Source organism: Georgenia wutianyii (genome assembly GCF_006349365.1).
Lineage (GTDB): Bacteria > Actinomycetota > Actinomycetes > Actinomycetales > Actinomycetaceae > Oceanitalea > Oceanitalea wutianyii.
This window is the reverse complement of sequence record NZ_CP040899.1, coordinates 916,390-972,655: the sequence shown is the minus strand read 5'-3', so window position 1 is coordinate 972,655 and position 56,266 is coordinate 916,390. Positions and strand designations below refer to the sequence as shown.

General features: G+C 73.2%; 51 protein-coding genes, 1 tRNA gene and 1 pseudogene (2 of these 53 running past the window's edge). 32 read left to right on the top strand and 21 right to left on the bottom strand.

Annotated features, from left to right (window positions below):
- The 6 genes from FE251_RS04320 to FE251_RS04295 form a co-directional block, all read left to right on the top strand.
- On the top strand, positions 1-232 hold the 3' end of the coding sequence (locus FE251_RS04320) for a dimethyl sulfoxide reductase anchor subunit family protein (protein WP_139071917.1). Its footprint begins 806 nt before the window's first position; the window shows 232 of its 1,038 coding nt (coding positions 807-1,038); the start codon falls outside the window, past its left edge; its stop codon occupies positions 230-232.
- Between the two features lie 217 nt (positions 233-449).
- Positions 450-3,035 (top strand): DMSO/selenate family reductase complex A subunit, encoded by a 2,586-nt coding sequence (locus tag FE251_RS04315; RefSeq protein ID WP_139948062.1) that lies wholly within the window; start codon positions 450-452, stop codon positions 3,033-3,035.
- Positions 3,036-3,050: 15 nt separating this feature from the next.
- On the top strand, positions 3,051-3,689 hold the full coding sequence (locus FE251_RS04310; RefSeq protein ID WP_139071916.1) for a DMSO/selenate family reductase complex B subunit: 639 nt from the start codon (positions 3,051-3,053) through the stop codon (positions 3,687-3,689).
- The gene (locus FE251_RS04305) at positions 3,689-4,726 is read left to right on the top strand and encodes a dimethyl sulfoxide reductase anchor subunit family protein (protein ID WP_139948060.1); all 1,038 of its coding nucleotides are present in this window, start codon (positions 3,689-3,691) and stop codon (positions 4,724-4,726) included. Before FE251_RS04310 ends, FE251_RS04305 begins: the two co-directional genes overlap by 1 nt.
- Positions 4,726-5,349 (top strand): molecular chaperone TorD family protein, encoded by a 624-nt coding sequence (locus tag FE251_RS04300; protein WP_139072814.1) that lies wholly within the window; start codon positions 4,726-4,728, stop codon positions 5,347-5,349. Before FE251_RS04305 ends, FE251_RS04300 begins: the two co-directional genes overlap by 1 nt.
- A gap of 9 nt (positions 5,350-5,358) precedes the next feature.
- Positions 5,359-6,003, top strand: coding sequence for a TorD/DmsD family molecular chaperone (locus FE251_RS04295; RefSeq protein WP_139072815.1), 645 nt, complete (start codon positions 5,359-5,361; stop codon positions 6,001-6,003).
- A gap of 331 nt (positions 6,004-6,334) precedes the next feature.
- Here FE251_RS04295 and gatB read toward each other — a convergent pair whose 3' ends face one another.
- From gatB to gatC, 3 genes are read right to left on the bottom strand one after another with little or no spacing between them, the layout of a single operon-like run.
- Positions 6,335-7,843, bottom strand: a complete 1,509-nt coding sequence (gene gatB / locus FE251_RS04290; RefSeq protein WP_139072816.1) for an Asp-tRNA(Asn)/Glu-tRNA(Gln) amidotransferase subunit GatB — start codon at positions 7,841-7,843, stop codon at positions 6,335-6,337.
- Complete coding sequence (gene gatA, locus FE251_RS04285; protein WP_139072817.1) at positions 7,840-9,363, bottom strand: Asp-tRNA(Asn)/Glu-tRNA(Gln) amidotransferase subunit GatA; 1,524 nt, start codon at positions 9,361-9,363, stop codon at positions 7,840-7,842. The genes gatB and gatA overlap by 4 nt, the downstream gene beginning before the upstream one ends.
- Positions 9,360-9,659 (bottom strand): Asp-tRNA(Asn)/Glu-tRNA(Gln) amidotransferase subunit GatC, encoded by a 300-nt coding sequence (gene gatC / locus FE251_RS04280; RefSeq protein WP_139072818.1) that lies wholly within the window; start codon positions 9,657-9,659, stop codon positions 9,360-9,362. The genes gatA and gatC overlap by 4 nt, the downstream gene beginning before the upstream one ends.
- A 71-nt stretch (positions 9,660-9,730) precedes the next feature.
- On the opposite strand from gatC, the gene FE251_RS04275 reads away from it, so the two are divergent.
- The gene (locus FE251_RS04275) at positions 9,731-10,990 is read left to right on the top strand and encodes a phospholipase D-like domain-containing protein (protein WP_139072819.1); all 1,260 of its coding nucleotides are present in this window, start codon (positions 9,731-9,733) and stop codon (positions 10,988-10,990) included.
- A 45-nt stretch (positions 10,991-11,035) separates the two neighbouring features.
- Positions 11,036-12,568 (top strand): aspartate:alanine exchanger family transporter, encoded by a 1,533-nt coding sequence (locus FE251_RS04270; protein WP_139072861.1) that lies wholly within the window; start codon positions 11,036-11,038, stop codon positions 12,566-12,568.
- 82 nt (positions 12,569-12,650) lie between these two features.
- Here the strand turns inward: FE251_RS04270 and FE251_RS04265 are convergent, their stop codons facing one another.
- Positions 12,651-13,715: a MupG family TIM beta-alpha barrel fold protein gene (locus tag FE251_RS04265; RefSeq protein WP_168202648.1), complete on the bottom strand. Its 1,065-nt coding sequence runs from the start codon at positions 13,713-13,715 to the stop codon at positions 12,651-12,653.
- Positions 13,716-13,836: 121 nt separating this feature from the next.
- Between FE251_RS04265 and ligA the strand changes: the two genes are divergently transcribed.
- Together ligA and FE251_RS04255 are read left to right on the top strand one after the other, a co-directional pair.
- Entirely contained in the window at positions 13,837-16,206 is a 2,370-nt protein-coding gene (gene ligA, locus FE251_RS04260; RefSeq protein WP_139072821.1) for an NAD-dependent DNA ligase LigA, read from the top strand.
- A 94-nt stretch (positions 16,207-16,300) separates the two neighbouring features.
- Positions 16,301-17,002, top strand: a complete 702-nt coding sequence (locus FE251_RS04255) for an SOS response-associated peptidase (protein WP_139072822.1) — start codon at positions 16,301-16,303, stop codon at positions 17,000-17,002.
- A 34-nt stretch (positions 17,003-17,036) separates the two neighbouring features.
- Here FE251_RS04255 and FE251_RS15795 read toward each other — a convergent pair whose 3' ends face one another.
- Positions 17,037-17,276: a hypothetical protein gene (locus FE251_RS15795; protein ID WP_230976544.1), complete on the bottom strand. Its 240-nt coding sequence runs from the start codon at positions 17,274-17,276 to the stop codon at positions 17,037-17,039.
- On the opposite strand from FE251_RS15795, the pseudogene FE251_RS15975 reads away from it, so the two are divergent.
- The 5 genes and pseudogenes from FE251_RS15975 to FE251_RS04230 all read left to right on the top strand — a co-directional run.
- Positions 17,161-18,279, top strand: a pseudogene (locus tag FE251_RS15975) (sensor histidine kinase); the annotation flags it as partial. The gene FE251_RS15795 and the pseudogene FE251_RS15975 overlap by 116 nt on opposite strands.
- 169 nt (positions 18,280-18,448) lie before the next feature.
- Positions 18,449-19,126 (top strand): response regulator, encoded by a 678-nt coding sequence (locus FE251_RS04245; protein WP_139072863.1) that lies wholly within the window; start codon positions 18,449-18,451, stop codon positions 19,124-19,126.
- A gap of 171 nt (positions 19,127-19,297) precedes the next feature.
- Positions 19,298-20,047 carry an ABC transporter ATP-binding protein gene (locus tag FE251_RS04240; RefSeq protein ID WP_230976543.1) on the top strand — a complete coding sequence of 250 codons (750 nt, stop codon included), beginning with the start codon at positions 19,298-19,300 and terminating at the stop codon, positions 20,045-20,047.
- The gene (locus FE251_RS04235) at positions 20,047-22,647 is read left to right on the top strand and encodes an ABC transporter permease (protein ID WP_139072824.1); all 2,601 of its coding nucleotides are present in this window, start codon (positions 20,047-20,049) and stop codon (positions 22,645-22,647) included. Before FE251_RS04240 ends, FE251_RS04235 begins: the two co-directional genes overlap by 1 nt.
- Positions 22,648-22,813: 166 nt before the next feature.
- On the top strand, positions 22,814-24,421 hold the full coding sequence (locus FE251_RS04230) for a phosphodiester glycosidase family protein (protein ID WP_139072825.1): 1,608 nt from the start codon (positions 22,814-22,816) through the stop codon (positions 24,419-24,421).
- Here the strand turns inward: FE251_RS04230 and FE251_RS04225 are convergent.
- Complete coding sequence (locus tag FE251_RS04225) at positions 24,418-24,831, bottom strand: hypothetical protein (RefSeq protein ID WP_139072826.1); 414 nt, start codon at positions 24,829-24,831, stop codon at positions 24,418-24,420. The genes FE251_RS04230 and FE251_RS04225 overlap by 4 nt on opposite strands.
- Before the next feature lie 182 nt (positions 24,832-25,013).
- On the opposite strand from FE251_RS04225, the gene FE251_RS04220 reads away from it, so the two are divergent.
- The gene (locus tag FE251_RS04220) at positions 25,014-25,262 is read left to right on the top strand and encodes a WhiB family transcriptional regulator (RefSeq protein WP_139072827.1); all 249 of its coding nucleotides are present in this window, start codon (positions 25,014-25,016) and stop codon (positions 25,260-25,262) included.
- A 119-nt stretch (positions 25,263-25,381) separates the two neighbouring features.
- Entirely contained in the window at positions 25,382-25,990 is a 609-nt protein-coding gene (locus tag FE251_RS04215) for a DedA family protein (RefSeq protein ID WP_139949250.1), read from the top strand.
- Positions 25,991-26,014: 24 nt separating this feature from the next.
- Here the strand turns inward: FE251_RS04215 and FE251_RS04210 are convergent, their stop codons facing one another.
- On the bottom strand, positions 26,015-27,472 hold the full coding sequence (locus tag FE251_RS04210) for a sensor histidine kinase (RefSeq protein WP_139072828.1): 1,458 nt from the start codon (positions 27,470-27,472) through the stop codon (positions 26,015-26,017).
- 92 nt (positions 27,473-27,564) lie between these two features.
- On the opposite strand from FE251_RS04210, the gene FE251_RS04205 reads away from it, so the two are divergent.
- From FE251_RS04205 to FE251_RS04165, 9 genes are all read left to right on the top strand, one after another.
- Positions 27,565-28,059 (top strand): DUF2505 domain-containing protein, encoded by a 495-nt coding sequence (locus FE251_RS04205; protein WP_139072829.1) that lies wholly within the window; start codon positions 27,565-27,567, stop codon positions 28,057-28,059.
- Positions 28,060-28,094: 35 nt separating this feature from the next.
- Positions 28,095-29,066, top strand: a complete 972-nt coding sequence (locus tag FE251_RS04200; protein ID WP_139072830.1) for an AAA family ATPase — start codon at positions 28,095-28,097, stop codon at positions 29,064-29,066.
- Positions 29,063-30,307 (top strand): DUF58 domain-containing protein, encoded by a 1,245-nt coding sequence (locus FE251_RS04195; protein ID WP_139948058.1) that lies wholly within the window; start codon positions 29,063-29,065, stop codon positions 30,305-30,307. Before FE251_RS04200 ends, FE251_RS04195 begins: the two co-directional genes overlap by 4 nt.
- Entirely contained in the window at positions 30,304-32,787 is a 2,484-nt protein-coding gene (locus tag FE251_RS04190) for a transglutaminase family protein (protein ID WP_139948056.1), read from the top strand. Before FE251_RS04195 ends, FE251_RS04190 begins: the two co-directional genes overlap by 4 nt.
- A 45-nt stretch (positions 32,788-32,832) precedes the next feature.
- Positions 32,833-33,288 (top strand): OsmC family protein, encoded by a 456-nt coding sequence (locus tag FE251_RS04185; RefSeq protein ID WP_139072833.1) that lies wholly within the window; start codon positions 32,833-32,835, stop codon positions 33,286-33,288.
- Positions 33,288-33,977 (top strand): hypothetical protein, encoded by a 690-nt coding sequence (locus FE251_RS04180; RefSeq protein ID WP_139948054.1) that lies wholly within the window; start codon positions 33,288-33,290, stop codon positions 33,975-33,977. Before FE251_RS04185 ends, FE251_RS04180 begins: the two co-directional genes overlap by 1 nt.
- Before the next feature lie 121 nt (positions 33,978-34,098).
- Positions 34,099-34,530, top strand: coding sequence for an Hsp20/alpha crystallin family protein (locus tag FE251_RS04175; protein ID WP_139072835.1), 432 nt, complete (start codon positions 34,099-34,101; stop codon positions 34,528-34,530).
- Positions 34,531-34,596: 66 nt separating this feature from the next.
- Complete coding sequence (locus tag FE251_RS04170; RefSeq protein ID WP_139948053.1) at positions 34,597-35,406, top strand: thymidylate synthase; 810 nt, start codon at positions 34,597-34,599, stop codon at positions 35,404-35,406.
- Positions 35,403-35,900 (top strand): dihydrofolate reductase, encoded by a 498-nt coding sequence (locus tag FE251_RS04165; RefSeq protein WP_139072837.1) that lies wholly within the window; start codon positions 35,403-35,405, stop codon positions 35,898-35,900. Before FE251_RS04170 ends, FE251_RS04165 begins: the two co-directional genes overlap by 4 nt.
- Positions 35,901-35,907: 7 nt before the next feature.
- Here the strand turns inward: FE251_RS04165 and FE251_RS04160 are convergent, their stop codons facing one another.
- The 4 genes from FE251_RS04160 to FE251_RS04145 form a co-directional block, all read right to left on the bottom strand.
- A complete protein-coding gene (locus tag FE251_RS04160) occupies positions 35,908-36,105 on the bottom strand; it encodes a helix-turn-helix transcriptional regulator (protein ID WP_139072865.1) in 198 nt (65 codons plus the stop codon).
- Positions 36,106-36,136: 31 nt separating this feature from the next.
- Complete coding sequence (locus tag FE251_RS04155) at positions 36,137-37,015, bottom strand: ABC transporter permease (RefSeq protein ID WP_223147565.1); 879 nt, start codon at positions 37,013-37,015, stop codon at positions 36,137-36,139.
- Complete coding sequence (locus FE251_RS04150) at positions 37,012-37,941, bottom strand: ABC transporter ATP-binding protein (protein ID WP_139948051.1); 930 nt, start codon at positions 37,939-37,941, stop codon at positions 37,012-37,014. The genes FE251_RS04155 and FE251_RS04150 overlap by 4 nt, the downstream gene beginning before the upstream one ends.
- 198 nt (positions 37,942-38,139) lie before the next feature.
- Entirely contained in the window at positions 38,140-38,958 is an 819-nt protein-coding gene (locus FE251_RS04145; RefSeq protein ID WP_139948049.1) for an alpha/beta fold hydrolase, read from the bottom strand.
- A gap of 35 nt (positions 38,959-38,993) precedes the next feature.
- Between FE251_RS04145 and FE251_RS04140 the strand changes: the two genes are divergently transcribed.
- Genes FE251_RS04140 through FE251_RS04120 form a run of 5 tightly spaced genes read left to right on the top strand, consistent with a single transcriptional unit; the run spans position 38,994 to position 43,039 of the window.
- A complete protein-coding gene (locus FE251_RS04140; RefSeq protein WP_139948047.1) occupies positions 38,994-39,704 on the top strand; it encodes a DUF4129 domain-containing protein in 711 nt (236 codons plus the stop codon).
- Positions 39,701-40,153, top strand: a complete 453-nt coding sequence (locus FE251_RS04135) for a hypothetical protein (protein WP_139948045.1) — start codon at positions 39,701-39,703, stop codon at positions 40,151-40,153. The genes FE251_RS04140 and FE251_RS04135 overlap by 4 nt, the downstream gene beginning before the upstream one ends.
- Positions 40,150-41,142, top strand: a complete 993-nt coding sequence (locus tag FE251_RS04130) for an AAA family ATPase (protein WP_139948043.1) — start codon at positions 40,150-40,152, stop codon at positions 41,140-41,142. The genes FE251_RS04135 and FE251_RS04130 overlap by 4 nt, the downstream gene beginning before the upstream one ends.
- Positions 41,139-42,473 carry a DUF58 domain-containing protein gene (locus tag FE251_RS04125; protein WP_139948041.1) on the top strand — a complete coding sequence of 445 codons (1,335 nt, stop codon included), beginning with the start codon at positions 41,139-41,141 and terminating at the stop codon, positions 42,471-42,473. The genes FE251_RS04130 and FE251_RS04125 overlap by 4 nt, the downstream gene beginning before the upstream one ends.
- A complete protein-coding gene (locus FE251_RS04120; protein WP_139948039.1) occupies positions 42,470-43,039 on the top strand; it encodes a hypothetical protein in 570 nt (189 codons plus the stop codon). Before FE251_RS04125 ends, FE251_RS04120 begins: the two co-directional genes overlap by 4 nt.
- 15 nt (positions 43,040-43,054) lie before the next feature.
- Here the strand turns inward: FE251_RS04120 and FE251_RS04115 are convergent, their stop codons facing one another.
- From FE251_RS04115 to FE251_RS04080, 8 genes are all read right to left on the bottom strand, one after another.
- Positions 43,055-44,611, bottom strand: a complete 1,557-nt coding sequence (locus FE251_RS04115) for an ATP-binding cassette domain-containing protein (RefSeq protein ID WP_139948037.1) — start codon at positions 44,609-44,611, stop codon at positions 43,055-43,057.
- A 429-nt stretch (positions 44,612-45,040) separates the two neighbouring features.
- Positions 45,041-45,919: an NAD(P)-dependent oxidoreductase gene (locus FE251_RS04110; protein ID WP_139948036.1), complete on the bottom strand. Its 879-nt coding sequence runs from the start codon at positions 45,917-45,919 to the stop codon at positions 45,041-45,043.
- Complete coding sequence (locus FE251_RS04105) at positions 45,916-46,542, bottom strand: DAK2 domain-containing protein (RefSeq protein ID WP_139948033.1); 627 nt, start codon at positions 46,540-46,542, stop codon at positions 45,916-45,918. The genes FE251_RS04110 and FE251_RS04105 overlap by 4 nt, the downstream gene beginning before the upstream one ends.
- Positions 46,543-46,547: 5 nt before the next feature.
- Positions 46,548-47,549 (bottom strand): dihydroxyacetone kinase subunit DhaK, encoded by a 1,002-nt coding sequence (locus FE251_RS04100; RefSeq protein ID WP_139948031.1) that lies wholly within the window; start codon positions 47,547-47,549, stop codon positions 46,548-46,550.
- Positions 47,550-47,606: 57 nt separating this feature from the next.
- Positions 47,607-48,677: an ABC transporter permease gene (locus FE251_RS04095; protein ID WP_230976541.1), complete on the bottom strand. Its 1,071-nt coding sequence runs from the start codon at positions 48,675-48,677 to the stop codon at positions 47,607-47,609.
- Positions 48,674-49,750 carry an ABC transporter permease gene (locus FE251_RS04090; RefSeq protein ID WP_139948029.1) on the bottom strand — a complete coding sequence of 359 codons (1,077 nt, stop codon included), beginning with the start codon at positions 49,748-49,750 and terminating at the stop codon, positions 48,674-48,676. Before FE251_RS04090 ends, FE251_RS04095 begins: the two co-directional genes overlap by 4 nt.
- Positions 49,747-51,261: a sugar ABC transporter ATP-binding protein gene (locus tag FE251_RS04085; RefSeq protein ID WP_139948027.1), complete on the bottom strand. Its 1,515-nt coding sequence runs from the start codon at positions 51,259-51,261 to the stop codon at positions 49,747-49,749. Before FE251_RS04085 ends, FE251_RS04090 begins: the two co-directional genes overlap by 4 nt.
- A gap of 107 nt (positions 51,262-51,368) precedes the next feature.
- Positions 51,369-52,418, bottom strand: coding sequence for a substrate-binding domain-containing protein (locus tag FE251_RS04080; RefSeq protein WP_139948025.1), 1,050 nt, complete (start codon positions 52,416-52,418; stop codon positions 51,369-51,371).
- Between the two features lie 219 nt (positions 52,419-52,637).
- Between FE251_RS04080 and FE251_RS04075 the strand changes: the two genes are divergently transcribed.
- The gene (locus FE251_RS04075) at positions 52,638-53,387 is read left to right on the top strand and encodes a DeoR/GlpR family DNA-binding transcription regulator (RefSeq protein ID WP_139948023.1); all 750 of its coding nucleotides are present in this window, start codon (positions 52,638-52,640) and stop codon (positions 53,385-53,387) included.
- A gap of 81 nt (positions 53,388-53,468) precedes the next feature.
- Here the strand turns inward: FE251_RS04075 and FE251_RS04070 are convergent.
- Together FE251_RS04070 and FE251_RS04065 are read right to left on the bottom strand one after the other, a co-directional pair.
- Positions 53,469-53,545: transfer RNA gene (locus FE251_RS04070), tRNA-Met, on the bottom strand.
- Positions 53,546-53,629: 84 nt separating this feature from the next.
- On the bottom strand, positions 53,630-56,266 hold the 3' portion of the coding sequence (locus tag FE251_RS04065; protein ID WP_407925282.1) for a UPF0182 family membrane protein. Its footprint extends 408 nt past the window's final position; 2,637 of the gene's 3,045 nt are visible here — the last part of the coding sequence; its start codon lies off the right edge, out of view; the stop codon is at positions 53,630-53,632.

Sequence of the window (56,266 nt, the reverse complement as noted above, 5' to 3'; positions counted from 1 at the left end):
CACCACCGCCGCAGCCGTCTTCTCCGGCACCTTCTTCGCCATCCGACTCATCCTGCTCGGCATCGCCGCGGTCATCCTCGCCCTGTTCACCTACCGCGCCGCCGGCCAGGCACGACGCGAGAACCCCATCCACCTCACCACCCTCATGACCGCGGCCTTCACCCTCGCCCTCATCGCCGAGCTCATGGGCCGCTCCCTGCACTACGACTCCATGATCCGAGTCGGCATCTGACCTGGCGGACACCGTCCGCCCTCCCGGCACGGCGAGTCGCCCGGTCCGGAGACAAGGGGTGAGCCCTGCGGGGCTCACCCCTTCGTCGTCCCCGCCCGGCGCGTCACCGGGAGAAGACGGAGGTCAGCGCTGTCTTCTGGACGAAGGTCCTGCGGCCCGGGCCGCCCCGGTTGGTCTCATGGTGTGGTCTTTCATGTACGTTCCAAGGAGGCCGGCGATGAGCCAAACGTCCACTGTCGAGCACGGTCTCGACGACGCCAGGAAGGGTCCCACGCGACGGACCTTCCTCAAGTGGTCAGCGGTGACCGGAGGAGCGGCGGCGCTCGTCTCGACCGTGTCCGACCTGGGCATGCCCGGCAGCGCACCGGCCGCCGCGGCGGTCGAGGGCATGGCGGACGCCGACCGCACGGTGTGGTCGGCCTGCACCGTCAACTGCGGCTCCCGCTGCCCCCTGCGTCTGCAGGTCAAGGACGGCACCATCGTCCGGGTCCTTCCGGACAACACCGGTGACGACGAGCTGGGCAGCCAGAGCGTGCTCGCGTGCGTCCGTGGTCGCTCCATCCGCCACCGCGTGTACAACCCCGACCGCCTGAAGAAGCCCATGAAGCGCAAGCCGGGCACCAAGCGCGGCGAGGAGCAGTGGGAGGAGATCTCGTGGGAGCAGGCGCTCGACGAGATCACCGACAAGATGAAGGAGATCAAGGCCGAGTACGGCAACGAGGCCTTCTACATCAACTACGGGACCGGCGTGCTGGGCTCGACGATGGCCTGCTCGTGGCCGCCGGACGCCTCCCCCTTCGCCCGCCTGATGAACACCTGGGGCGGGTACCTCGACCACTACTCCGACTACTCGACCACCGAGATCACCCAGGCCTACCCCTACTTCTACGGCACCTGGGTCGGCGGCAACTCCTTCGACGACGCCGCCAACTCCCGCCTGCAGGTCATGTTCGGGAACAACCCGCTCGAGACCCGCATGTCCGGCGGTGGCCAGCTGGCCGTCACCCAGATGACGAAGAAGAAGCACGGCGTGCGCACCATCGTCATCGACCCGCGCTACTCGGAGACCGCGGCCGTCCTCGCCGACGACTGGGTCCCGCTGCGCCCGGGCACCGACGCCGCGCTCGTCGCCGGCATGATCCACGTGATGCTCGAGGAGGACCTGCACGACCAGGCCTTCCTCGACCGCTACTGCGTCGGCTTCGACGAGAAGACGCTGCCCGAGGGCGCCCCGGAGAACTCCTCCTACCGCTCCTACATCGAGGGCAAGGGCCCGGACGGCGTCGAGAAGACCCCCGAGTGGGCCGCCGGCATCACCGGCGTCCCCGCCACTCGCATCCGCCAGCTCGCCCGTGACATCGCCACCGCCAAGCCGTGCGCGATCACCCAGGGCTGGGGCCCGCAGCGCCACGCCAACGGCGAGAACAACGCCCGCGCGATCTTCCTGCTCGCCTGCGTCATCGGCAGCATCGGCATCCCCGGCGGTGGTACCGGCGCCCGCGAGAGCGCCCAGGGCCTGCCGTTCGTCAAGCCGTTCAACTACGGCATCACCAACCCGTCGAACAAGATCATCTCGGTCTTCTCGTGGCTCGACGCGATCGACCACGGCCCCGAGATGGACACGTTCAACGCCGGTGTGTGCGAGAAGTCCGCCCCGGGCGTCCGCGACAACAAGGTGCCCGTGGACGAGAAGGGCAACCCCACCAACACCAAGCTCGACGTGCCGATCAAGATGGTCTGGCAGTACGGCGGCAACTCCATCGTCAACCAGACCGGTGACAACAACCGGTCGGTGGAGATCCTCCAGGACGACTCCAAGTGCGAGCTCATCGTCGTGTGCGACATCCAGTACACGGTGTCGGCGCGCTACGCGGACTACATCCTGCCCGGCACCTCCTCCGCGGAGGAGTCCGACGTCCACCCGGGCGAGAACGCCGGCCCCATGGCCTACGGCATCGTCTCCTCCCAGGCGATCGAGCCGCTCTACGAGTGCAAGAGCATCTTCGACATCTGCACCGAGATGGCCAAGCGACTGGGCACCGAGCCGGAGTTCACCGAGGGCAAGTCCCGCGAGGACTGGCTGCGCGAGACCATCGAGGCCACGCGCGAGAACGACCCCGACCTCCCGGACTACGACGAGTGGAAGGAGATGGGCATCTACCGGAAGAACATCGGTCCGGTCGTCACCCTCTCCGACTTCCGTGAGGACCCCGGGGCCAACCCGCTGCCGACGCCGTCGGGCAAGATCGAGATCTACTCCGAGCGCCTCGCCGCGATGTCGGAGAAGTGGACCTTCGGTGTCTTCCGTCCCGAGCTCGCCGGCGACAAGCTCTGCCCGCTGCCCGAGCACGTGGACACCTGGGAGGGTGCCCTCGAGGCGCGCGCCTCGGAGAAGTACCCGCTGCAGGTGATCGGCCACCACTTCAAGGCCCGCACCCACTCCACCTACGGCAACGTGGACTGGCTCAAGGAGGCCCACCACCAGACGGTGTGGATCAACCCCGCGGACGCCGAGGAGCGCGGCATCGCCAACGGCGACGACGTGTTCGTCTACAACGACCGCGGCACCGTGCGCCTGGAGGCCAAGGTGACCGAGCGCATCGCCCCCGGGGTCATGTCGATCCCGCAGGGCGCCTGGTACAGCCCGAAGCCGAGCTCCGACGTCCGCCCGCCCGCGGAGGCGAACCAGGACCTGCCGGTCGACACCGCCGGCTCGGTCAACACCCTCACCTCGCTGCACCCCTCTCCGTTGGCCAAGGGGAACGCGTCTCACACGACCATCGCCAACGTGGTCAAGGCCTGAAAGGCGTAAGCACTCATGACTGACTCTCTGACCGAGGCCGGTGCGAACTACGGCTTCTACTTCGACCAGTCCGCGTGCACGGGGTGCAAGGCGTGTGCCGTCTCGTGCAAGGACAAGCACGACCTGCCGATCGGGGTGAACTGGCGCCGGGTGGTGGAGTACTCCGGCGGGTCCTGGCAGCAGGACGGGGACACCTTCACCCCCAACGTGTTCACCTACTACACCTCCATCGCGTGCAACCACTGCGAGGACCCGGTGTGCGTCCAGGTGTGCCCCACCACCGCGATGACCCAGCGTGAGGACGGCACCGTCTTCGTCGACGAGGGCAAGTGCGTGGGCTGCCGCTACTGCGAGTGGGCCTGCCCCTACTCCGCCCCGCAGTTCAACGTGGAGACCGGGCACATGTCCAAGTGCGACCTGTGCTACGACTACCGCGAGACCGGCCAGGCCCCGGCCTGCGTGGACGCCTGCCCCTCCCGGGCCCTGGACTGGGGCCCCATCGAGGAGCTGCGCGAGAAGTACGGCGACGTCGACGCCATCGCGCCCCTGCCCGACCCCAACCTCACCAAGCCGCGCCTGGTGATCACGCCCCACCGCGACGCCCAGCCCTGGAACGACGCCAGCGGGCAGATCGCCAACCCGAAGGAGATCTGATGAACGTCCACGAGCTCCCGATGATCCTGTTCACGGTCATCGCCCAGATGTGCGTGGGCACCTTCATCATCCTGGGCGTCGTCCAGCTCATCGCCTCCCGACGCCACGACATGCGCACCGTCGAACGACTCACCGAGCCGGTCGTCTACGCCATCGGCCCGGCCATGGTCCTGGGCCTGGCCGCCTCGACGCTGCACATGAACGACATCACCAACACGCTCAACGTCTTCCGCAACGTCGGCACCTCCTGGCTCTCCCGCGAGATCGTCTTCGGTATCGCGTTCGCCGCCCTGGGCTTCGCCTTCGCCCTGCTGCAGTGGTTCAAGATCGGCACCATCCGGGTGCGTCAGCTCGTGGCCGCCGCCACCGCGCTGACCGGCATCGCCCTCATCTGGTCGATGTCCCAGATCTACTACTCCCTGCAGACCGTGCCGGCCTGGAACACCCCCATCGTCCCGCTGCACTTCTTCGCCACCACCCTCATGCTCGGCGCCCTGGCCGCCGGCTGCGCGCTCATGCTCACCGCAACGATCCGCAACCGCCGCCGCCCCCAGACCACCGACACCGAGGCCACCGGCGAGGGCACCAGCGAGGGCAACGGCGAGGGCACCGGTGAGGGCACCGGCGGCGCGCTGGCCACCCTGGTCCGCACCCGCGTCGCCCAGATCAACGCCCCCACCACCACCGACGAGTGGACCCTGACCACCCGCACCGTCCAGTACCTGGCCGTCGCCTCGGCAACCATCGGCGTCCTGGTCCTGGCCTCCTACCCCCTGCACATCGCAGACCTCGCCACCCAGGGCGCCACCACCGCCGCAGCCGTCTTCTCCGGCACCTTCTTCGCCATCCGACTCATCCTGCTCGGCATCGCCGCGGTCATCCTCGCCCTGTTCACCTACCGCGCCGCCGGCCAGGCACGACGCGAGAACCCCATCCACCTCACCACCCTCATGACCGCGGCCTTCACCCTCGCCCTCATCGCCGAGCTCATGGGCCGCTCCCTGCACTACGACTCCATGATCCGAGTCGGCATCTGATGGATCTCCTCGACCACGGAGTCCGCACCGGGACAGCCGGGTTCGTGCTGTCCCGGCTGCTCCTGGCGGCGCCCAGCCAGGCGCTCGCCGAGAGCTTCGGGACCCCGCAGATGCGCGGGACGTGGCCGCTCACGGACCCCTCCAGCGCTGCGGCGCTGGAGGGGTTCGGGGCCGACCCGTACGAGGTGCTCGCCCGCGAGCACGTGACGCTCTTCCGGGGCCGGCAGCCCCTCGTCGCCCTGCACGAGTCGGCGTGGCGCGCCGACGTCGACCGGGCGGCGCTGCTGAGCGAGCTCGCGGCGACCTACGAGGGTGCGAACTTCACCGGCCTGCCCACCCCCGTCGACGACCACCTGGGCTACCAGGTGGCCTACCTGGCCGACCTGGCCACCCTCGTCGGGCGGGCCAGCGCCGCCGGTGACCTCGAGACCGCGCGCGCCGCGGCGGAGCGCGCCGAGCGCTTCCGGACCGAGCACCTCGACCCCGTCGTGGAGCTGGTCCTCCAGGGCATCGAGGCGCATGCCCACACCCACCTGTACCGGGCCCTGCCCGGTCTGCTCCGCGGCTTTCTCACCGAGCACGAGAGACTGTGTTCCGCGGCCCTGGACCACCCCCCAGCCTGAGGAGGCTCCGTGCTCGACCCCACCCAGCTCGACACCCTCGCCGCAGGGTTCACCGTCCTCGCGCGCTTCCACCAGGAGCCGCCGGACGAGGACACCCTGGCGACGTTCCGCCAGATGCTCGACGAGTGGCCGCTGCCCGGGACGGAGGGCGCCACTCAGGGCCTGCAGGTCCTGCGGTCCTCCGAGGCCGTGGCGGAGGACGCCGCAGCCGTCCGCGCCGACCACGCCGGGCTCTACGGCACCCTTGCCGTCGCCCGCGTCGCGCCCTACGAGTCGGTTCACCGCGGCCAGGAGCGGCTCGTCTTCGACGCGCACACCCTCCAGGTCCGCGACGCCTACCGCACCCTGTCGCTGCAGGCTCCCAAGCTCAACCGGGAGCCGGACGACCACATCGGCCTCGAGCTGGAGTTCGTCGCCCAGTCCTGCCTGCGGGCGCTGGACGCCCTGGACCAGGGCTCCGAGGCGGACGCGGAGCGGTACGTCCGCCTGGGCGCGGACTTCTACCGCGACCACCTCGGCCAGTGGGCTCCCGAGATGCTCGGACGGGTCGTGGACGAGGCGCACACCGCCTTCATGGCGGGTCTCGCCCACCTCACGGCCGGCGCGCTCGAGAGCTACGCCCAGGCCACCGGCGTCCAGACCGAGGACGCCTGACAGCCCCCGTCCCCCGGTCCAGACGCCGAGAGCTGGATCGTGCACCGTGCACGATCCAGCTCTCGGCGTCTTTGGGCGGGGCGTGACCAGTCGCGGGGACGAGATCCGTCGCGGGGGCCCGTCCTGGGTCCCGCGTCCCTCCCGTCCCGCGTCCCTCTCGCACCACCTCCCTTCCCCACCCACGTCGCCGGCTCGGGCGCGTGCACGATCCAGCGCTCGGCAGGTGGTGGGGCGCCCATGTGCGGGTGGTGAGGGCGCCATGTACGGCGAGAGCCGGATCCTGCGTGCAGGATCCGGCTCTCGCGCGTGAGGGGTTGTGCGTGAGGGGGCGTCAGCCGCTGACGCGCTCCATGATGAGTTCGCGGACGCGGGCGGCGTCGGCCTGACCGCGCGTCGCCTTCATGACCGCGCCGACGATCGCGCCGGCCGCCTGCACCTTGCCGCCACGGATCTTCTCCGCGACGTCCGGGTTGGCGGCGAGGGCCTCGTCGACGGCCGCGATGAGCGCACCGTCGTCGGAGACGACCTCCAGGCCACGGGCGACGACGACCTCCTCCGGACCGCCCTCCCCCGCGAGCACGCCGGCGAGCACCTGGCGGGCGAGCTTGTCGTTGATCCGGCCCGAGTCGACGAGCGACTGCAGCTCGGCGATCTGCGCCGGGGTCACGGCCAGCTCCTCGAGCTCGACGCCGTCGGCCTTGGCGGTGCGGGCGAGCTCGCCCATCCACCACTTGCGCGCCGCGCCCGGGTCGGTGCCGGCCGCGACGGTCGCCTCGATGAGGTCCACCGCCCCGGCGTTGACGACGTCGCGCATCTCGGCGTCGGCGTAGCCCCACTCCCCCTGGAGACGACGACGCCGCAGCGCCGGCATCTCGGGCAGCGAGCTGCGGATCTCCTCGACCCACTCCCGGCTCGGGGCGAGCGGGACGAGGTCCGGCTCGGGGAAGTACCGGTAGTCCTCGGCGTCGGACTTCACCCGGCCGGGCGACGTCGTGCCGGTGTCCTCGTGCCAGTGGCGGGTCTCCTGGACCACGGCCTGGCCGGCGTCGAGGACGGCAGCCTGGCGCGAGACCTCGTAGCGCACGGCGCGCTCGATCGAGCGGAAGCTGTTGACGTTCTTCGTCTCGGTGCGCGTGCCGAGCGGCGCGTCGGGGCCCGGGCGCAGCGAGACGTTGATGTCGGCGCGGACGTTGCCGCGCTCCATCTTGGCCTCGGAGACGCCCAGTGCCCGGAACAGGTCACGCAGCGTGCTCACGTAGGCGCGGGCCACCTCCGGCGCCCGCGCGCCGGTGCCGGTGATCGGCTTGGTGACGATCTCGACGAGCGGCACCCCGGCACGGTTGTAGTCCACGAGGGAGTACTCCGCCCCGTGGATCCGGTTCCCGGCGCCGCCGACGTGGGTGTTCTTGCCGGCGTCCTCCTCCATGTGGGCGCGCTCGACCGCGATCGGGACGACCGTGCCGTCCTCGAGCTCGACGTCGATGGCGCCGTCGAAGGCGATCGGCTCGTCGTACTGGGAGGTCTGGAAGTTCTTCGTGAGGTCCGGGTAGAAGTAGTTCTTCCGGGCGAAGCGGCACGTCTCGGCGATCTCGCAGCCGAGGGCCAGGCCGATGCGGATCGCGTACTCGACGGCGGTGCGGTTGACCACCGGCAGCGCGCCGGGCAGCCCGAGGGACACCGGCGTCGTGAGGGAGTTGGGCTCCCCGCCGAAGGCGTTGGGGGCGCCGTCGAACATCTTCGTCGCGGTGCCCAGCTCGACGTGCACCTCGATGCCGATGACCGGGTCGTAGCGGGTGACGGCGTCGTCGAAGTCGACGAGCGCGGGGGTGGTCGCGGTCATCGCTGGGCCTCCTCGGAGACGGTGGTGGGCAGGGCCGGAGCCTCGGCCAGCAGCCGGTGCCCGCGCTGCTCGTCGAGCAGCCGCTCGAGGACCGCTCCGACCCGGTAGAGCCGGGCGTCCTCGCGGGCCGGGGCCAGCGCCTGGAAGCCGACCGGCAGGCCGTCGTCGCTCAGGCCGCTGGGCACCGAGATGCCGGGGATGCCGGCGAGGTTCGCCGGGATGGTCGCGACGTCGTTGAGGTACATCGCCATCGGGTCGTCGAGCTTCTCCCCGAAACGGAAGGCCGTCGTCGGGGTGGTCGGTGAGACGAGGACGTCGGCCTGCTCGAACGCGGCGGCGAAGTCGCGCTGGATGAGCGTGCGCACCTGCTGCGCGCTGCCGTAGTAGGCGTCGAAGTACCCGGCCGACAGTGCGTGCGTGCCGAGGATGATGCGCCGCTTGACCTCGTCGCCGAAGCCGGCGCCGCGGGTGGCGCCCATGACGCGCTCGGCGGTGAGGGGGCCCTCGGAGGGCTCCACGCGGAGGCCGTAGCGCATGCCGTCGAACTTCGCGAGGTTGGAGGAGGCCTCGGCCGGGAGGATGAGGTAGTACGCCGCGAGCGCGTAGGCGAAGCTCGGGCAGGACACCTCGACGACCTCGGCCCCGGCCTGACGGAGCAGCTCCAGGGCGGCGGTGAAGCTCGCCTGGACGCCGGGCTGGTAGCCCTCGCCGCCGAGCTCACGGACGACGCCCAGACGCACGCCGCGCAGGTCGCCGGCGCCGGCCGCGGCGACGAGGTCACCCACGGGGTCGGGCAGGGAGGTCGAGTCGCGCGGGTCGTGCCCGCCGATGAGCTCGTGGAGCAGCGCCGAGTCGAGCACCGTGCGCGAGACCGGGCCGGCCTGGTCGAGGCTCGAGGCGAGGGCGATGAGCCCGTAGCGCGAGACCCCGCCGTAGGTCGGCTTGGTGCCCACGGAGCCGGTGACGGCGGCGGGCTGGCGGATGGAGCCACCGGTGTCCGTGCCGATCGCCAGGGGCGCCTCGAAGGCGGAGACGGCCGCGGCCGAGCCACCGCCCGAGCCGCCGGGGATGCGCTCGAGGTCCCACGGGTTGCGGGTGGGGCCGAACGCCGAGTGCTCGGTGGAGGAGCCCATGGCGAACTCGTCGAGGTTCGTCTTGCCGAGGATCGGCAGGCCCGCGGCGCGCAGCCGCTCGACGATCGTCGCGTCGTACGGCGGCACCCAGCCCTCGAGCATGCGCGAGGCGGCCGTCGTCGGCTGTCCCTTGGTGACGACGACGTCCTTGACGGCGATGGGCACGCCGGCGAGCGGGTGGAGCTCCTCGCCGCGAGCCCGACGCTCGTCGACGTCGCGGGCGGTGGCCAGCGCCTCCTCGCCGTTGACGTGGAGGAAGGCGTGCACGGCGCCGTCGACCTGCGCGATGCGCTCGAGGTGCGCCTGGGTGACCTCGACCGAGCTGACCTCCTTCGCGCGCAGCCGCTCGGACAGCTCCGCCGCGGTCGCGGTGATCAGCTCGTTCATGCGTCCTCCCCGAGGATCTGCGGGACCAGGAACTGGCCGTCCCGGCTGGCCGGCGCGCCGGAGAGCGCCGCGTCGACCGACAGCGGCTCCTCGACGACGTCGGGCCGCATGACGTTGGTCAGCGGGATCGGGTGGCTGGTGGCCGGGACGTCGGGGCCGACGGCGGCGCTCACCTGGGCGACGGCATCGGCGATGACGCCGAGCTCCCCCGCGAGGCGCTCGACCTCCTCGGTCGTGAGGTCGATGCGGGCCAGGGCGGCCACACGCGCGACCTCGGCTGCGTTGATGGTGGACATGGAGATCGAGTCTAACGCCACGCCCCGCGCCGCCGGGGCTGGGCAGCCCCTCGCTGCTCTAGGTTTGGTACATGAAGCTGAGCACCGCCCGCAGGTGGCTGCGGCCGCGCGTCCGACGCGCCGTCACCTGGGGCGCCCTCGGCCTCGCATGCGCGCAGGTCGCGGCCGCCGCGACCGTGTGGGGGGTGGACTCGCTGCGCAAGCGACGGGAGCCCCCCGGCGGGGAGTTCCCCCTCACCGAGCCCGTGCCGATCGACGTCGCCGGCTCCGCGCTCACGGTCTACACCTACGGCGAGGACGTCTACGCCGCGATGCTCGAGGCGATCCGCGAGGCGAAGCACTACGTCTTCTTCGAGTCCTACATCTGGAAGGACGACCCCGTCGGCCGGGAGTTCAAGCGCGAGCTGATCCGTGCCGCCGAGCGCGGGGTGCAGGTCTTCGTCATCTTCGACTCCTTCGGCAACCTCGTCGTCCCGCGGTCGTTCAAGCGCTTCCCCGACTCGGTGCACGTCATGCGCTTCCCGCTGTGGCGCCCGGGGCTCATCACCTTCAACATCCGCAAGTCCGGCCGGGACCACCGCAAGATCCTCGTCGTCGACGGCGAGCGCGGCTTCGTCGGCGGCTACAACATCGGCCAGCTCTACGCGACGAGCTGGCGCGACACCCACCTGCAGGTCCGCGGTCCGCAGGTGTGGGAGCTGGACAACGCGTTCGTCGACTTCTGGAACGAGCACCGCCGCCCCCACCACCCCGAGCTCGAGGACCGCGGGGCGCTGTCGTGGGACGCCCGCATCCAGTCGACGCAGAACTCCCCCTCCTCGATGCTCTTCCCGGTGCGCGGCGCCTACATCAAGGCGATGGACCGGGCGCAGCACCACATCTACATCACCCAGGGCTACTTCATCCCCGACACCGAGTTCCTCGGCGCGATGCTCCGCTCGGCCAGGCGCGGGGTGGACGTGCGGGTGCTCATCCCCGAGGTGTCCAACCACGTGCTCGCCGACTGGGCAGCGCGCACCCTGTACCGGCGCATGCTGGAGGGAGGGGTGACGATCTGGCTCTACCAGGGCGCGATGGTCCACGCGAAGACGGCGACGGTCGACGGCCGGTGGACGACGATCGGAACGACGAACATCGACCGGCTGTCCCTCGTCGGCAACTTCGAGATCAACCTCGAGATCTACGACGAGGCCATCGCCCGGCACATGGAGAAGGTCTTCGCCACCGACCTCACCAACGCCCGTCTGCTCACCCTGGAGGAGTGGGAGAGTCGCCCGTTCCTCAACCGGGTGGGTGAACGACTGCTCCACCCGCTTCGCTTCTTGTTCTGAGGTACCACCGTGCTCGACGTCCTCGCTTCCGCTCCCCTCCTGACGATGATGCTCGTCGTCGCCCTCGGCACCCTCCTCGGGGCGGTGCCCTTCGGGCCCGTCCGCTTCGGCGCCGCCGGAGCGCTGTTCGTCGGGCTCGCGGTCGGCGCACTCGACCCCCGCCTCGGGGAAGGGCTGGGCCTGGTCCAGACGCTGGGCCTGGCCCTGTTCGTCTACACCGTCGGACTGGCGGCCGGCGGCACCTTCTTCCGCGACCTGCGCGGCCAGCTGCCGCTCATGGCCGGATCGATCGTCGTGCTCGTCGTCGTCGCGGGCGTGGCCGTCCTGGCCGCCCGGTGGGCCGGGATCCCCGCGGCGATGGCCGGCGGGGCCTACGCCGGGGCCCTGACCTCGACGCCGGCGCTGGCCGCGGCGACGACGGCGGCCGGCTCCCAGGAACCCGCGGTCGGGTACTCCCTCGCCTACCCCATGGGCGTCCTCGTCTCGATCGTCGTCGTCGCGGTCGTCACCGCGCGGCCGTGGCAGGCCCGGCGCGACCCCGACCCGACAGCGGGCATCGGGCTCATCGACGTGAGCGCGGAGGTCGAGCACCCCGGGCCGCTGTCGGCGATCCCCGGCGTCGCGCAGGGCGAGGTCCGTCTGTCCTACCTCGAGCGGGACGGGGCGACCCGCGTCGTCGACGCCGACGAGGACCTGCAGGCCGGCGACCGCGTCGTCGTCGTCGGGTCACGCGAGGCGGTCGAGCGCGCCGTCGAGCACCTCGGCCGGCGGGTGCACCGCCACCTGGCACACGACCGCTCGGTCGTCCACTTCCGCCGGTTCGTCGTGTCGAACCGGAAGGTGGCCGGGCGCACGGTCCACGACCTCGACATCCCCGGCCGCTTCGGTGGCGTCGTCACCCGGGTGCGCCGCGGGGACCGGGACCTGCTCGCCGGCGACGACCTCGTCCTCCAGCTCGGGGACCGGGTCCGGGTGGTCTTCCCGCGCGGGCGCCTCACCGAGCTGTCCGAGATCTTCGGGGACTCCGAGCGCGGCGTGAGCGAGATCGACCCGCTGTCGGCGATGACCGGCATCGCCGTCGGCCTGCTCCTCGGGCTCATCACGGTGCCGCTGCCCGGCGGGGCCGCCTTCGCGCTCGGCTCGGCGGCGGGCCCGCTCGTCGTCGGGATGGTCCTCGGCCGGCTCGACCGCACCGGTCCGATCGTGTGGACGCTGCCCAACGCCGCGAACCTCACCATCCGCCAGCTCGGCCTGCTGCTGTTCCTCGGGGCGACCGGCCTGTCCTCCGGGCAGGCGTTCGCCGCGCAGGCGTTCACGCCGCTCGGGCTGCGGGTCGTGCTCGTCGGCATCCTGCTCGTCGGACTCGCCGCCGTGGCGTTCGTCGTCATGGCCCGGCTGCTCGGGCAGAGCACGCCGCGCACGGCGGGGGCGCTGGCCGGCTTCGTGGGCCAGCCGGCGATCCTCGCCTACGTCGGCGGCCGGGTCAGCGACGAGCGGGTCGAGGCGGGCTACGCCTCGCTGTTCGCCCTGGGGATCATCGTCAAGATCCTCCTCGTCCAGTTCGTCACCACCCTCTGACCGCCGGCCCCGCCGTCGGGCACCAGGTGCCTCCGGCGGGACCGGAGAGGGCCGGGAGTGACCGGCCGGCGAGCCTGCCGGGTCAGCGCAGGCGGAGACGGACGGGCTGGCCGGGCCCGATCCGGTCGAGCAGGTCGCGGTCCTCGGCGACGACGTGGCCGACGACGTTGACCGTCGGGTCGGCCGGCAGGTCGCGCCGCTGGATCGCGATCTCGCCCTTGTACCGACCGGCGGCGTCGTTGTCGACGGTCACCGAGCCCAGGGCGCGCCCGACGGTCGGCCCCGCCGGGACGGCGACGTCGGCGAGCGCCCCGCGGGCGCCCTCGAGGCGGACCATCGCGGCGGCGTCGTCGGTGCGGTTGCGGTCCTGGACGGCGAGCCGCTCGGCCACGGCCTGCGGCACCGGTGCGGTGAGCTCGACCTCGAGCTCGACGACCCCCTCGACCGCCCACGCCCGCCACGTGCGGCGGGTGCGCTCGGACAACGACGGGTCTCCGACGAAGACGTCGTCGACGCCGAGGCGGAGCAGGTCGATGGCCGCGGCCACCGGGTGGGTGTCGCGGTGCCGCTCGAGCGTGGGCAGGCCGAACCCGAGGGGGATGCGGCGCAGGCCGTCGCCCGGCACCCACGCCTGGACGGGCAGGCCGAGCCCGTGGAACATCCGGGTCTGGGCGTCGAGGAACTCCTCCGACAGCCCGGTCCACACCTTGGGGTAGAAGTTGTGCGAGATGCCGATCCCCTCGGTGCGCATCCCCATCCCGACGAGCCGCTCGTAGTCGCCCGGGGTGGCCGTGGAGGCGTTGAACCAGATCGGGATCGAGCGGGACAGCGCGACGATCTCCTCGTCGCTCAGCCCGTAGTCCACCCGCAGGGCCGTGACGCCCCAGTCGCGCATCGTCCCGGCCGTCGTCACGTCCAGGCCGACGGCCGCGAGCGACGGGCCGGAGATGTCGACGACGAGGCCGAGCCCGTTGTCCTGGGCGAGCGCGCCGACCCGCTGCATCCGCGCGCGGAAGTCGCCCTCGGGCTCCTCGGGAACGTGGAGGGAGCCGAAGAGCGTGGTGAACCCGTCCTCGCGGGCGGTCGCGCAGACCTGCTCGGCGACGTCGAGGTGACGGAAGTAGGCGGACAGTCCGAAGCCGGTCACGGGGTCTCCTCGAGGGGGTCGGTGCACCCGCGCGGGTGGTGCCCGCACGGGCCCTCAGTCTCTCAGCCGGCGCGGGCCCCACCGCGAGGCAGGCGGCCCGCTCCTTCGTACACTGGCCCGCGTGGCACAGACCGAACCGGTCCCCGCGAGCCTCGACGAGGCGAGGGACGAGGCCCGCGCGCTCACCGAGAAGATCGACGGCGCCCGCGAGGCGTACTACGGCAAGGACACCTCGCTCGTCGACGACGCGACGTACGACGGGTGGATGCACCGCCTGGAGGAGATCGAGCGCGCGCACCCCCTGCTGCGCAGCCAGGACTCCCCCACCCAGGTGGTGGGTGCCGCCGGGACCAGCGACCTGCCGACCATCGAGCACGCCGAGCCGATGCTCAGCCTCGACAACGTCTTCTCCCTGGAGGAGCTCGCCGAGTGGTGCGCCAAGACCCAGGCGGCGGCCGGCCGCACGGTCGCCTGGCTCACCGAGCTGAAGATCGACGGACTGGCTGTGTCGCTGCGCTACGAGCACGGCGTCCTCACCTCCGCCGCGACGCGCGGGGACGGCCGGGTCGGTGAGGACGTCACGAGCAACGTCAAGCGCCTGGGCATCGTGCCCGACCGCCTCGCGGGCGAGGGGCACCCTCCGCTCGTCGAGGTCCGGGGCGAGCTGTTCATCCCCGTCGCGGAGTTCGAGCGGCTCAACGAGCTGCAGGCCGAGCTCCGTGAGCGCGCCGTCGCGGAGGCCCGCACCCGGTGGCAGGAGCGCTCGACCGGGGGCACCTTCGACGAGTCCCGCGCCGAGGCGAGCGCCGCCCGCCGCTTCCCCGCCTTCGCCAACCCGCGCAACGCCGCCAGCGGCGGCCTGCGGCAGCGGCTCGACAAGAAGACCGGGCTCGAGCACGAGGCCGGGACCGCCCGGCTACGCGCCCTGGCGCTGTTCGTCCACGGCTTCGGCGCCTGGGGCGACCCGCCGGTCCACGCGCAGAGCGAGGTGTACGAGCTCCTCGCCGGCTGGGGCCTGCCGACCAACCCCCGCACCAAGGTCCTCGGCAGCGTCGAGGAGGTGGGCGCCTACGTCGAGCAGTACGGCCGCGAGCGCCACGAGGTCGAGTACGAGATCGACGGCGTCGTGGTCAAGGTCGACGAGTTCGCCCTGCACGCCGAGCTCGGCCGCACGAGCCGAGCCCCGCGCTGGGCCATCGCCTACAAGTACCCGCCCGAGGAGGTCCACACCCGGCTGCTCGACATCAAGGTCGGCGTCGGGCGCACCGGGCGGGCCACCCCCTACGCCGTCATGGAGCCGGTGCACGTCGCGGGGAGCACGGTGCGCCAGGCGACGCTGCACAACCAGGAGGTCGTGCGGGCCAAGGGCGTGCTCATCGGGGACACGGTCGTCCTGCGCAAGGCCGGTGACGTCATCCCCGAGGTGCTCGGGCCGGTCGTCGACCTCCGCGACGGCAGCGAGCGCGAGTTCGTCATGCCGCAGGACTGCCCCGAGTGCGGCACGCCGTTGCGGCCGATGAAGGAGGGGGACATCGACCTGCGGTGCCCCAACGCCCGCTCCTGCCCGGCGCAGGTGCGCGGACGGGTCGAGCACATCGGCTCCCGCGGCGCCCTGGACGTCGACGCGCTCGGCGAGGTCACCGCCGCCGCCCTCACCCAGCCGACGAGCCCGGCGCAGCCGCCGCTCACCACCGAGGCCGGCCTCTTCGAGCTCGAGCTCGACGAGCTCGTGCCCATCGAGGTGGTCGTGCGCGACAACGAGACCGGGGAGCCGCGGGTGGACGAGCACGGCGAGCCCGTGCGCCGCCGCCCGTTCCAGCGGGTGGAGCTCACCTACCCGCCGGGCTACGAGGACGCGACACCGGCCGAGCGCCGCGCGGCAGGGGTGCGCAAGAACTTCCGCCGCGTCCACCCCTCCAAGCAGGCGCTCGTCCTCCTCGAGGAGCTGGAGCGCGCCAAGACCAAGGACCTGTGGCGCCAGCTCGTCGCCCTCAACATCCGGCACGTCGGACCCGTCGCCGCGCGGGCGCTCGCCGCGCACTTCGGCTCCCTCGACGCGATCCGCGCGGCGGAGCAGGCCGAGCTGGCCGCCGTCGAGGGCGTCGGCGGGATCATCGCCGACGCCGTGCGCGACTGGTTCGAGGTCGACTGGCACCGCGAGATCGTCGAGCGGTGGACGGCCGCCGGCGTCCGCTTCGCGATCCCCGGCCACCCCGGTCCCGGGGCCGCCGCGGAGACCGGGGGCGTGCTCGAAGGGCTCACCGTCGTCATCACCGGCTCGATCGAGGGCTACACCCGCGAGGGTGCCAAGGAGGCGGTCATCGCCGCGGGCGGCAAGGCCGCGACGAGCGTGAGCAGGAAGACCGACTACGTGGCCGCCGGCCCCGGTGCCGGGTCCAAGCTCGCCAAGGCCGAGGAGCTCGGGCTGCCGGTCCTGGACGCCGAGCAGTTCCGCACGCTCGTCGAGCAGGGGCCCGACGCCCTGGGCTGAGGCCACCGGGTCCACCCCTGGTCTGAGGGCGTGCCACCCCCGGTCAGCCCGGGGTCGGACGCCCGGTGTGGGACCCACCTGGCACCCTTGAGTCATGTGCGGTCGCTATGCATCGTTCCGGGAGGCGCAGGAGCTCGCCGACGCCTTCGACGTCGAGGAGATCGCGGAGGAGGCCGCCGCCGTCCACCCGTCGTTCAACGTCGCCCCCACCGACCGGGTGCGCGTCGTCCTGGAACGCTCGGACGGGCACGTGCGCCAGATGCACTCCGCCCGCTGGGGCCTGGTCCCGGCGTTCGCGGACGACCCCTCGATCGGGGTGCGGATGATCAACGCCCGGATCGAGACGGTCGCGGAGAAGAGCGCCTTCGCCAAGTCGCTGCGCGCCCGGCGCTGCATCCTGCCCGCCGACGGCTACTACGAGTGGCGCAAGGAGCCCGACGGCTCCAAGACGCCCCACTTCATCCACCGGGCCGACGCCGCACCACTCGCCTTCGCGGGGCTCTACGCGTTCTGGCGTGACCCGAGCAAGGACGACTCCGACCCCGCCCGCTGGCTGCTGTCGACGACGATCCTCACCCAGCCTGCCCGCTCCCAGCTCGCCGGCATCCACGACCGCGAGCCCGTCGTCCTGCGCGGCGACGCCGTGGCGCCGTGGCTCGACCCGTCGGTGACCGCGCCCGAGGAGGCCCTGGCGGCCATCGGCGCGGAGCGGCCGCAGCTGCAGTTCCACCGGGTGGGGCCGCGCGTGGGTAACGTCCGCGTCGACACCCCCGACCTCATCGAGCCCGTGGACTGACGGTGAGCACCTCCCCCACCGACTCCCCCTGGTCCTACCCGCCACCGCCCCCGCCGCCCGCGTCCTCCCAGCCCTGGGTGTCACAGGGCTCGACCATGCACGGCGCGCCACCACGCCTGCCCGAGCCGCAGCTGCGCGACACCAGCCGCACCGTGGACCTGCTCGTCGTCCTCCTGCTCGCGGTCTTCGTCGCGATCCCCTCGCTCATCGGCGGGGTCGGCACCGCCACCACCGGGTACGGCGCGTTCTTCGGGGCGCTGGCGTCCCTCGCCATGCCGGCCGCGCTGTTCTGGCGCCGCACGCGGCCGGTCCCCTCCGCCGTCGTCGTCTACGGGGCGGCGCTGGTCCACTTCGCGAGCGGCGCGCCGCTCATCGTCGCCGACGTCCTCATCTTCGTCGCGCTCTACTCGGTGACCGTCTACGGGCCGGTGTGGGCGGGGCGCACGGCCCTCGTCTCGGCCATCTTCGGCGGCCTGCTCCTCGCGACGTGGATCAGCGGGACGTCCGGTCCCGGCCTCACTGGTCGGTTCTGGCTCGACCTGTCTCCCGAGAGCCTCCTTCTCATCGCCGTCATCGGCGGCCTCATCGGGGCCGCGTGCCTCTTCGTGTGGGCGATGGGGCTGGTGCGCCGCAGCCGCCTCGCCCACACCGAGACGCTCGCCGAGCGCGCCCAGCGGCTGGAGATCGAGCGCGACCAGCAGGCCCAGATCGCCACCGCCGCGGAGCGCTCACGCATCGCCCGGGAGATGCACGACATCGTCGCCCACTCGCTGTCGGTCGTCATCGCCCAGGCCGACGGCGGGCGGTACGCGGCGGCGGCGGACCCCGACGCCGCCGTCCGCGCGCTCACGACCATCGCCGACACCGGGCGCGCGGCCCTCGCCGACATGCGCAAGATCCTCGGCGTCCTGCGCGCGCCGGGCGGGGAGGACGAGACCCACGGCGCGACGATGCCCCAGCCCATCGACGCCGACCTCGACGGCCTCGTTGAGCAGCTGCGCTCCTCGGGGCTCGACGTCTCGCTCATCCGCGTCGGCGACGCCCGCCAGCTGCCCCCCGGCCTCGGGCTCACCGTCTACCGGATCTGCCAGGAGGCGCTGACCAACGTCCTCAAGCACGGCGGTCCGGCCGCGAGCGCCACCGTCCTGCTCCAGTGGGCACCGCAGCGCATCATCGTCCAGGTCGAGGACACCGGCCGAGGCGCGGCCGCCTCGAACGACGGCGCCGGGCACGGTCTGCTCGGCATGCGCGAGCGGGTCATGCTCTTCGGCGGGACGCTCGAGACCGGCGCGAAGCCCGGGGGTGGCTACCGGGTGCGGGCGGAGATCCCGCTGCCCGGCGTCACGCCGCTCAGCCCACTCCCACCCCCGACGGCGCGAACGCCCCGCTGGCTCCGGCATCATGGCCCCAGCAGCAACGAAACGGAGTCCTGTGAGCACCGAGCCCATGCCCGCCGAAGACACCCCCATCCGTGTCGCCCTCGTCGACGACCAGCAGCTCGTGCGAGCCGGCTTCACCCTCGTCATCAACTCCCAGCCGGACATGGAGGTGGTCGCCGAGGCCTCCGACGGCGCGCAGGCGCTGCGGATGCTCAGCGCCTACGACGCCGACGTCGTCCTCATGGACGTGCGCATGGCCGGCATGGACGGGCTCACCGCCACCGAGCAGCTCACCGCGCAGGGCTCGGGCCCGAAGGTCGTCATCCTCACGACCTTCGACCTCGACGAGTACGTCATGCGCGCGATCAAGGTCGGAGCGAGCGGCTTCCTCCTCAAGGACGTCCCGCCGGAGGACATGCTCCAGGCCATCCGCACCGTGCACGCGGGCGACGGCGTCATCGCGCCGTCGTCCACCAAGCGGCTCATCGAGCACCTCGCCCAGGTCCTCCCGGACGAGCAGAAGGCCCCGCCTGCCATCCTCGACGCGCTCACCGAGCGCGAGCGTGAGGTCCTCGTCCTCATGGCCCGCGGGCGCAGCAACACCGAGATCGCCGCCGACCTCTTCGTCGCCGAGGCCACCGTGAAGACGCACGTCGGGCGGGTGCTCTCCAAGCTCGGCGCCCGCGACCGGGTCCAGGCGGTCGTCCTCGCCTACGAGACCGGGCTCATCACCCCGGGCTCCTAGCCCGTCCGCGCGCGCCCGCCCGCCCCAGGGGTGGACCCGCGGGTGGTGGCGTACGACCACGGGATGACCCGAGAACAGGCCCCCGGCAGGACGCAGGCACCGTGGTGCCGCCCGTAGCGTCGGTGACATCACCAGACGCGGCCCGTGGCCGCCCCACCCAGGAGGATCCCTGTGAGCAGCTCCCCCCGACGACCCGCGGTCCAGGCACGCGGCCTGAGCAAGGTCTACGGCAGCGGGGACGTCGCCGTCCACGCGCTCCGCGGCGTCGACGTCGCCTTCACCGCCGGTGAGTTCACCGCGATCATGGGGCCTTCCGGCTCCGGCAAGTCCACCCTCATGCACCTGCTCGCCGGGCTCGACGCGGCCACGGGCGGCCAGGTCGTCCTCGGGGACACCGAGCTCACCGCCCTGGGCGACACCGAGCTCACGCTGCTGCGCCGTGAGCGGGTGGGCTTCGTATTCCAGTCCTTCAACCTCCTGCCGATGTTCACCGCCCTGCAGAACATCACCCTGCCGTGCGAGCTCGCCGGCACCGCCCCGGACCAGGGGTGGCTCGACACCCTCATCGACACGCTCGGCCTGCGGGACCGGCTCACCCACCGGCCCAGCGAGCTGTCCGGCGGCCAGCAGCAGCGCGTCGCCATCGCCCGCGCCCTCATCACCCGCCCCGACGTCGTCTTCGCCGACGAGCCGACCGGCAACCTCGACTCCCGCTCCGGCGCCGAGGTGCTCTCCTTCCTGCGCACCAGTGTGCGCGAGCTCGGGCAGACGATCGTCATGGTCACCCACGACCCGGTCGCGGCGTCCTACGCCGACAGCGTCGTCCTCCTCGCCGACGGCCGCATCGCCGGCTCGATCGACAACCCGACCCCCGAGTCGGTCCTCGCCGGTCTCGACGCGCTGCGCACGGTGAACGCCTGATGCTCAGACTCACCCTCACCCAGATGCGCCGCAGCACCGGGCGCCTGCTCGCCGCGGGCCTGGCGATCATGATCGGCACGGCCTTCATCGCCGCGACACTCCTCGGCACCGCGGTCATCCGCGACACCACGTACTCGGCGGTCACCGCCGACATCGGAGACGCGGACGTCGTCGTCCAGTCCGGCGACGACCTGCTCACCCCCGAGCAGCTCGACGAGGTCCGGGCCCTGCCCGGCGTCTCCGTCGCCGACGGCCAGGTGACGATGTTCGGCTCGATCGTCGCCGGTGGGCGCCAGGACTGGTCGGCCGTCGACGCCGTCGGCTCCCCCGGCCTGTCCGGCGTCACCGTCCTCGACGGCACGCTCCCGACGGCGCAGGGCGAGGTCGCCCTCACCGCCTCCTCCGCCGACCGGCTCGAGGTCGAGGTCGGTGACGCACTGACGATGTCGACCGAGATCTACCTGCCGCCCCCGCCTGGCGCGAAGGACTCGATGCCCTTCGTCGACGCGGAGCTCACCGTCGCCGGCATCCTCCAGGACCCCTCTGCGCTCGTCGGCATGGGCAACACGGCGCTCGTCACCCCCGCCCAGCGCGACGCCTGGGTGGTGCAGGCGGACCGCGAGCTCGCCTTCAGCGAGATCCTCGTCCGCGCGGCGGACGGCGCGGAGCCGGCCGCCGTCGCAGCCGCGGTGTCCGCGGAGCTGCCGAATGCCGCCGTCCGGACGGGCGAGGAGTACGCCCAGCAGACGCTCCAGGACCTCACCGGTCAGGCCTACGCCCTCACCGCGGTCATCCTCGCCTTCGGCGCGCTGGCGATGTTCGTCGCCGCGATCGTCATCACCAACACCTTCCAGGTGCTCGTCGCCCAGCGCACCCACACCCTGGCCCTCCTGCGGGCCGTCGGCGCGACCAAGCGCCAGATCCGCCGCTCGGTGCTCACCGAGGCGCTCATCCTCGGGATCGTCGCCGGTGTCGCCGGGCTGGTCCTCGGCACCGCGCTCGCCCAGGGCGCCCTGTGGGTCCTGCACGCCCAGGAGCTGCCCTTCCCGGTGCCCAGCAACGTGACGATCACGGCGGCGGCCGTCATCGTCCCGATCGTCACCGGTGCCCTCGTCACCGTGCTGGCGGCGCTGTCCCCCGCGCGGGCAGCGACCGTGGTCTCCCCGCTCGCGGCGCTGCGTCCCCCTGAGCCGCCGGACCCGCGCGGCGCCTCCCGACTGCGCGTCGTCGCCTCGCTCGTCCTCGTCCTGGGCGGCGGCGCCATGGTGGCCGCGGCCCCGTTCCTCGCCGGCGCCGAGTCCATCGACGAGGAGACCGCCGTGCTCGGCGGGCTCGCCCTGGGGATCCTCGGCGGCTTCGTCTCCTTCGCCGGCGTCATGCTCGGGATGGTCTTCGTCGTCCCGACGGTCGTCCGTGGCCTGGGCGCGCTCGCCCGGCGGGCCGGTGGCGGCACCCCGGCGCGGATCGCCACCGCCAACGCCGTGCGCAACCCGCGCCGTACCGCGGCGACCGCCACCGCGCTCGTCATCGGCGTCACGCTCGTCGCGCTCATGTCGACGGGCGCGGTGAGCGCCCGGTCCAGTCTCGACTCGATGCTGCGCAGCCAGTTCCCCGTGGACCTCGTCGTCTCCTCCAGCGCCTGGGACCAGGAGACCGGCCTTCCCGGCGGGCTCACCCCCGCGCAGATCGAGACGGTCGAGCGCACCGAGAACGTCGAGGCCACGCTCGGCATCGCCGAGGCCCAGGCCACCTTCCAGACCCCGCAGGGGGAGATCGAGACCGGGGTCTCGCTCGTCGACCGCGCGGCCGCCGAGTCGATCATGCGGGACAGCTCGCTCCTCGACCTGCTCGGTGAGGACACGCTCCTCGTCGGCAGCGGCTGGGCCCGCGACGTCGGCCTCACCGACGGGCAGACGGTGACGCTGGGCGACGCAGACCTCACCCTCGTCGTCCAGGGCAACGGTTACACCGCCTTCGCCCCGCTCAGCCTGCGCGAGGCGATCGACCCGCAGGCGCCGGTCACCGAGCTGTGGGCGCGCCTGTCGGGCGAGGACCAGGCCGCGACGATCACCACGGTCTCCGACCGTCTCACCGAGGCCCAGGCGGTGGCCACGGCGCAGGACCCCGACGCGCGGTACGACACCCCCTACGTCGACGGGCCGGCCGCCCAGCGCGAGATCTTTGAGCAGGTCATCAACACGTTGCTGGCGATCGTCGTCGGACTGCTCGGCGTGGCCGTCGTCATCGCGCTCATCGGCGTGGCGAACACGCTGTCCCTGTCGGTCATCGAGCGGCGCCGCGAGTCGGCCCTGCTGCGGGCCATGGGCCTGACCCGCGGCCAGCTGCGCCGGATGCTCGCCGTCGAGGGCGTCTTCCTCGCCCTGGCCGGGGTGCTCATCGGGGCCGTCCTCGGGCTGCTCTACGGCTGGGCCGGCACCGCGGTCATCCTCGGCCGCTCAGGCGAGCTCGCGCTCGCCGTGCCGTGGGGGTACCTCGGCGCGATCGTCGTCGTCGCGCTCCTCGCCGGGTTCGCGGCCTCGGTGCTGCCCGCCCGCAGCGCCGTGCGCACCCCGCCGGTCGCCGCGCTCGCGGCCGACTAGACCCGTCGCCGCCGGGCTGGAGGGGCCGGCGCCGACGCACCGACGGACCCCGTCGTGTCCCTGGACGCGGCGGGGTCCGTTCGTGCTGTGGCGGCCCCTCCCCCACCCCGTGAGACTGGCGCCACACCGGCCGCGACGAGCGGCCCCCGACCCCGGAGGACCTCCCATGCCCCGTGCGCACGGTGTCACCGCCCTCGCGACCGCCGCCCTGCTCGCCCTGCCCCTCGCCGCCGGCGCCGCGCCGGCGCCCGACGACGGGCCGGGTCTCCCCCTCGGCGCGGCAGACCTGCAGGAGACCCGGCACACCGAGGCGGTGGCCCCGGGGGTCACGCTCACCCGGATCGTCCGCGGGGACGCCGAGGCGACCTACCCGTGGACGGTCGAGGTCTCGGTGCCCGCGGGCTCCGGCTCACCGGACCCCGACGCCCCCGCCACCGCGCTGCGCGACCGGGCGAGCGCCGAGGAGGTCGTCGCCGAGCTGCGTGCCGCCGGGCTCGACGCCCGCACCGAGGAGGTGCGCACGCAGCCCACCGTGGACTTCGCGGGCGGCAGCCTCGGCTGGCGTGTGCGCGTCGGCTCGTTCACCGACCGGGCCGCGGCGGACGCGGCCCGGGAGCAGGTCGTCGCCGCCGGGCACCGCGGCTCCACCCTGTCGACCGCGTGGGACGCCGACGGCGAGGAGGACCGCGGGCCGTGGCGGATCGACGTCCTCACCGTCGACCCGCGCCACTTCCGCGGCGAGCTCGCGGCGTCGGTCGGCCCGGACGTCGAGCGCCGCGAGACGACCTCCGAGCTCGCCGCCCTCTCCGGGGCCCTCGCGGCCGTCAACGGCGGGTTCTTCGTCCTCGACCCGCGGGCCGGCGCGCCCGGCGACCCGGCCGGGGTTTCGGTCGTCGACGGCGAGCTGCTCAGCGAGCCGGTCGGGGACCGGCCCGCGCTGCTGCTGCGACCCGACGCGCGGCGCACCGAGGTGGAGCGCCTCACGTGGGAGGGCGAGCTGCGCACGGGCGGAACCCGTCTCCCGCTCGACGGGGTCAACCGGGTGCCGGGCCTCGTGCGCAACTGCGGCGGGCTCGACGACCTGCCGACGTCCCTGCCGCTGCACGACACGACGTGCACCGACCCCGACGAGCTCGTCGTCTTCACCGGCACCTACGCCGCGACCACGCCCGCGGGCCCCGGTACCGAGGTGGTGCTCGACGCGGGCGGCCGGGTCGTGGAGGTCCGCGGGGAGCGCGGGGGCCCCGTGCCGGAGGGCGGGCGCACCGTCCAGGCCACCGGCGACCTCGCCCCGGTCCTGCGCGGACTCGTCGAGGAGGGCGGGCGGCTCGACGTCCGCACGACCCTGCACGACGAGGAGGGCCGACCCGTGCACCCCACCCGCTACCCCGCCGTCGTCAACGGTGGACCCGAGCTCGTGCGCGACGGCGCACGGCACGTCACCGTCGCCGCCGACGGCATGGTCCACCCGGACAACCCGAGCTTCTACTACGGCTGGGCGCACAAGCGGAACCCGCGCACCCTCGCGGGCGTGGACGCCCAGGGCCGCCTCGTCCTCGTGACCGCGGACGGGCGCAGCACCGACGCGCTCGGCCTGTCGATCCCGGAGGCCGCGGACGTCGCGGTCGGGCTGGGTCTGCGCGAGGCGCTCAACCTCGACGGCGGCGGGTCGACGGCGATGGTCGTCGGGGACCGGCTGCTCACCGTCCCGTCCGACGCCGCCGGGGAGCGGCCGGTGGGCGACGCGGTGCTCGTCCTGCCCGGGCGGTCCTAGGCGACCGCGCGGGGCGGGGTGGCGCTGCTGGTCCACTCCACCGAGCGCGGCAGGAGGATCCCCACCGTCACGGCCACCGGGAAGGCGACGAGGAGAGTCACGACCCACCACTCCAGCGCGCCGGCCTGCGACACCCCGGTGGCGAGGAGGAGCAGCTGCCACGTCACGACGGGCCCACGGCCCCACCGGTGGCGCTGGTAGAGCGCCCGGCCCGCGGCGACCAGCACGGCGCACAGGCCGAGGAACAGGGCGGCGAGCACGGCGGTGACGGCCCCTCCGGTGCTCTGCCCGCGGACCACCTCGAGGAGCATCCCGACGGTGAGCGCGAGGAGCGCCCCGACCTCCACGAGGAGGAGCAGCAGCGCGCTGAGAAGGGCGGTGGGCGGACGGACGGGCCGGTCGGAGGTCACGGTCCTGAGCGTACGTCCTACATCCGTGTGACGAAGGCCACTCCCCCCGGGAGGTGGTTGACCTCCGCCGAACCCTTGTCCCGGCACGGGCCGTCGTGTGAAGGTGGTGCACAGTCATTCTCCCGGACCGCCCCCCTTGCTCCATCAGGCGGTCCGCACGCGCCCAAGAAGGAGTTTCATTCATGGACTGGCGCCACACCGCCGCTTGCCTGACCGAGGACCCCGAGCTCTTCTTCCCGATCGGCAACACCGGCCCCGCTCTCCTGCAGATCGAGGAGGCCAAGGTGGTCTGCCGCCGGTGCCCCGTCGTGGACACCTGCCTCAAGTGGGCCCTGGAGAACGGTCAGGACGCCGGGGTGTGGGGCGGCCTGTCCGAGGACGAGCGGCGCGCTCTCAAGCGCCGCACCGCCCGAGCCCGGCGCGCGTCCTGACTCCCCTCGCCGCACTGAGCGTGCCCCCGGTGTCCCTCGCGACGCCGGGGGCTTCCTCGGTGTCCGCCGCCGACGACGGGGGCCTCTTCTCCGGGGTCGCCGACTACGCGGTCTCCCTCATGGAGACCCTCGGCGGGCCCGGCGCGGCCCTCGCGATCGCCCTGGAGAACCTCTTCCCGCCGATCCCCAGCGAGGTCATCCTCCCGCTCGCCGGCTTCACCGCCAGCCAGGGTGAGCTCGGCCTCGTCAGCGTCATCCTCTGGACGATCGCCGGCTCGGTCGTCGGCGCGCTCACCCTCTACGGGCTGGGTGCCGCGCTCGGGCTGCGCCGGCTGCGGGCCATTGCCGACCGGCTGCCGCTCGTCGACTCCCGCGACGTCGACGCCACCGACCGCTGGTTCCAGCGCCACGGCACCAAGGCCGTCTTCTTCGGGCGGATGCTGCCGATCTTCCGCAGCCTCATCTCCATCCCCGCCGGCATCGAGCGGATGAGCCTCCCGGTCTTCCTCGGGCTGACGACAGCGGGCTCGGCGATCTGGAACACGGTCCTCGTCCTCGCCGGGTACTACCTCGGCGAGCGGTGGCACGTGGTGGAGGAGTACACCGGCATCCTCCAGCTCGTCGTCATCGCGGGCATCGTGCTCGCCGTCGCGTGGTTCCTGTGGAGCCGCACCGGCCGCCGCGGGCGCGAGCGCCGGCAGCGCAGCCAGGCACCCGACGGCGACTGAGCGGGACGCGGCGGGCGAGCCGCCTCAGCGGGCCTCGGCGATCCGGGCCCGCACGGCGACCTCGGTCCCGCCGCCGGGAGCCGGCAGCCACTCGATGGTCCCGCCGAGCTCCCCGCGCACGAGCGTGGAGACGATCTGGGTGCCGAGGCCACCGAGGACGCTGCCCTCCTCCATGCCCTTGCCGTCGTCGCGCACGGTGACGGAGAGCTGCTCGCCCTCGCGGTCCGCGGTGACGACCACGGTGCCGCCCTCGGGCCCGAGCCCGTGCTGGACGGCGTTGGTGACGAGCTCGGTGAGCACGACGGCGAGCGCCGTCGCGTCGTCGGCCGGCACCTGACCGAAGCTGCCGCACACCTCGGTGCGCACCTGCCCCTCGCCCGCCGCGACGTCCGCCGACAGGCGCAGCACCCGGACGAACAGGGCGTCGAAGTCGACGATCTCGTCGATGATCTGGGAGAGCATGTCGTGGACGAGGGCGATCGTCGAGACGCGACGGATCGCCTCGCCGAGGGCCTCGCGGACCTCCTCGCTGCCCGAGCGGCGCGACTGGAGACGCAGCACCGCGGCCACGGTCTGGAGGTTGTTCTTCACCCGGTGGTGGATCTCGCGGATCGTCGCGTCCTTGGTGAGCAGCTCGAGCTCCTGACGGCGCACCTCGGTGACGTCGCGGCACAGGAGCACCGCCCCGCGCCGCTGACCGTTCTCCGTGATGGGGATCGCGCGGAAGGAGACGACGACGCCGTGCGCCTCGATCTCCGAGCGCCATGCCGCCTTGCCGGTCATGACGACGGGCAGCGACTCGTCGACCGGGCCCTCGCCGTCGATGACCTCGGTGACGGCCTCGACGAGCACCTTTCCGGTGAGGTCACCGATGATCCCGAGCCGGTGGAAGCACGACAGTGCGTTCGGGCTGGCGTAGAGCACCTCGCCGTCCAGGCCGAGGCGGAACAGGCCGTCCCCCACGCGCGGGGCGCCGCGCCGCGAGCCCGACGGGGTCTCGGGCTGGGGGAACTCCCCGCGGGCGACCATCGCGCAGATCGCGTCGGCGGCCTCGACGTAGTTGAGCTCCAGCCGGCTGGAGGTGCGGGTGATGCCGAGGTTCGCCTGGCGGGAGACGACGGCGATGGTCCTGCCCTCGTGGACGACGGGGATCGCGTCCTCACGCACGGCGTGGGAGCCGATCCAGCGCGGCTCGGTCGCCCGGACCGGGACCTGGCGCTCCATCGCCTGGCGCAGCAGGCGGCGGCGTCCCGCGGGGATGAGCCGGCCGACGACGTCCTCGTAGTAGACGGTGGCCCCGGTCGAGGGACGGCAGTGGGCGACGATGAGGAAGTCCTCCTCGCCCATCGGGATGCACAGGAGGAGGTCGGCGAACGAGAGGTCCGAGACGACCTGCCAGTCACCGACGAGCTGGTGGAGCCACTCGATGCTGTGCGGGTCCAGCCGCGACCTGTCCTGGATGAGTTCGCTGAGCGTCGACACCCTGCCAGCGTATAGCGCGGCCCGCCGCGAACCCGGCGCCCGCGCGGCGCGGCGGCTAGGCTGGGACCTCCCACCGACTGGAGGAATGCACAGTGCGCTTCGACGCGACGATCGACTACCCGGCCGACGTGCGAGCGGTGGCCGCGATGCTCGCCGACGACGGCTTCGTCCGCCGCAAGATCGAGGCGTCCGGCGCCCTCGACGCCTCGTGCGAGATCCTGCGTGAGGGCGAGGCGTTCACCGTCACCACCCGCCGCAAGATGCCGACCGACCAGGTGCCCTCGCGCTTCCGCTCGCTCGTCGGGCAGAGCCTGGACGTGCGGCTCGTCGAGGCGTGGGGCGCCCCGCAGGCCGACGGCAGCCGCAGCGGCACCCTGGCGCTCGACATCGCCGGCGTCCCGGTGCGGGTCAACGGCCGGATGTCACTCACCCCCGCCGGCGAGGGCGCCGCCCAGTCCTACTCCGGCGACGTCACCGCCTCGATCCCGCTCTTCGGGAAGCCGATCGAGAAGGCCGCCGCCGACGCCGTCGACAAGGTCCTCGCCGTCGAGCGCAGGATCGGCCTGGAGTACCTCGCCGGCCGCTGACCCGCCACCCGGTTCCCCCGGCAGGACGGCTGTCCATGGGGGAGGATCGGGGAGTGAGCGAACTCGACGAGGTCCAGGTCGTCGCCGCCCGGATCCAGGAGGCCATGTCCGCTGTCGTCGTGGGCAAGGACCGCGTCGTGCGCACGGCGGTGACCGTGCTCCTGGCCCAGGGCCACCTCCTCGTCGAGGACGTGCCCGGCGTCGGCAAGACGCTGCTCGCCAAGGCGCTGGGGCGCAGCATCGACTGCTCGGTCCAGCGCGTCCAGTTCACCCCGGACCTGCTGCCCAGCGACGTCACCGGCGTGAGCGTCTTCAACCAGGACGCGCGGACCTTCGAGTTCCGCCCCGGTGCGGTGTTCGCCAACATCGTCGTCGGGGACGAGATCAACCGGGCCTCCCCCAAGACGCAGTCCGCCCTGCTCGAGGCGATGGCCGAGGGGCAGGTGACCGTCGACGGCACGACCTACCGGCTCGAGGAGCCGTTCATGGTCATGGCCACCCAGAACCCCATCGAGATGGAGGGCACCTACCCGCTGCCCGAGGCGCAGCGCGACCGGTTCATGGCGCGCATCGAGATGGGCTACCCCGACCCGGCGGCGGAGCTCGCGATGATCGGCTCGCACTCGGAGACCGACCCGCTCGACGAGCTCGAGCCGGTGACCGACTCCGCGACGGTGGCGCGGCTCGTCCAGGCGGTCCGGCGGCTCTACGCGAGCCCCGCCGTGCTCCAGTACGTCGTCGACCTCGCCGTCGCCTCCCGCCACCACCCGCGGCTGCGGCTGGGCGTCTCGCCCCGGGCCGCGCTCCACCTCGTGCGCGCCGCCCGCGCCCACGCCGCCCTGGCCGGGCGTGAGCACGTCCTGCCCGACGACGTCCAGCGCCTCGCCGTGCCCGTCCTCGCCCACCGGGTCATCCTCAGCAACGACGCCCGGCTGGCCCGGGACACCGCCGAGCAGGTCCTCACCGACCTGCTGCGCGAGGTGCCCGTCCCCGCGGGAGTCCGATGAGCCGACGACCGCGCCTCACCGGCCGAGGACAGGTCTTCCTCGCGCTGGGGGTGGTGGTCGTCGCGCTCGGCACGCTGCTCGGCTTCCCGGACATCACCCGGGCGGGCGTGCTCCTCGTCTGCCTGCCGGTGCTCGCCGTCCTCGTCGGGTGGCGTCCCGCGCCGCCGGTGACCTTCCAGCGGCTCGTCGACCCCGCGCTCGTCGCCCCGGACCAGCCGGCCCGCGTCGAGCTCTCCTTCCGCGGGCGCGGCCAGCGGCTCAGCCCGCTCCAGGTCGCCGAGGAGCAGGTCGACCCGCTGCTCGGCGCCCCCCACCGCTTCCTCCTGCCGCGGATGGACCCCGGTGAGCGGCACCTCGTCACCTACACGGTCTCCTCACCGTTCCGCGGCGCCCACAAGCTCGGTCCGCTGCGGCTGGAGCGCCACGACCCGTTCGGGCTGACGACCGCCACCCTCGCGCTGCCCGGCGCCGGGCAGGTCCTCGTCCTGCCGCGCATCGAGCCCCTCGGCGCGGACCGGGTCCGCGGGGGCGGGGTGGGCCGCGAGGGGCAGGTGCCGCACATGGTCGCCCTCCACGGGGAGGACGACGTGAGCATCCGCGCCTACCGGGACGGTGACGACCTGCGCCGTGTGCACTGGCCGACCACCGCGCACCGTGGCGAGCTCATGGTGCGCCAGGAGGACCGTCCGGCGCGCCGCCGCGCCGTCCTCCTCCTCGACCCGCGCGCCGCGGCGTACCGGCACGCCGCGGAGGCCTTCGAGTGGGCGGTGCGCGCCGTCGCGTCGGTCGCGGTGCACCTCGCGCAGGACGGCTACGCGGTCCACGTCGTCGGCGCGGGAGACCCGTCCGCCACCCAGCTGGGCACCCTCCTGCGCGAGCTCGCCGTCGTCGAGCCCACCGCCCGCGACCTCACCACCCACGTGCGCGAGGCGCACGCGCTCACCTCCGAGGGCGCCGTCGTCGTCGCCGTCGTCGCCGACCGCGACCCCGAGACGGTCCTCACGCTCCCCGCGGTCCGCTCCCCCGGGAGCCTGGGGGTGGCCCTCGTCCTCGACACCCCGTCCTTCGCCGACGTCCTGCCCTCCCCGCGCGCCGACGACGGCCCTCTCGCCCCCCTGTTCACCGCGGCCGGGTGGCGCACCCGCACGGTGCGCCAGGGCGAGACCGTCGCGGCTGCCTGGGCCGTGGCCACGCGCGGCCTGGACGGGCTGCGGCCGGGCGTCCCGGCGGGGCTGCGATGACCGCCGACTGGCCCGCCGCCGTGGCCCGCGGACGGTGGGTGGACTCCCTGCTCGCGGTGGGCGCGGTCCTCGCCGTCACGTGGCCGATCGGCGGCCTGCTGTCCACCCGCCCGTGGACGGTGCCGCTCGTCGCGCTGCTCCTGCTCCTCGTCGTCGTCGGCTCCCTCGTGCGCGCCGCCCGGGTGCCCGCGTGGCTCGTCCTGCTGGCCCAGCTCCTCGCCCTCACCAGCGGCCTGGCGGTGTGGGCCCAGGAGCAGCGGCCGGGAGAGTCGGCCGTCACCGCGCTGAGCACCCTCGCGGTCCAGGGCGTGGACACGATCCAGCACTACGCCGTGCCCGCTCCCGCGACGCCGGGGCTCGTGCTCCTCGTCCTCGCCGGCACCGGGCTGCTCGCCCTGCTCGTCGAGGCGGTCGGGGTGACGTTCCGGGCCGCGGCCGTCGCCGGGGTCCCGCTCCTGCTCGTCTCCGCCGCCACCGCCTCGAGCACGGGCACGGCCCTGGACCCGCGCTACTTCCTCCTCGCCGCTGCCGCCTGGCTGCTCCTGCTCACCCAGCAGGGCCGTCGCACCCTCGCGCGCGCACAGGCACGCTCGACGGTGACGACGGTCGACAGCGGCGCCGTCACGAGCGGCGGGCTGCACCGGCTGTCGGTGACGGCGCGCGTCATGGGGCTGTCCGCGCTCGTCCTCGCCGTCGTCCTGCCCGGGGCGCTGCCCCACCTGCCACCGACCGTGCTCCTGGACCGGGCCGGGGACCCGCAGGCCGGCTCGGTGAGCTTCACCGACACCCTCGACCTCGCCGAGGACCTTGCCGACCGGTCGACCGCGCCGGTGCTGCGCTACCGCACCGACGACCCCGCTCCCCCACCGCTGCGCGTCAGCGCCACCACCCACTACGCCGACGGCCGGTGGTACCCGGCCGAGTCCGTCGCGGGCCCCGGGGACACCGAGGTCCGCACCCCCACGCAGCTGTTCCTCGCCGCACACGGCGTCGAGGTCTCCACCCAGACCGTCACCGTCACCCAGAACGGCATGCGCGCCCCCCAGCTCGCCGTGCCCTACCCGACGAGCGCGGTCGACCTCGGGGACGTCCCCTGGACGTGGGACCCGGTGAGCGAGGCGGTCGGGGTGGAGGCGGCGCCACGCACCTACGAGGCCTCCTACCTCAAGCTCGGGCCCCTGACGACGCTGCCGGACAGCGTCGGCGCCCCGCCGCAGCGCCTGCTCGACGTCGTGCCCGTCACGGAGGTCCAGGAGGACGGCGGGGGCTGGGAGATGCACCTGTCCCGCGACGGACAGCCGGTCGAGTTCGTCCAGCCCGACGGGACCCGCCAACGCCCGTTCACGGACGGCAGCGTCGAGATCGTCGCGCCGGACGGCACGGCGGTGCGCACGTTCTGGGGTGTCGACGCCGCGGACGACGCCCTCCACGTCGACCCGCGGTCCGCCGACCGGGTCCGCGCGCTGGCCACCGAGATCACCGCAGGGCTGACCAACCAGGTCGAGATCGCGCTGGAGATCCAGCGCTACCTGCGCGGACCGGACTTCACCTACTCCCTCACCCTCGCCGACCCCGTCGCGGGTCCCGACGGCGAGCCGCTCGACCCGCTGTCCCACTTCCTGGAGACCAAGCAGGGCTACTGCACCCAGTTCGCCACCGCGATGGTCATGCTCGCCCGGGCCACCGGCATCCCCGCCCGGCTCGCCGTCGGCTTCCTGCCGGGCAGCGAGGGCCTGGACGGCACCCGCACCGTCGTGGCCTCCGACGCCCACGCCTGGCCCGAGCTCTACGTCAACGGGCTCGGCTGGACGCGCTTCGAGCCGACGCCGAGCTCCCGCGCCGGGTCGGCGCCGTTCTACGCCACCCCGGGCAACGAGGAGGAGGTGCCCACGGTCGGTGCCGACCCCACCGCCGGGCGGCCGACCCCGTCCGCGGCGGCCGTGGACGCGCTCGACCCGCGCGGCGGCGGCACGTCGCTGGGGTGGTGGGACCGCAACGGGCGGACGGTGGGGCAGGTGGCCCTCGGGCTCGCCGGTCTGGCCGCGCTCCTGTCCGTCGTCCCGCTGGCCGGGGCCTGGCGGCGGTGGCGGCTGCGTCACGGCCCCGACGTGACCCAACAGATCGAGGGCGAGTGGGCGGGCCTCGTCACCGGGCTCGCCGACCTCGGCGTTCCCCCACCGGACGAGGCGGCCACGCCCCGCGGGCTGCGCGACCACTACGCGCGCGAGCTCGCCGCCGACCCGCCCACGCTCGAGGCGCTCACCCGCGCCTCCGCCCGGCTCGAGGCCGCCCGCTACGCCCCTCGCCCGCCCTCCCTCGGGACGATGGGCGAGGACGTGCGCACGGTCCTCGACTGGCGCCGCCGCCACACTCCCCGCGGTCGGCGGCTGGGTGCAGCGCTCCTGCCGGCCGACGGCACCACCCACCTCCGGTCCCTGCTCCCCGGCTCCCGCCCGGCCGCCGTCGACCCGGTCCGCTGAGCCCTGCGAGCGGCGGGCCGGTGCGCCCCGTGCCACGATCGGGGCATGAGCGACACGACGACCCAGGACGAACCCGCTGCCCGCGCGCTGTGGGCCGAACGACAGGGCGGGCCCGTGTACGTCGCCCGCAACGAGCGCGGGGCGCAGGTGCGCATCGGCAGCGGCGACACCGAGGGCGTCTTCTCCCCCGGTGAGCTGCTGAAGATCGCCCTGGCCACCTGCACCGCGCTGTCGACCGACCACGTCCTGCGCAGCCGGCTCGGTGAGGACTTCCCCGCCGTCGTCGGCGTCTCCTCCACCGGCGTCGAGGGCGAGAACCGGTACGGGCACCTCGCCGTCGAGCTCCTCCTCGACCTCGCCGACCTCGAGGAGGGCAAGCGCGCCGCCCTGCCCGAGCGGGTCGAGCGCACCTCCGCGCGCCTGTGCACGGTCGGGCGCACACTCAAGGCCGGGGCCGACTACGACCTCACGGTGACCGACGAACCCATCCGGGAGCGCTGATGACCCAGATCGCCCTGCCTGCCCAGACCGAGGACGAGTCCGCCCCGAACCTCCTCGAACGGCTCGTCGACCGCGCCGTCGCCTCCGGGGAGGAGCGCTCACGCCGCCAGGTCGAGCGGCTCACCCGCCGCCACCCACGTGCCTCGGCCGCCGACGTCGTCGCGATCCTCGAGCACCGCTACCGCCGGCGGGTCAAGACGCTGAGCGCCGCCGTCGGCCTCACCGCGGCGGTGCCGGGCGTGGGCACCGGGATCGCCGCCGTGCTCACCGCCGCGAACGTCGGCACGTTCCTGCGCATGAGCACGACCTTCGTCGGCTCCGTCGCGCGCGTCCACGGCGTGCCGCTCGAGGACGCCGACCGCCGCCGCACCCTCGTCCTGGGCGCGCTGCTCGGTGAGGACGGCGCGCGAGCGGTCACCGGCGACCTCGGGGTGAGCAGCCTCTACTGGGGCCGCGGTGTCCTCGGTCGCCTGCCGCTGGGCACGGTCCGCGCCGTGAACAAGGGCCTCTCGCGGCGCCTCGTGCGCTCGGCCACCGAGCGGACCGGCGCCCTGCTCCTCGGGCGGCTCGCTCCCTTCGGGGTCGGCGCCGTCGTCGGCTGGATGCTCGGACGCGGCCTGTCGAACCAGGTGGTCACCGGGGTCCGGGCCGCTCTCGGCCCCGTCCCCGCAGGTCAGTCCATGAATTGAGCCTGCTCGGCTCAACTCTTTCGCGGCAGGCGAACTCGGCTGGCACTCTCGCCTCCCGAGTGCCAGCATTGTCCTCGACGGCGTCCCACCCCGGGCGCCTGGGACCGAAGGAGGGACATTCATGGCACTCTTCACCGACCCGCTGCGGGACATGGACCGCGTGGTCAACAGCGTCCTGCGTCAGGCACCCGCATCGGCCGCGATGCCGCTGGACCTGTACCGCCGCGGTGAGTCCTTCACCGCACAGATCGACCTGCCGGGAGTCGACCCGTCGACGATCGACATCGACGTCGAGGACCGCACGCTCACCGTCCGGGCCGAGCGCACGAGCGTCACCGGCGAGGACATCCAGTGGCTCTCGCACGAGCGCCCCACCGGCACGTTCGCCCGTCAGCTCGTGCTCGGCGCCGGCCTCGCGCTGGACCGCATCGACGCCGACTACTCCGACGGCGTCCTCACCCTGACGATCCCGGTGGCCGAGGAGGCCAAGCCGCGCAAGATCCAGGTCTCCCACACCCCGCGGACCATCGAGCAGGACACCCCGCAGGCCTGAGCCGTTCTCCCCGACGGGCCGCCGCACCGATCACCCGGGCGGCGGCCCTCGGCATACGATGGCGCGGTGACCACCGCTCCTGTCGCCACGCCCTACGAGGACCTCCTGCGCCACGTGCTCGAGCACGGGACCCCCAAGGCCGACCGCACCGGCACCGGCACCCGCAGCGTCTTCGGGCACCAGATGCGCTTCGACCTCACCGCCGGCTTCCCGCTCGTCACGACCAAGCGCGTGTTCCTCCGCGGCGTCGTCGAGGAGCTGCTGTGGTTCCTGCGCGGGGAGCGCAACGCCCGCCCGCTGCAGGACAAGGGCGTGCACATCTGGGACGAGTGGGCCGCCGAGGACGGCGACCTCGGGCCCGTCTACGGCTACCAGTGGCGCTCGTGGCCCACGCCCGGCGGCGGCCACGTCGACCAGCTCGCCGAGGTGCTGCGCACCCTGCGGGAGAACCCCGACTCCCGGCGGATGATCGTCTCGGCGTGGAACGTCGCCGACCTCGACGCCATGGCCCTGGCCCCTTGCCACGCCTTCTTCCAGTTCTACGTGGCCGACGGGCGCCTGTCGCTCCAGGTGTACCAGCGCTCGGCCGACCTCTTCCTCGGGGTGCCGTTCAACATCGCGTCCTACGCCCTGCTCACCCACATGGTCGCCCAGCAGGTGGGCCTCGAGGTCGGTGACCTCGTGTGGACCGGCGGGGACTGCCACATCTACGACAACCACGTCGACCAGGTGCGCGAGCAGCTGAGCCGCGAGCCATACCCGCTGCCCCGGCTCGAGCTGCGCAAGGCGGCGTCCCTGTTCGACTACACGTTCGAGGACGTCGTCGTCCACGACTACCGCCACCACCCCGCGATCAAGGCGCCGGTGGCCGTATGACGCTCGGGATGATCTGGGCCCAGGCCCACGACCGCGTCATCGGCCGCGACAACGACCTGCCCTGGCACCTGCCCGAGGACCTGCGCCACTTCCGCCGCACGACGGCGGGTGACGCCGTCGTCATGGGCCGACGCCAGTGGGAGTCGCTGCCGGAGCGCATCCGCCCGCTGCCCGGCCGGCGCAACGTCGTCCTCACCCGCAACCCCGACTACGACGCCCCCGGCGCCGAGGTCGTCACCGACCTCGAGGCCGCGCTCGCGCTCGTCTCCGAGGAGGACGCGTGGATCTGCGGCGGCGCGCAGGTGTACGAGGCCGCCCTGGACCACGCCGACCTCCTCGTCGTCACCGAGATCGACCACGCCGTCGAGGGCGACCGCTACGCCCCGCCGATCGGCCCGCAGTGGCGCGTCACCGAGCAGGACCCCGCCGACGGCGGCTGGCACGTCGCCGAGAACGGCATGCGCTTCCGCATCCTCACCTACCGCCGCGACTGACCGCGCCTCACCCCGGGCCGATCTTGGGGAAGGGCTCCAGGGAGAAGACGAACTCGAGCGGGACGCCGAAGTAGGCGCTGATGCGCAGCGCGAGGTGCAGGCTCGGGGCGTACTCACCGCGCTCGAGGTACCCGACCGTCTGGTAGTGCACGCCCAGGGCCTCGGCGAGCTCACGCCGGGTGACGCCGCGCTCAACCCGGAGCATGGCGATGCGGTTGTGGACGACGTCGGTGGGCTCAGACACGCTGCAGCTGCTTCTCCCGGCCGGCCTGGACGACGGAGCCGGACTCCCGGCGGGCCATCCGTCGCAGGAGGACGGGGGCCAGCACGACGCCGACGACCGCCCACAGACCGAGCACGCCGAAGACCTCCAGCGTGCGCCAGCTCTGCCCGAGCTCGATGGCCACGGCGGAGTCCGGGAGCAGCGCGCCGCGCAGGCCGAGCCCCATCCAGTACATCGGGGTGAGCTGACCGACCACCTGGGCCCAGCCCGGGATCTGGGAGATGGGGAAGAAGACGCCGGAGACGTAGACCAGCCCGGCGATGACCAGCATCCCCCACCCGCCGACGGCGCGCGGACTGCGGAACACCGAGCCCACCGCGAAGCCGATCGGGACGCAGGCGACGAGCCCGAGCAGGAGCACGGCGACCATGACCGCGATGCCCTCCGGGCCGGCGGAGCCCCACAGGCCCGGGACGAGGAGGGTCGCCGGGACCGACAGGAGGAGGACGTTGAGGGCGACCTCGAGCGTCCCGCGGGTGGTCTGGCCGACGACGTAGCCGCGCATGCCGTGCGGGACCGACTTGGCCCGGAGCAGGGTGCCGTCCTCGCGCTCGGTGGCGACCTGCGTCGCCAGCCCGTAGGAGGCGGAGAACATCGTGCTGAAGGCGAGCACGCCGGGGAAGATGAGGAGCGCGGCGGTGATGCCGGTGCCCTGGATCTCGTTGTCCCGGTTGAGCCACATGACGACGACGAAGACCGCCGCGCCGATGACGTAGTAGGCGACGTCGTCCGGGGCGCGCAGGGAGTTGCGCATCTCGATCCAGCCGCGGCGGGCCCCGACCCGCACGGCGTTCGTCGTGGCGTTCGTCGTGGCGTTCGTCGTGGCGTTCATCGGGCTGCCTCCACTCGTGCCGGTGCCGCCTGCTCCTCGCGACGCCGGGCGTCGCTGCGGGCGACCATCGTGAGGTAGGTGTCCTCCAGGGTCGTGCGCCGCACCTCGAGGTCGCGCACGTCGTCGTGACGGGCCAGCAGCTCGCGGGTGAACGCGGTGCCGTCCTCGGTGGCGTGGACGTGGCGCTGGCCCCCGGACGTCCAGCGGACCTCGGTGCGCCCGGCGACCTGGCGGGCGAGCTGCTCGGCACTGCCGTCCGCCACGATCCGGCCGTCGTCGAGGATGAGGATCCGGTCGGCGAGCCGCTCCGCCTCGGCGAGGTCGTGCGTGGTGAGGAGGATGGTCGTGTCCTCGAGGTCGCTCAGCCGGTGGATGAGGTCGTGGAAGTCGCGCCGGGCGACCGGGTCGAACCCGGCGGTCGGCTCGTCGAGGAAGAGGAGGCGCGGGCGGCCGACGATCCCGATCGCGACGTCGAGGCGACGGCGCTGGCCACCGGAGAGCTTCTTCACCTGCTGGTCGGCCTGCGGGGCGAGGCCGACCCGCTCGAGCAGCTCGTCGGCCGCGTAGGGACGCTCGCGCCCGGCCTCGGAGTAGGGCCGGTAGTAGGCCCCGTAGTGCTCGACGAGCTCGCGGACCGTCCAGCGGCCGTGGTCCCGCCAGGACTGCAGGACGACGCCGACGTCGGCGCGCCACCCCTCGTCCGCCTGGGCGGGGTCCTGCCCCAGGACGCGCGCCCGCCCGCCGGACGGGAGCCGGAAGCCCTCGAGGACCTCGATCGTCGTCGTCTTCCCGGCACCGTTGGGACCGAGGAGGACGACGACCTCGCCGCGGCGGACCTGGAGGTCCACGCCGTCGAGCACGTCCTTGGCGCCGTAGCGCATGCGCAGACCGCTGACCTCGATGACGGTCTCGGTTGCTGCGACCATGGTCGCCCCCCTCTGTCGTAGTGACAAGATGGAATGTAGCAGGAGTGCTACATCCGCGGAACCCCCTCCTGGACTCCCCCTCCCCCGCGACAGCCGACTTCCGCCCGACAGCCGACTTCCGCCCGACAGCCGACTTCCGCCCGACAGCCGACTTCCGCCCGACAGCCGACTTCCGCGCGGCGTCGACGCGGACCTCTCTCAGGGCACGCTACGGACGCGCGCGAGGACGGCACCGGCGACGGCGTCGGGGGCGAGCTCGGGCAGCCAGTGCCCGCCGGGCACCGGGAGGAACTCGTAGGGGCCCAGGGCGAACCGCGCCGTGGCCCGAGCGGCGACCGGTCCGAGGAAGGGGTCCGCCTCGCCCCAGACGTACGTCGTGGGGACGGTGACCGGGCGGGGGGCGAGCCGGCTGAGCGGGACGGCGCGGTACCAGTTGAGGGCCCCGCGCGCCGCCCCCGGCTCACGCATCCGCTCCTCGTAGTGCCGTGCGGTCGCCTCGGGCAGGCCGGTGCCCGCGAGCGCCGGCACGAGCCGTCGGCGCACCACCTGCTCGGGCAGCCACGGCAGCTGGAAGAAGCCCATGTACGTCGAGCGCAGCGCCTGGTCCGAGCGCGGCAGCGACCACCTCATCGCCCCGGGGTGGGGCGTGGAGACGACGGTGAGCGAGGCGACCCGCTCGGGGTGGGCCCAGCCCAGCGCCCAGGCCACGCCCCCGCCCCAGTCGTGGCCGACGACGTGCGCCCTGTCGACCCCCGCGGCGTCGAGGACCGCGAGCGCGTCGGCGACGAGGTGCTCCAGGCGGTAGGCGGCCCGCTGCGGCGGGCGGGCGCCGGGTGAGTAGCCGCGCTGGTCGAAGGCGATCGTGCGCAGCCCGGCGGACCGCAGCAGCGGGACGACCCGACGCCAGCTCGTCAGGTCCTGCGGGAAGCCGTGGAGGAGCAGCACGGGTGGCCCGCTGCCCGCATCCTCGACGTCGAGGACCAGTCGGCCACGGCGCACGCGCCCTCGCTCATTCATCCGGCCACCGTAGGCGCCGCGGGTACCGTGTGCCCATGGACGGTGGAGACGGGGCTGTGACGCGCCGCCGTCCCTCGCCGCTGCTGCCGCTCCTCGCCGGCGTCGTCGCGCTCGCCGTCGTCGCCGGGTCCGCCGTGTCAGGACCGTGGCGCCTCCCCGACCGGGACGTCACCCCTCCCCTCCCGTCCGAGGCACCGACCGCCCCGACGCCGACGGCAACGGCCGACCTCGCCCCTCCCCCCGAGCCCACGGAGGGCGGGGTGCCGCTCACCCTCGTCCTCGCCGTCATCGGCCTCCTCCTGCTCTTCCTCCTCCTGCGTACCTTCCTGCGACGGGCCACGCTGGCCCGGGGCACCACCGGGGCGACCTACGAGGCCGCACGCGGGACCGTCGCGGCCGCGGACGCCGAGCCGGAGCCCGACCTGCCCGCCCTCCGGCGCGGCGTGGCCGCGGCGCGCGAGGTGCTCGCGGCCCGCGCCGAGCCGGACGACGCGATCATCGCCGCGTGGCTCGAGCTCGAGGCGGCCGCGGCGAGCTCGGGCGTCGTCCGCCGACCCTCGGACACCCCGACCGAGCTCACCACCGCGGTGCTCGACGCGACGAGCGCCGACCCCGACGCCACCCGCGGGCTGCTTCGTCTCTACCACCGCGCCCGGTTCGCGCCCCATGCCGTCATGACGGCCGACGACGTCGCCGCCGCGCGGCACTGCCTCGAGCGGCTCGCCGAGTCCTGGGAGGGCCGGTGAGCGCAGCGCGCGCAGCCGCGACCGCGGCCGCCGTCGCCGTGGTCGTCGCGGTCATGGCGCTCATCGGGTTCGCCGGGGTCAACATCGCGCTCGCCGCCGTCACCACCGCCGCCCTGGGCACCCTGCTCGGCCACCGCGACCTCGGGCGGGACGTCACGCTGCCCGGGCTGCGCGACGCGGAACGATCCGGCCACCGGCACGAGGCGGCCCGGATCTCCTGGTCCCTCACCGACGCGGACGGCCGCGTGAGCGAGCACGGGCTGCGCGAGCTGCGCGCCGTCGCCGCCGGCCGGCTGCGCACCGCGGGGATCGACCCGTCCGACGCCACCGCGGCCCGCGCCGCCGTCGGCGAGCGCGCCTGGACCACCCTCACCGCCTCCTCCCCACCGACCGTGCGGGCGCTGGACGCCTGCCTCACCGCCCTCGAGAACCTGGAGCCGCGCCGATGACCGAGCCGACCCGCCCCCTGCCCGTCGCCGACGTCGCCGCCCTGGGCGGGGAGGTGCTGCGCGAGGTGGGCACCGCCGTCGTCGGCATGACCCAGCCGCTGCGCCTGGCGCTGGCGGCGATCCTCGCGGGCGGGCACGTGCTCTTCGAGGACGTGCCCGGCCTCGGCAAGACCCTCGCCGCGCGCTCGCTGGCGACCGCGCTCGGCCTGGACTTCCGGCGGCTGCAGTGCACCCCGGACCTCCTGCCGGCCGACATCACCGGCTCCTACGTCTACGACCCCGCGACGGCGGGGTTCGCCTTCCGCCCCGGGCCGGTGTTCACCGGCCTGCTGCTCGCCGACGAGATCAACCGCACCGCCCCCAAGACCCAGTCCGCGCTGCTCGAGGCGATGGCCGAGCGCCAGGTGTCAGTCGAGGGCACGAGCTTCCCCCTGCCCGCACCGTTCCACGTCATGGCGACGTCCAACCCGGTGGAGTACGAGGGGACATACCCGCTGCCCGAGGCGCAGCTCGACCGGTTCATGGTCCGGCTCGCCGTCGGCTACCCCACGGCGGAGGCGGAGACCGAGGTCCTGCACCGCCGGCTGGCCCGCCGCCGGGAACGGGCGGACGTCGGGCAGGTCGTGACGCCCGAGCAGCTGCTGGCCATGCAGGCCGGGGTCGAGGCGGTCGACGTCGAGCGCGACGTCATCGAGTACTGCGTCGCGCTCGCCGCGGCCACCCGCGGGCACCAGGCGGTGGAGGTCGGTGCCTCCCCTCGCGGCTCCCAGGCGCTCGTGCTCGTGGGGCGGGCGCTCGCGGTGCTCGACGGGCGAGACTTCGTCACCCCGGAGGACGTCAAGGCCGTCGCCGTGCCCGCGCTGGCCCACCGCCTCACCCTCACGGCGGCCGCCTGGGCCGGGGGCACGCAGCCGCGCAGCGTCGTCGACGCCCTGCTCGCCTCGGTGCCGGGCCCCGCGAGCACCCGACAGGGCGTGCCCGTCAGGTGAGCGCCCCCCGTCCGGTGCGGCACGGGTCCACCAGTCGCTGGCTGCCGCTCACCCACCTCACCGCCCCGCTCGTCCTCGGAACCCTCGTGCTCGTCGCCGGGGCCGTGCTCGCGCGACCGGACGTCGCCGCCCTCGGCGTCGCCCCCCTCGTCGGCGGGGTGTGGCAGTGGTCGCAGCGTCCACGCGGGCCGCTCGAGGTCGACCTGCGCGCACCGGGCCAGCTCACCGTGCGCAGCGAGCTGCGCGCACCTGCCCGGGTCACCGCGCCCCAGGGGGTGCGCGCCGCCCGGGTGCGCGCCTCCAGCCCCGGCACCCGCCCCGAGGAGCGGCTCGTGCGGCTGACGCCGGGCGAGCCACGGGACCTCACGCTCACGACGACGAGCGTGCGCACCGGGGAGAACGAGCTCTTCCGGCTCGACGTCGTCGGGCTGGGGGCCGGGCAGGCCACCGCCGGCGAGGTCGTCACGGTGGGACCGGTGAGCGTCCTCGTCCTGCCCGGCCACCGGCCGCTCGCCGAGCTGCCGCTCCCCTTCCGGCTCCAGGGCCTCGTCGGACCGCACCCGGCACGGCGCATCGGCGACGGCGAGGAGCTCCACGACGTCAGTCTCTTCACCCCCGGGGACCGCCTGCGCCGCATCGACTGGCGCACCAGCGCCCGCCGCGGGGTCCACGGCGGCCGGCTGCAGGACCTCTACGTGCGCCGCACCCAGTCGACCGCGGAGGCGACGGTCGTCCTCGTCATCGACTCGCGCGACGACGTCGGGCCCGACGTCGCGACGTGGGCCGGCGGCCGGGAGGTGCTCACCAGCGACGTCACGTCCCTCGACATGGCGAGGGAGGCCGCCGCCTCCCTCGCGCGCGCCTACCTCGACCATGGCGACCGGGTGGGGCTGGAGGACCTCGGCCTGCGTCGCCGGCCGGTCCGGCCCGGTGGCGGGCGCCGGCACCTCGAGCGGATCGTGCGGCGGCTGGCGCTGTCCGCGCCGGAGGGCACGCCCCGGCCGCGGGTGCGGGCACCCCAGGTGCCGTCCGGGGCGCTCGTCGTCGTGCTGTCGACGTTCCTCGACGAGGAGGCCGCCCGGATGGCGGTCGAGTGGCGCCACCAGGGCCACCGGGTCCTCGCCGTGGACGTCCTGCCGCCCGTGCGGGGCGCGCAGCTGCGGGTCCACCTCCTCATGGCCCACCGCATGGTCTCGCTGCGCCGCGAGGACCGGCTGACGATGCTGCGCCGCAGCGGGGTCGAGGTCGTGCCGTGGGCGCAGGACGCACCGGCCGGTGGCAGTGCCCGGCTGGCCACGCTCGCCCGGCAGCGGCACGGGGCGCCGCGATGAGGGCCCGCCCGGCACTGCAGGAGGCCCGGTCCTCGTGGCGCGCGCTGTCCGCCCGCGGGCGCGGCACTCCGCCGCCGCGGACCTCGGTGCGCACCGCGCGCAGCGTGCCCGCCCTCGTCCTGCGGCTCGCGCTCCTGCTCCTGTGCCTCGCCGCAGGTGTGGCCCTGACGGCGAGCCAGGCGCAGTGGTGGGTGCTTCTCGTCGCGGGCCTCCTCGTCGCGGCGCGCCCGCACGCGGCGCTCGTCTCGCTCGCCGCGGCGGTCCTCGTGGGGATGCTCGCGGTGTCCGGTGCGCACCCGTGGCAGCTGCCGGTGCTCGTGCTCCTCACCCACTCGCTCCTGCGGCTCGGCGCCCTCACCGACGCCGTCGCCTGGCAGGGACGGGTCGAGCTCGGCGTGCTGCGGGACGCGGTGGGCGGGTTCCTCGCCGTGCAGGCCGTCGCCCAGGCGGCCGCGGCGCTCGCCCTCCTGCTCGACGACGCCGCACCCGTCCCGTGGCTCACCGTCCTCGCCGTCGCCGGGCTGGGCGCCCTGGGCTGGGCGCTCGTGCGAGACCTGCGCGCCTGACCCGCTCGTGCCCCGTCAGGCCACCTGCTCGAGCCGCCCGTCGGCGGTGAGGCGGACGACGGCGTCGAGGGCGAGACGGTCGAGGAAGGCACCGTCGTGGCTCACGACGAGCAGCCCCCCGCGGTAGACGGTGAGCGCCCCGACGAGCCGGTCGACGCTCGGGATGTCGAGGTCGTTCGTCGGCTCGTCGAGGACGAGCAGCTCCGGCGGCGGGTCGGCGAGCAGCAGCCGCGCGAGCGCGACACGGAAGCGCTCTCCACCGGACAGGCTCCCGACGGGGCGGTCGACCGTGTCCCCGCGGACGAGCAGCCGGGCCAGCCGGCGGCGGACCTCACCCGGTGGCACGTCCGGGGCGGCCACGCGCACGACGTCGAGCACCGAGGCGTCCTCGGGGAGGTCGACCTGCTGCGGGAGGTAGCCGACGCGGACCGTGAGCCGCGGGACCAGGCCGCGCAGCAGCGTCGTCTTCCCCACGCCGTTCGCCCCGACGAGGGCGATGCGCTCGGGCCCCTGGAGGACGACGTCGCGTCCGTCGCTGCTCGGCAGACGCGCGAGCCGGCGGCCGCGGGGCACGTGCGGGTCGGGCAGGTCGACGCGGATCGTGTCGTCGTCCCGCACCGCGTCCGCGGTGAGGTCGACCGTCGCACGGGCCGCCTCCAGCCGGCCGGCCAGCGCGTCCCTGCGCGCGCCCTGCGAGCGCTCCGCCGCGTTCTTGCGACCGCCGAGGACGATGGGCGGGTACCTGCCCTCGGCACGGTCGGTGCGCCCCTGCCGACGGCTGTGCGCGAACCGCTCCTCGGCCCTCACCTGCTCACGCTGCACCTTGCGCAGCGCCTGGTCGGCGGTGCGCAGCGCCTGGCGGGCAGCCTCCTGCTGCGTGCCCACCCACTCCCGGTAGTCGCTGTACGGGCCGCCGAACGTCGTGAGCGCGCCGGCGCGCAGCTCGGCCGTCTCGTCCACGAGGTCGAGCAGCGTGAGGTCGTGGCTGACCACGACCAGCGTGCCGTGCCACTGCCGCACGACGTCGTAGACGCGCTCGCGCGAGTCGAGGTCGAGGTTGTTCGTCGGCTCGTCGAGCAGCGCGACGTCCGCCCGGCGCAGCAGCAGCCCGGCGAGGGCGGCGAGCACCGCCTCCCCTCCCGACAGCGCGGTGACCGGGCGGTCGAGGTCGGCGGGCAGGTCGAGGGCCGCGAGCTGGGCGGCCGCGCGGCCCTCGACGTCCCAGTCGGTGCCGACGGCGTCGTAGTGGGCCGGGTCGACCGACCCTGCCTCGACGGCGCGCAGCGCGTCGCGGGTGACGCGCACGCCGAGGAGGTCGGCGAGGGTCGCTCCGGGTGCGCGGGTGAGCCGTTGCGGCAGGTGGTCGACGCTGCCGGTGACGGCGAGCGAGCCGCCGGTGGGCGTGAGCCGGCCGGCGACGAGGCGGAGCAGCGTGGACTTGCCGGCGCCGTTGGCACCGACGAGCCCGGTGCGCCCGCGACCGAACGCGCCGCTCACCCGGTCGAGGGCGGAGGTGCCGTCGGGCCAGGCGAAGGACACGTCGTGCAGGACGACGGAGGGGCTGGTGGACACGGGAGGACCTTCCGGGTGCGGGACGTCGCGCCGCGCCCGGGGGGGGCGTCAGCGCGCTGGAGAGGTGGTCTCCGGTCCTGTCATCGCAGTCCTCTGCTCCGTCCCCTCACACACGCGGCCGGCCCGCGGGGACACGAGGCAGTGTGCAGGGGCGCCACCCGCGCGGCCAAGCGATTTCCGGGCGCGGTCCAGCCGCGTGCGGCCACCCGGACCCACGTCGCCGAGACGGCCGAGGACCTCCGGGTCCTGCGCGGCGGCCCGCGACCCGGGCGTTGTCCACGACATCGTCGTGCTCGCGCCGCGAGGGACGCGCGCGGCCGGGCGCCGCCACCTCTCGGGCCGTCACCACGCCCCGTGCCGAGCCGGCGTCGTGACCGGCCGTCCGCGGGCGGCACGTCCGGCGTTCCGGACGTGCTGCCCGCGGACGGGTCAGGGCTGTGCCAGGGACACGCCGGCGCGGCCGGCGAGCACGCGGATCAGCGCCGAGGCGTTCTGCCCACCGAGCCCGGCCGCCATCGCGTCCTCCAGCGTCTGCGCCACGACCCCGACGCCCGGAACCGGTGCGCCCACCCGTCCGGCCAGGTCCTCGATGAGGCCCACGTCCTTGTGCATGAGGCGGAGCGCGAACGCCGGGGAGTAGTCGTCGGCGAGCACGGCCGCACCGACACCGTCGTAGATCGGCGTGCGGAAGTCCGCCACCGAGACGACGTCGAGCACCGTGCGCAAGTCGAGCCCGGCCGCGCGCGCCAGCGTGAGCGCCTCACCCAGGGACTGGAGCTGCGCCGCGACGAGCAGGTTTCCCACCAGCTTCATGCGCACGCCCGAGGTGGCGGGCCCCAGGTGGTGCACCGTGGCGCTGACGGCCTCGAGCGCCGGCCGCGCCCGGTCGAGGGCACCGGCGTCGCCGCCGACCACCACCCACAGCCCGCCGGACGCCGCCTCGCCCCTGGAGCCGAAGACGGGGGCGTCGAGCAGGTCGACGTCCCGCTCGGCGAACGCGGCGTGCTCCTCCTCGCTCAGCGAGAGGCTGACGGTGGACATGTCCACCACCACCGTCGGTGCCGCGACGTGCGCGAGCACACCCCCCGCCCCGAGCGCGACGTCGCGCACGGCGGCGTCGTCGGACAGGCAGTAGAGCACGACGTCCTGGCCCCGCACGGCCTCGGCGATCGACCCTGCCGAGCGCGCGCCGGCCACGCCGGACACCTCCGAGCGGTTCCACACGGTCACCGCGTGACCGGCGGAGACGAGGTTGGTGGCCATGCCCCGCCCCATCGTCCCCAGCCCGAGGACGGCGACGGCGCTCATCCGACAGCCGCGACCCCGGCCTGCTGCCAGGACTGCAGGAAGCGCAGCATCGCCGTCGCTCCCGGGTCCTGCAGGCCGATGCTGCGCTCCTGGAGCCAGGAGGCCCGGCCACGCCGGGACTGGAGGCCACGGGTCTCGACGACGGCCTGCTCGGCCGCCGCGATCGCGTCGGCGATCCCCGTCTCGCCGTCCCGGGCCCCTGCCAGCGCGTCGGCGGCGGGCATGATGGCGTCGAGGATCGTCTTGTCGCCGAGCTGTGTCTTGCCGCGCTGGGCGATGTTCTCCCCCGCCGCCCGGACGAACGCCGCTGCAGCGGCGACGTCGACGTCCTCGACGTCGGCCCAGGACTTGGAGCCCGCGAGGAGTCCGCCGGCGACCAGCGCCGCCATGGTGGAGGGGTTCGCGTTGGCGAACGCCTTGGCGGCCGCGCGCGCGATCTCGGCCGGGGTCGCCTCGGGCGAGATGTGGTTCAGCGCCTCGATGACGGCGTTCGCGCCGAGCGTGACCGTGATGCCGAGGTCGCCGTCACCCAGCGCCTGGTCGAGGTCGCGCAGCTCGTCGGCGTAGCCGACCAGCTCGGCGAGGCTGCGCTGGATCGTGCCGATGAGGGTGGTGGAGTGCATGGTTCTCAGACCTCCTGGAAGAACGGGGACGCCGCGGGGGCGTCGAGCAGGGCGAGCCGGTCGTCGTCGAGCGCGAGGAGCGAGATGGACGCGCCCGCCATCTCCAGGCTGGTCGCGTACTCACCGATGTACCTGCGTTCGATGGTCACGCCGAGGTCCTGGAGAACCTGGTGGACCCGGCGGTACATGACGTACAGCTCCTCGAGGGGCGTGGCGCCCAGGCCGTTGACGAGCACGGCCACCCGGTCACCGTCCGTGAGCTCGAGGTCCGCCACCAGGGCGGCCACGATCCGCTCGGTGATCTCGTCGGCCGTCTCCAGGGGCCCACGGTGGAAGCCGGGCTCGCCGTGGATGCCGATACCGACCTCCATCTCGCCCTCGGGCAGCACGAAGCTGGGCTCACCGGTGGTCGGCAGGATCGTCGGGGCGAGCCCGATGCCCATCGTCGCCGTGTGCTCGACGACGTCCTCCGCCACCGCCGCCACCTGCTCCAGGCTGTCGCCGCGCTCCGCGGCCGCTCCGGCCGCCTTGTAGGCGAAGAAGATCCCGGCGACCCCGCGGCGGTCGTGCTTGCGGTCCTTCGGCTGGCTCGCGACGTCGTCGCGGCCGAGGACGGTGCGGGTCTCGATGTCCTCGAGCTCGGCGAGGTCCGCGGCGAGGTCGAAGTTGAAGACGTCACCCCCGTAGTTGCCGTACAGGTAGAGGACGCCACGGCCGCCGTCGACCGCCTTGGTGGCCTCGAAGCACTGCTGGGCGCTCGGGGAGCTGAACACGTTGCCGATCGCGACGCCCGACGCGAGGCCCTTGCCCACGTAGCCCTTGAACAGCGGCAGGTGCCCGGAGCCACCTCCGGTGACGATGCCGACCTTGCCGGCGACGGGGGCGTCGGCCCGCACGAGGATGCGGCGGTCGTCGCCAGGGGTCTTCAGCTGGTCCGGGTGGGCCAGGAGGATGCCCTCCACCATCTCGTCGACGAAGTTCTCGGGCTTGTTGATGATCTTCCGCATGACGTTCCTTTCGTGTGCAGTCCGCCGGGGCTGCCGGCCGACCGTTCGTGGGTGGGGCTACGCGGCACTCGCCGCGACGGCGCGACGTGGCCGGCGGCGCCTACCGCGCCACTTGATCTGGTCGAAGACCATGACCGCGACGAGGATGAGGCCCTGGGCCATGGAGTACTCGAAGGTGGACAGGCGCATCGCGGTGAACCCGCTCTGGACGATCTGGAGCACGAGCGTGGCCAGGACGACGCCGAACACGGTGGCGAAGCCGCCGTTGGGGTTGGTCCCGGCCAGGACCGCGATGACGACGACGAGCAGGACGTAGGAGGCGCCGTAGTCGGCGGACGCGGTGGGGTTGCGCCCGATGAACAGCACGCCGGCGATCGAGCCGAGCAGACCGGTGAGCATGTAGGTGCCCATGAGCACGCGGGTGCTGTTGATGCCGGAGTAGTACGCCGCGGCGGGGTTGGCGCCCTGGAGGGTGACCTTGAGCCCGAGCGGTGTCCGGTTGATCACCAGGCCGATCGCCAGCGCGACGACGACGAAGACGATGAACAGCGTGGGGATCCCGCCCATCGTCGACTGTCCGAAGGCGGTGAGCCCGGCCGGGGAGCCGTAGAGGGTCTTGCCCCCGGTCCACGCGACGGCGATGCCGTTGTAGATCTGCATCGTGCCCAGCGTGGCAAGGATCGGGGTGATCCCCACCCGCGCGATGAGCAGGCCGTTGACCACCCCTCCGCACAGCCCGACGGCCACGCCCACCAGCACGATGACCGGGAACAGCTGGTCCGCCTGGGTCGGGTCGTTCGTCGCGATCGCCGTGTAGAGCGTGGAGATGGTGATCGCGGTGAGGTTCGCGATCGAGACGAGCGAGAGGTCGATGCCCCCGCTGAGCATCGCGAGCATCATCGCCAGGGCGAGGATGCCGATCTCGGGCGAGGCGAGCGCGATGTTCTGCAGGTTGATGGGGTTGAGGAACACCGCGGGGTTGAGGACCGTGAAGATCCCGAACGCCACGACGACGAGGAGGAGCATCCGCCGGGCGCTGCGGTCCACGTTCGCGCGACCGAGGAGCTCTCGCCAGCGGGAGTCGACCGTGCGGTTGAGGCGGCCCAACGAGGCCTGGGTGTCGTTCATGCCGTCACCTTCTCGGTTCGGGGTGCGGGGTTCGCGGTGGGGTCGTCGGTGTCGAGCGTGCGGACGGTGCGTGCGGCACGGCGGGCGGCGAGGGCCTGGACACCGACGCCGAGGACGAGGAGCAGACCGACGGCAGCTCGCTGCCAGGCGCTCGGCACGCCGGCGAGGATGAGGCTGTTGTTGATGACCTGGATGAGCAGCACGCCGAGGACCGTGCCGGTGACCGAGCCGCGGCCTCCGAAGATGGACGCTCCGCCCAGGACGACGGCGGCGATGATGTCGAGCTCGTCGCCGACCAGCTCCTGCGGCGTGCCCGAGCGGCCCATGATCATGTAGATCATGCCGCCCACCGCGGCCATGGCCCCGACGAGGACGTACATCCACACCTGGGTGCGCACCACCCGGATGCCGGCACGGCGGGCGGCCTCGATGTCACCGCCGAGCGCGTAGATGCTGCGACCGAACATCGTCCGTCGGAGCACCCAGCCGATGAGCAGGGCGAGGACGATCGCGGGCACGACCATGACGTGCAGGTAGGCGGTGCCGGTCGGGGACTGCACCGAGGCGATGTTCGTGGTCGCCACCGACTCCATCCCGGCCGGGAGGTTGGCGATGTAGCGCGACCCCACGTAGGTGAGCAGCGCTCCGGTGAAGATCCCCCGGGTGCCGAGGGTGACGATCATCGTGTTGAGCCGGAAGCGGGCGATGAGGAACCCGTTGATCGACCCCAGCGTCGCCCCGATGAGCAGGGCGAGAGCGAACGCACCGACGAGGCCGAGGTCGAAACCGCCGTTCACCTGCACGTGGATCGTCGTGTAGGCGGCGGCCACCGCGATGGCCGCGAAGGACATGTCGATGCCACCGGAGATGATGACGAGCAGCACGCCCAGGGCGAAGATCAGGGGGACGATCGCGCTGCGCAGGATGCTGAACGCCGTCGGCCCCGAGAAGAAGACGGGGTTGGCGATGGACATCCCGATGACGAGGACGATGAGGACGAGCGCGAGGACGCCCTCGTTGTTGCGTCCCCGCAGGCGACGCAGCCATGCCGTCCGTGACTCGTGCGCGCTCATGCGGCAACCTTCTTCCGGATCGTGTCGACGTCGATGTCAGTGCCCTCGAGGACGTCGACGATGCGGCCGTGCCGGACCACGAGGACCCGGTGGCAGCAGGCGACGAGCTCGGGGGCGTCGTCGGAGATGACGAGCACGCCCATCCCCTCGGCGGCCTGGGCACGCAGGATCTCGAGGATCTCGGACTTCGAGCCGACGTCCACGCCCACCGTCGGACCGTTGAGCATGAGCACCTTGGGCCTGCGGGCGAGCCACTTGGCCAGGACGACGCGCTGGGCGTTGCCGCCGGACAGCGAGCGGACCGGGGCCTGGACGTTGGGGGCCTTGATCCGGAGCCGGGAGAACAGGCTGTCGATCGTCCGGCCGATGGCCCCCTTGTCCAGCGAGCGCCACCTCGTGCGGTGCTGCTCGGCCGAGCTGGCGATGATGTTGCTCGCGATCGACTTCTCGAGGAACAGCCCTTGGGTGAGCCGGTCCTCGGGCACGTACCCGATGCCGGCCGCGATCGCGTCGTCGACGCTGCGCAGCCGCACGGGGACGCCGTCGACCGTCACGCTCCCGGACTGCGGCGGGTGGACCCCGAACAGCGACTCGGCGATCTCGGTGCGCCCCGAGCCGAGGAGGCCGGTGAGCCCGAGGATCTCGCCGCGGCGCAGGTTGAAGGAGACGTCGTGGTACGCGCCGGGCAGGGTGAGGTTCTCGACGTCGAGCACCACATCGGTGCCGTCGGGAAGACCGCTCACCCTCCGGGTCTCGTCGAGCTCGTGGCCGGTCATGTGCTCGGCGATCGAGCGGAGGGACAGCTCGGCTGCGGGGCGGGTGACGACGTGCTTTCCCGAGCGCAGCACGGTGACCCTGTCGGAGATCGCCAGCACCTCGTCGAGCTTGTGCGAGACGAAGATGAACGCCACGCCCCGTGCCCGGAGCCGCTCGACGATGGTGAACAGGCGCGCGACCTCGGTGTGGGTGAGGGCTGTCGTCGGCTCGTCCATGATGATGACGCGGGCGTCGTTCACGAGCGAGCGGCAGATGGCCGTGAGCTGCTTGTCCGCCACCGAGAGCTTCTCGACGTCGGCGTCGAGGTCGAGGGTGAGGCCCAGGTCCGCGACGACCCGCTCGGCGGCGGGCCGGGCGGCCCGCGGGGCGTACAGCCGGTGGCGGGAGGCGACGGCGGAGGTGAAGACGATGTTCTCCGCCGCCGTGAGGTTCGGGAAGAGCGAGAAGTCCTGGTAGATGACCTGGATCCCGCTCTTGATCGCGTCGGTCGTGTCCATCGCCGTGAAGGTCTTGCCGTCGATGACGATCTCGCCGGAGTCGGGTCGCTCCGCCCCGGAGATCACCTTGATCAGGGTGGACTTGCCGCTGCCGTTCTCACCCGCGAGGCAGAGCACCTCACCGGGTCGCAGGTCGAGCGAGACGCCACCCAGGGCGGTCACCCCGCCGAAGGTCTTGACGATGTTGCGCACCTCGAGGACGGGTGCCGGAGGCCCCGAAGGGGCTGTGGTGCTCATGCTTGTGCGCCTCTCAACGGATCTCGTGCTGCCGCGCCGCCCGCCGTCGGGAAGCGCCACCAGCGGTGCGGGGCGGGAGGTCCTCCGCCCCGCACACGCTGGACCGGTCAGAACGCGTAGTTCTTGGCCTCTTCCGCGTCGGCGGAGATGCCGGCGTTGCCGACGAACACGTTGTCGTAGCCGTCCATCTTCCGCAGGCTCTCGTAGCCCTCGATGCCCAGGTCGGTGCCGACCTCGATCGAGCCACCCCCGGCGAGGATGCGGGCGATCTCGAGCTGGGCCTCACCGGCGAGGGCGGGGTCCCAGAAGAAGATCTTGTCGATGGAGCCCGTCTCGAGGAACTTGGCCGCGGCGGACGGGATGGAGGTGCCCATGTTGCAGGTCGAGTCCTCGAGGCCGGCCTCCTCGATCGCGCGGGCGATGCCCGGCACGTCGTTGCCGGCGGATCCCTGGAAGCCCTTGAGGTTGGGGTACTTCGCGAGGATCTCCTTGGCCTTCTCGTAGGCGGCGGTCTCGTTGTCGGTGCTCTCGATCGGCGCCTCGACCCGGGTCATGTTCGGGTAGTTCTCGAGCTGGTGGTCGTACGCCGCGGTCACCCACTCCATGTGGGTCTTCGCGGTGAGACCGCCGACGAACTGGACGTACTCGCCCTCCTCGCCCATGCACTGGGCGAGGTTGTCCATGATGTCGACGCCGTAGTCAGCGTTGTCGAAGGCCTCGATGTCGATGTCGACGTTCTCGATGCCGGTCGCCTCGTGCGCGACCGTGATGATGCCCTGGGCCTGGGCCTGGGCGAGGACGGCCGACAGCGCCTCCGGGGAGTTGGGCACCACCGTGATGGCGGTCGGCTTCTGCGCGATGAGGTCCTGGATGATCTGGATCTGCTTCTCCGGGGAGACGTCGTCACCTCCCTCGGTGCGCGTGTCGATCCCGGTGCGCTCCCCATAGGCGAGCACGCCCTCGTCCATCCGGTCGAACCACGCGATGCCCTTGACCTTGACGACGGTGACCATCGTCATGTCCGCGGCCTCGCCGCTGCCGCCGGCGGTGGCGTCGCCCGCGGGCGCCGCACCGTCGTTCACGGAGCCACAGGCTGCCAGGAGCATGGTGGCCAGCCCAGCGGCAACGACTCCGGTGGTGAGCTTCTTGTTCCTCATTCGTCACTCCCTCGTGATCGAGCGCTTGGACCCCCGCGTCCGCGCATCGTCCTGGTTAATCGTGCGTCAGGTTGCCTGACTCTCGTCACCATAAGCGCGTTTCTTGCGCACGTCCAATCGGACTCTGCGCGCTCGTCGCGTGGGTCCGTGCATCGCGTGCGTGTTATCGTGCACCGATGCGTTTGCTAACATGAGGTCCGATTCAGCGGAAGGTCAACGATGTCGCGCCGCCAGCAGATCGCCGAGCTCGTCGAAGAGCGCGGCTTCCAGAGCGTGAAGACGCTCGCCGAACACTTCGGCGTGGATGCCTCCACGATCCGGCGTGACCTCGACCGTCTCGCCAGCGACGGTGTGGTGGTGCGGACCCACGGGGGCGCCGCCGCCGTCCTCGCCGACGAGGAGCCCGAGGCCCTCACCGAGCAGGGCACCCAACGCGCGGAGAAGCGTGCGATCGGTGCCGCCATGGCCGAGCGGATCTACGAGGGGCAGACCATCCTCCTCGAGGGCGGTACGACCTGCCTGGAGGTCGCGCGGCACCTGGACCACGCCCGCCTCACCGTCGTGACGAACGATCTCGCCGTCGGCCTGGAGATCTCCACCAAGCCCCACATCAACCTCGTCTTCGTCGGCGGGGAGCTGCTGCCGGCCAGCACGTCGATGTGGGGACCCATGTCGATCCAGCAGCTGGAGACGATGCGGGTCAACGTGGCGATCTTCGGGGCTGGCTGCGTGATGGACGACGGGATCTACGCGAGCAGCAGCTACGCCATCGAGCTCAAGCGCAAGATGCAGTCGATCGCCGCGCAGTCCTTCTTCGTCGCGGACTCGACCAAGTTCGGGCGTGAGGCCCTCTTCAAGGTCTTCGGCTTCGAGGACTTCACGGCCGGCATCACCGACGACACCCTCGACCCCATCCGCGCAGCCCGCTTCCCCGTCCCGCTCATCCGCGTCCCGCACCACGGCCGCTGAGCCGTCGCCCCGGGCCGGCGCACCGGCGGCGCCGCACCGGGCAACGCAGAAGGCCCGGACCTGATGGTCCGGGCCTTCTCCTGGTAGCGGGGGCAGGATTTGAACCTGCGACCTCCGGGTTATGAGCCCGGCGAGCTACCGAACTGCTCCACCCCGCGTCGGTAAGCACCACCTTACGCGGCGATGCCCACCCAGGGCAATCCGGCGGGCTGTGAGTAGCCTCACCGCCCGCCGGAGCCCTGTCAGCCTCCGCTGTCGGCGGCCGGTGTCGTCGCCTCGTCGGCCGGCGCGGTGGCACCGTCCTCCGGGGGCGGCGGCGTCCCGGCCGCGGCGGCGTCGAGCTCGGCCTGTGCCTCGCTGGCCGCCTCGAGCGCCTCCTGGAGGCGCTCCTGGGCCTGGCCGTAGTTCACCCAGTTCCCCTCGCTCAGGGCGGCCTGGCCGTCCTCGAGCGCCTGGTTGGCGTCCTGCAGGGCCCGGGTCAGCCGCTCCTGCGCCGCGGCGTCGACCTCGGTCGTGCCGCCGGGCTCGTCGGTCGCCGGCTGGTCGTCGGGCGTCTCGCCGACGACGTCGGCGTCACCGCCCTCCGCACCGGAGTCACCGCCGAACACCTGGTCCAGCGCCTCGGTGAGCGTCGGCGCGAAGCCGATCTCCTCACCGAACGCGACGAGGACGTACTGCAGCAGCGGGTACTGGGTGCCGGCCGAGGCCTGGACGTACACCGGCTGGACGTAGAGCAGACCGCCACCGACGGGCAGGGTGAGCAGGTTCCCGCGCAGCACCTGCGACCCGCCCTGCTCGAGCAGGTTGAGCTCGGTGGAGATCGTCGGGTTGGAGTTGAAGGTGTTCTGCACCTGTCCCGGTCCGGGCACGGTGACGTCGGAGGGCAGCTCGAGCAGCCTCAGCTGCCCGTAGCCCTCTCTCACCTCCCCCGGGGTGTTGCCCGTCTCGGAGTCCACCGCGAGGAACCCGGTGAGGATGTTCCGGTCGGTCTGACCACCGGGGATGAAGCTCGAGGTGAGGGAGAACTCTGCGCTCTCCTGCCCCGGCATCTGCAGCGTGAGGTAGTACGGCGGCTGCGGGACGCCCTCGCCGGCGGTCGGGTCGTTCGGGATGTTCCAGAAGTTGCCGCCGGAGTAGAACGAGGCCGCGTCGGTGACGTGGTAGCGGCTGAGCAGCTCGCGCTGGACCTTGAACAGGTCCTCCGGGTAGCGCAGGTGGCTCATGAGGTCGCCGCTGATCTCGCTGATCGGCTGGATGTGGTCGGGGAAGACGTTCTTCCACGTCTGGAGGATCGGGTCCTCGGGGTCCCACTCGTAGAGCGTGACCTCACCGTCGTAGGCGTTGACGACCGCCTTGACGGAGTTGCGGATGTAGTTGACCTCCTCCGGCGCCGGGCCGACGACGACGCCGCCGAGCTCGTCGGTCAGCGCGTCCGTCGTCGCGTCCTCCAGGGACTCACGGGCGGAGTAGGGGTACTCGTTCGTCGTCGTGTACCCGTCGACGATCCACACGAGGTCCTTCGGGGTCGACTCGTCGCCGTCCATGTCGACGATCGCGGGGTAGGCGCGGGCGTCGAGCGTGAGGTACGGGGCGACCTTCTGGACGCGCTCGTGCGGGTCGCGGTCGTAGAGGATCTGCGAGTCGGCGTTCACGCGGTCGGAGAAGAGGATCTGCTCCGAGCCCATGCGGATCGCGTAGAGGAGCTGGTTCCAGAAGTTGCCGAGGCTCGGCCCGCCGTCGCCGTCGTAGGTGGTGTTCACCTGGCCCTGCGGGGCGTCGTCGCTGGGGTAGTCCAGCTCCCACGGCGAGGTGCCCTCCGGGGCGCCGACGATCGAGTACTCCGGGGTGCTCTGGCCGAAGTAGACCCGCTCCTCGTACTCCCCGAGCTCACCGATCGAGGGGATGCCGTACTCGAAGAAGGCCGGCTGACCGTCCGCGGCGACCGTGTTGCCGTAGGCGGCGACGGCGCCGAAGCCGTGCGTGTAGACCGTGTGGTCGTTGACCCAGGTGCGCTGGTCGGAGCCCAGGCCCTCCTGGTTGAGCTCGCGGATCGCGATGACGGTGTCGCGCTTCTCGCCGTCGATCACGTACCGGTCGACCGCCAGGGTCTGCGCGAAGTCGTAGTACTGCCGGTTCTGCTGCAGCTGGCGGAACGTCGGGGAGACGATGTTCGGGTCGAGGAGGCGGATGCTGGCGGTCGACTCGGAGTCGTTGCGCAGCTGGCCGGCCTCGGTCTCGGTGACCGCGTCGTAGGGCTCGGTCTCGATGTCGTCCAGGCCGTAGGCCACGAGCGTCGCGTCGATGTTGCGCTGGATGAACGGCGACTCCGCCTCCACCGCGTTCGGCGTCACCTGGAAGCGCTGGACGATCGCCGGGTAGATGCCGCCGACGACGACGCCCGAGACGATCATGACGCCCACGCCCGCGGCGGGCAGCAGCCAGCTGCCGCGGAACGCGGAGACGAAGAAGAGCACCGCGATGATGACGGCGATGACCGCGAGGATCGTGCGCGCGGGCAGGTTGGCGTTGATGTCGGCGAAGGACGCGCCGGCGAACCGGTCGTTCTGGCCGACGAGCAGGGAGTAGCGGTCAAGCCAGTAGTTCGCCGCGATGAGCAGGACGAACACCCCGGCCATGATCGACAGCTGGATCCGGGCCGCGTTGGTCACCCGCTGCGGCCGGCCGCCGATCTGGATGCCGCCGTAGAGGTAGTGCGTGACGAGCGAGGCCACCGCCGTGATGAGGACGACCGTCATGAGGAAGGAGACGATCGTGCGCATGAGCGGCAGGGTGAAGACGAAGAACCCGATGTCCATGCCGAACTCGGGGTCCGTCTGCCCGAAGGGCTCACGGTTGAGCCACATGAGGACCGCGCGCCA

What these genes read in the sequence shown, in the direction of transcription:
- FE251_RS04200 (WP_139072830.1), top strand. Translation starts at nt 28,095, where the DNA reads ATGGGGGAGGATCGGGGAGTGAGCGAACTCGACGAGGTCCAGGTCGTC.
- FE251_RS04185 (WP_139072833.1), top strand. Translation starts at nt 32,833, where the DNA reads ATGAGCGACACGACGACCCAGGACGAACCCGCTGCCCGCGCGCTGTGG.
- FE251_RS04300 (WP_139072814.1), top strand. Translation starts at nt 4,726, where the DNA reads ATGGATCTCCTCGACCACGGAGTCCGCACCGGGACAGCCGGGTTCGTG.
- FE251_RS04095 (WP_230976541.1), bottom strand. Translation starts at nt 48,677, where the DNA reads ATGAACGACACCCAGGCCTCGTTGGGCCGCCTCAACCGCACGGTCGAC.
- FE251_RS04120 (WP_139948039.1), top strand. Translation starts at nt 42,470, where the DNA reads ATGAGGGCCCGCCCGGCACTGCAGGAGGCCCGGTCCTCGTGGCGCGCG.
- FE251_RS04190 (WP_139948056.1), top strand. Translation starts at nt 30,304, where the DNA reads ATGACCGCCGACTGGCCCGCCGCCGTGGCCCGCGGACGGTGGGTGGAC.
- FE251_RS04245 (WP_139072863.1), top strand. Translation starts at nt 18,449, where the DNA reads ATGCCCGCCGAAGACACCCCCATCCGTGTCGCCCTCGTCGACGACCAG.
- FE251_RS04145 (WP_139948049.1), bottom strand. Translation starts at nt 38,958, where the DNA reads ATGAATGAGCGAGGGCGCGTGCGCCGTGGCCGACTGGTCCTCGACGTC.
- FE251_RS04315 (WP_139948062.1), top strand. Translation starts at nt 450, where the DNA reads ATGAGCCAAACGTCCACTGTCGAGCACGGTCTCGACGACGCCAGGAAG.
- gatA (WP_139072817.1), bottom strand. Translation starts at nt 9,363, where the DNA reads ATGAACGAGCTGATCACCGCGACCGCGGCGGAGCTGTCCGAGCGGCTG.
- gatB (WP_139072816.1), bottom strand. Translation starts at nt 7,843, where the DNA reads ATGACCGCGACCACCCCCGCGCTCGTCGACTTCGACGACGCCGTCACC.
- FE251_RS04110 (WP_139948036.1), bottom strand. Translation starts at nt 45,919, where the DNA reads ATGAGCGCCGTCGCCGTCCTCGGGCTGGGGACGATGGGGCGGGGCATG.
- FE251_RS04230 (WP_139072825.1), top strand. Translation starts at nt 22,814, where the DNA reads ATGCCCCGTGCGCACGGTGTCACCGCCCTCGCGACCGCCGCCCTGCTC.
- FE251_RS04215 (WP_139949250.1), top strand. Translation starts at nt 25,382, where the DNA reads ATGGAGACCCTCGGCGGGCCCGGCGCGGCCCTCGCGATCGCCCTGGAG.
- FE251_RS04180 (WP_139948054.1), top strand. Translation starts at nt 33,288, where the DNA reads ATGACCCAGATCGCCCTGCCTGCCCAGACCGAGGACGAGTCCGCCCCG.
- FE251_RS04270 (WP_139072861.1), top strand. Translation starts at nt 11,036, where the DNA reads ATGATGCTCGTCGTCGCCCTCGGCACCCTCCTCGGGGCGGTGCCCTTC.
- FE251_RS04235 (WP_139072824.1), top strand. Translation starts at nt 20,047, where the DNA reads ATGCTCAGACTCACCCTCACCCAGATGCGCCGCAGCACCGGGCGCCTG.
- FE251_RS04255 (WP_139072822.1), top strand. Translation starts at nt 16,301, where the DNA reads ATGTGCGGTCGCTATGCATCGTTCCGGGAGGCGCAGGAGCTCGCCGAC.
- FE251_RS04080 (WP_139948025.1), bottom strand. Translation starts at nt 52,418, where the DNA reads ATGAGGAACAAGAAGCTCACCACCGGAGTCGTTGCCGCTGGGCTGGCC.
- FE251_RS04305 (WP_139948060.1), top strand. Translation starts at nt 3,689, where the DNA reads ATGAACGTCCACGAGCTCCCGATGATCCTGTTCACGGTCATCGCCCAG.
- FE251_RS04105 (WP_139948033.1), bottom strand. Translation starts at nt 46,542, where the DNA reads ATGCACTCCACCACCCTCATCGGCACGATCCAGCGCAGCCTCGCCGAG.
- FE251_RS04090 (WP_139948029.1), bottom strand. Translation starts at nt 49,750, where the DNA reads ATGAGCGCGCACGAGTCACGGACGGCATGGCTGCGTCGCCTGCGGGGA.
- FE251_RS04155 (WP_223147565.1), bottom strand. Translation starts at nt 37,015, where the DNA reads ATGAACGCCACGACGAACGCCACGACGAACGCCACGACGAACGCCGTG.
- FE251_RS04150 (WP_139948051.1), bottom strand. Translation starts at nt 37,941, where the DNA reads ATGGTCGCAGCAACCGAGACCGTCATCGAGGTCAGCGGTCTGCGCATG.
- FE251_RS04140 (WP_139948047.1), top strand. Translation starts at nt 38,994, where the DNA reads ATGGACGGTGGAGACGGGGCTGTGACGCGCCGCCGTCCCTCGCCGCTG.
- FE251_RS04195 (WP_139948058.1), top strand. Translation starts at nt 29,063, where the DNA reads ATGAGCCGACGACCGCGCCTCACCGGCCGAGGACAGGTCTTCCTCGCG.
- FE251_RS04310 (WP_139071916.1), top strand. Translation starts at nt 3,051, where the DNA reads ATGACTGACTCTCTGACCGAGGCCGGTGCGAACTACGGCTTCTACTTC.
- FE251_RS04220 (WP_139072827.1), top strand. Translation starts at nt 25,014, where the DNA reads ATGGACTGGCGCCACACCGCCGCTTGCCTGACCGAGGACCCCGAGCTC.
- FE251_RS04100 (WP_139948031.1), bottom strand. Translation starts at nt 47,549, where the DNA reads ATGCGGAAGATCATCAACAAGCCCGAGAACTTCGTCGACGAGATGGTG.
- FE251_RS04160 (WP_139072865.1), bottom strand. Translation starts at nt 36,105, where the DNA reads ATGCTCCGGGTTGAGCGCGGCGTCACCCGGCGTGAGCTCGCCGAGGCC.
- FE251_RS04130 (WP_139948043.1), top strand. Translation starts at nt 40,150, where the DNA reads ATGACCGAGCCGACCCGCCCCCTGCCCGTCGCCGACGTCGCCGCCCTG.
- FE251_RS04075 (WP_139948023.1), top strand. Translation starts at nt 52,638, where the DNA reads ATGTCGCGCCGCCAGCAGATCGCCGAGCTCGTCGAAGAGCGCGGCTTC.
- FE251_RS15795 (WP_230976544.1), bottom strand. Translation starts at nt 17,276, where the DNA reads ATGGCGAGGGACGCCAGCGCCCCGAAGAACGCGCCGTACCCGGTGGTG.
- gatC (WP_139072818.1), bottom strand. Translation starts at nt 9,659, where the DNA reads ATGTCCACCATCAACGCAGCCGAGGTCGCGCGTGTGGCCGCCCTGGCC.
- FE251_RS04175 (WP_139072835.1), top strand. Translation starts at nt 34,099, where the DNA reads ATGGCACTCTTCACCGACCCGCTGCGGGACATGGACCGCGTGGTCAAC.
- FE251_RS04275 (WP_139072819.1), top strand. Translation starts at nt 9,731, where the DNA reads ATGAAGCTGAGCACCGCCCGCAGGTGGCTGCGGCCGCGCGTCCGACGC.
- FE251_RS04165 (WP_139072837.1), top strand. Translation starts at nt 35,403, where the DNA reads ATGACGCTCGGGATGATCTGGGCCCAGGCCCACGACCGCGTCATCGGC.
- FE251_RS04085 (WP_139948027.1), bottom strand. Translation starts at nt 51,261, where the DNA reads ATGAGCACCACAGCCCCTTCGGGGCCTCCGGCACCCGTCCTCGAGGTG.